Source organism: Phytoactinopolyspora mesophila (genome assembly GCF_010122465.1).
Lineage (GTDB): Bacteria > Actinomycetota > Actinomycetes > Jiangellales > Jiangellaceae > Phytoactinopolyspora > Phytoactinopolyspora mesophila.
Genome location: NZ_WLZY01000006.1, coordinates 229,930 through 287,600, shown reverse-complemented (window position 1 = coordinate 287,600; position 57,671 = coordinate 229,930). Strand labels below are relative to the sequence as shown.

47 protein-coding genes and 1 pseudogene (2 of these 48 only partly in view) are annotated in these 57,671 nt (G+C 66.8%); 17 read left to right on the top strand and 31 right to left on the bottom strand.

The annotated features are described in order from the left end of the window. From F7O44_RS18440 to F7O44_RS18415, 6 genes are all read left to right on the top strand, one after another. Window positions 1-1,277, top strand: the 3' portion of a protein-coding gene (locus F7O44_RS18440) for an MMPL family transporter (protein ID WP_162451736.1). It extends 847 nt beyond the left edge of the window; only the last 1,277 of its 2,124 coding nucleotides appear in the window; its start codon lies beyond the left edge, outside the window; it ends in the stop codon at window positions 1,275-1,277. A 220-nt stretch (window positions 1,278-1,497) separates the two neighbouring features. After that, window positions 1,498-2,637, top strand: a complete 1,140-nt coding sequence (locus F7O44_RS18435) for an ABC transporter ATP-binding protein (protein WP_162451735.1) — start codon at window positions 1,498-1,500, stop codon at window positions 2,635-2,637. A 5-nt stretch (window positions 2,638-2,642) separates the two neighbouring features. Next, window positions 2,643-3,962, top strand: a complete 1,320-nt coding sequence (locus tag F7O44_RS18430; protein WP_162451734.1) for an ABC transporter substrate-binding protein — start codon at window positions 2,643-2,645, stop codon at window positions 3,960-3,962. Between the two features lie 35 nt (window positions 3,963-3,997). After that, window positions 3,998-4,951, top strand: a complete 954-nt coding sequence (locus F7O44_RS18425; protein WP_162451733.1) for a carbohydrate ABC transporter permease — start codon at window positions 3,998-4,000, stop codon at window positions 4,949-4,951. A gap of 8 nt (window positions 4,952-4,959) precedes the next feature. Beyond that, window positions 4,960-5,787, top strand: coding sequence for a carbohydrate ABC transporter permease (locus F7O44_RS18420; RefSeq protein WP_187361431.1), 828 nt, complete (start codon window positions 4,960-4,962; stop codon window positions 5,785-5,787). Between the two features lie 37 nt (window positions 5,788-5,824). Beyond that, complete coding sequence (locus F7O44_RS18415) at window positions 5,825-7,486, top strand: glycerophosphodiester phosphodiesterase (RefSeq protein WP_162451732.1); 1,662 nt, start codon at window positions 5,825-5,827, stop codon at window positions 7,484-7,486. Window positions 7,487-7,623: 137 nt separating this feature from the next. Here F7O44_RS18415 and F7O44_RS18410 read toward each other — a convergent pair whose 3' ends face one another. The 7 genes from F7O44_RS18410 to F7O44_RS18380 all read right to left on the bottom strand — a co-directional run bounded on the left by F7O44_RS18410 (window position 7,624) and on the right by F7O44_RS18380 (window position 13,907). After that, entirely contained in the window at window positions 7,624-8,616 is a 993-nt protein-coding gene (locus tag F7O44_RS18410; RefSeq protein WP_162451731.1) for a LacI family DNA-binding transcriptional regulator, read from the bottom strand. Between the two features lie 121 nt (window positions 8,617-8,737). Beyond that, entirely contained in the window at window positions 8,738-9,091 is a 354-nt protein-coding gene (gene frdD, locus F7O44_RS18405; RefSeq protein ID WP_162451730.1) for a fumarate reductase subunit FrdD, read from the bottom strand. Next, entirely contained in the window at window positions 9,092-9,493 is a 402-nt protein-coding gene (locus tag F7O44_RS18400; protein WP_162451729.1) for a fumarate reductase subunit C, read from the bottom strand. It abuts the gene before it with no gap. Beyond that, window positions 9,490-10,233, bottom strand: coding sequence for a succinate dehydrogenase/fumarate reductase iron-sulfur subunit (locus F7O44_RS18395; RefSeq protein ID WP_162451728.1), 744 nt, complete (start codon window positions 10,231-10,233; stop codon window positions 9,490-9,492). Before F7O44_RS18395 ends, F7O44_RS18400 begins: the two co-directional genes overlap by 4 nt. A 7-nt stretch (window positions 10,234-10,240) precedes the next feature. Next, window positions 10,241-11,983 carry a fumarate reductase (quinol) flavoprotein subunit gene (frdA, locus tag F7O44_RS18390; protein ID WP_162451727.1) on the bottom strand — a complete coding sequence of 581 codons (1,743 nt, stop codon included), beginning with the start codon at window positions 11,981-11,983 and terminating at the stop codon, window positions 10,241-10,243. Window positions 11,984-11,998: 15 nt separating this feature from the next. Then, the gene (locus F7O44_RS18385) at window positions 11,999-12,232 is read right to left on the bottom strand and encodes a hypothetical protein (protein WP_187361430.1); all 234 of its coding nucleotides are present in this window, start codon (window positions 12,230-12,232) and stop codon (window positions 11,999-12,001) included. Window positions 12,233-12,329: 97 nt separating this feature from the next. Then, complete coding sequence (locus F7O44_RS18380) at window positions 12,330-13,907, bottom strand: TIGR03767 family metallophosphoesterase (protein ID WP_162451726.1); 1,578 nt, start codon at window positions 13,905-13,907, stop codon at window positions 12,330-12,332. A gap of 205 nt (window positions 13,908-14,112) precedes the next feature. On the opposite strand from F7O44_RS18380, the gene F7O44_RS18375 reads away from it, so the two are divergent. After that, on the top strand, window positions 14,113-15,192 hold the full coding sequence (locus F7O44_RS18375; protein ID WP_162451725.1) for a hypothetical protein: 1,080 nt from the start codon (window positions 14,113-14,115) through the stop codon (window positions 15,190-15,192). A 3-nt stretch (window positions 15,193-15,195) separates the two neighbouring features. Here F7O44_RS18375 and F7O44_RS18370 read toward each other — a convergent pair whose 3' ends face one another. Together F7O44_RS18370 and F7O44_RS18365 are read right to left on the bottom strand one after the other, a co-directional pair. Then, window positions 15,196-15,702, bottom strand: a complete 507-nt coding sequence (locus F7O44_RS18370; RefSeq protein WP_162451724.1) for a DnaJ family domain-containing protein — start codon at window positions 15,700-15,702, stop codon at window positions 15,196-15,198. A gap of 178 nt (window positions 15,703-15,880) precedes the next feature. Then, the gene (locus tag F7O44_RS18365; RefSeq protein WP_162451723.1) at window positions 15,881-16,357 is read right to left on the bottom strand and encodes a DUF892 family protein; all 477 of its coding nucleotides are present in this window, start codon (window positions 16,355-16,357) and stop codon (window positions 15,881-15,883) included. Window positions 16,358-16,558: 201 nt separating this feature from the next. Between F7O44_RS18365 and F7O44_RS18360 the strand changes: the two genes are divergently transcribed. Continuing rightward, window positions 16,559-16,732, top strand: coding sequence for a hypothetical protein (locus F7O44_RS18360; protein ID WP_162451722.1), 174 nt, complete (start codon window positions 16,559-16,561; stop codon window positions 16,730-16,732). On the opposite strand, the gene F7O44_RS18355 is transcribed toward F7O44_RS18360, so the two are convergent. From F7O44_RS18355 to F7O44_RS18345, 3 genes are all read right to left on the bottom strand, one after another. Continuing rightward, window positions 16,710-17,567, bottom strand: coding sequence for an SDR family oxidoreductase (locus F7O44_RS18355; protein WP_222851473.1), 858 nt, complete (start codon window positions 17,565-17,567; stop codon window positions 16,710-16,712). The genes F7O44_RS18360 and F7O44_RS18355 overlap by 23 nt on opposite strands. A gap of 24 nt (window positions 17,568-17,591) precedes the next feature. Then, complete coding sequence (locus F7O44_RS18350; RefSeq protein ID WP_162451721.1) at window positions 17,592-17,822, bottom strand: hypothetical protein; 231 nt, start codon at window positions 17,820-17,822, stop codon at window positions 17,592-17,594. A gap of 63 nt (window positions 17,823-17,885) precedes the next feature. Next, complete coding sequence (locus F7O44_RS18345; protein ID WP_162451720.1) at window positions 17,886-18,032, bottom strand: hypothetical protein; 147 nt, start codon at window positions 18,030-18,032, stop codon at window positions 17,886-17,888. A gap of 286 nt (window positions 18,033-18,318) precedes the next feature. Between F7O44_RS18345 and F7O44_RS31980 the strand changes: the two genes are divergently transcribed. After that, complete coding sequence (locus F7O44_RS31980) at window positions 18,319-21,630, top strand: choice-of-anchor M domain-containing protein (RefSeq protein WP_162451719.1); 3,312 nt, start codon at window positions 18,319-18,321, stop codon at window positions 21,628-21,630. On the opposite strand, the gene F7O44_RS31220 is transcribed toward F7O44_RS31980, so the two are convergent. The 4 genes and pseudogenes from F7O44_RS31220 to F7O44_RS18320 form a co-directional block, all read right to left on the bottom strand. Continuing rightward, complete coding sequence (locus F7O44_RS31220) at window positions 21,620-21,742, bottom strand: hypothetical protein (protein WP_281353600.1); 123 nt, start codon at window positions 21,740-21,742, stop codon at window positions 21,620-21,622. The two genes, F7O44_RS31980 and F7O44_RS31220, sit on opposite strands and share 11 nt — an antisense overlap. Window positions 21,743-21,787: 45 nt before the next feature. Next, a pseudogene (locus F7O44_RS30460) lies at window positions 21,788-22,953 on the bottom strand (NAD(P)/FAD-dependent oxidoreductase). 48 nt (window positions 22,954-23,001) lie between these two features. Then, on the bottom strand, window positions 23,002-24,402 hold the full coding sequence (lpdA, locus tag F7O44_RS18325) for a dihydrolipoyl dehydrogenase (protein ID WP_162451716.1): 1,401 nt from the start codon (window positions 24,400-24,402) through the stop codon (window positions 23,002-23,004). 42 nt (window positions 24,403-24,444) lie between these two features. After that, entirely contained in the window at window positions 24,445-26,016 is a 1,572-nt protein-coding gene (locus tag F7O44_RS18320) for an LLM class flavin-dependent oxidoreductase (protein ID WP_162451715.1), read from the bottom strand. A 94-nt stretch (window positions 26,017-26,110) separates the two neighbouring features. Between F7O44_RS18320 and F7O44_RS18315 the strand changes: the two genes are divergently transcribed. Then, window positions 26,111-26,617 (top strand): MarR family winged helix-turn-helix transcriptional regulator, encoded by a 507-nt coding sequence (locus tag F7O44_RS18315; protein WP_162451714.1) that lies wholly within the window; start codon window positions 26,111-26,113, stop codon window positions 26,615-26,617. Between the two features lie 3 nt (window positions 26,618-26,620). On the opposite strand, the gene nucS is transcribed toward F7O44_RS18315, so the two are convergent. The 12 genes from nucS to F7O44_RS18255 all read right to left on the bottom strand — a co-directional run bounded on the left by nucS (window position 26,621) and on the right by F7O44_RS18255 (window position 44,887). Then, window positions 26,621-27,316, bottom strand: a complete 696-nt coding sequence (nucS, locus tag F7O44_RS18310; protein WP_162451713.1) for an endonuclease NucS — start codon at window positions 27,314-27,316, stop codon at window positions 26,621-26,623. Between the two features lie 11 nt (window positions 27,317-27,327). After that, the gene (locus F7O44_RS18305) at window positions 27,328-30,666 is read right to left on the bottom strand and encodes an error-prone DNA polymerase (RefSeq protein ID WP_162451712.1); all 3,339 of its coding nucleotides are present in this window, start codon (window positions 30,664-30,666) and stop codon (window positions 27,328-27,330) included. A 121-nt stretch (window positions 30,667-30,787) separates the two neighbouring features. Continuing rightward, window positions 30,788-32,758 carry an HNH endonuclease signature motif containing protein gene (locus tag F7O44_RS18300; RefSeq protein ID WP_162451711.1) on the bottom strand — a complete coding sequence of 657 codons (1,971 nt, stop codon included), beginning with the start codon at window positions 32,756-32,758 and terminating at the stop codon, window positions 30,788-30,790. A 109-nt stretch (window positions 32,759-32,867) separates the two neighbouring features. Continuing rightward, a complete protein-coding gene (locus F7O44_RS18295) occupies window positions 32,868-33,644 on the bottom strand; it encodes an LLM class flavin-dependent oxidoreductase (protein ID WP_281353599.1) in 777 nt (258 codons plus the stop codon). A gap of 9 nt (window positions 33,645-33,653) precedes the next feature. After that, complete coding sequence (locus F7O44_RS18290) at window positions 33,654-34,202, bottom strand: DUF6886 family protein (RefSeq protein WP_162451709.1); 549 nt, start codon at window positions 34,200-34,202, stop codon at window positions 33,654-33,656. Between the two features lie 79 nt (window positions 34,203-34,281). Further along, window positions 34,282-35,904, bottom strand: coding sequence for a VWA domain-containing protein (locus F7O44_RS18285; protein ID WP_162451708.1), 1,623 nt, complete (start codon window positions 35,902-35,904; stop codon window positions 34,282-34,284). Further along, on the bottom strand, window positions 35,904-36,833 hold the full coding sequence (locus tag F7O44_RS18280; RefSeq protein WP_162451707.1) for a magnesium chelatase ATPase subunit I: 930 nt from the start codon (window positions 36,831-36,833) through the stop codon (window positions 35,904-35,906). Before F7O44_RS18280 ends, F7O44_RS18285 begins: the two co-directional genes overlap by 1 nt. Continuing rightward, window positions 36,830-40,561 carry a magnesium chelatase subunit H gene (bchH, locus tag F7O44_RS18275; protein ID WP_162451706.1) on the bottom strand — a complete coding sequence of 1,244 codons (3,732 nt, stop codon included), beginning with the start codon at window positions 40,559-40,561 and terminating at the stop codon, window positions 36,830-36,832. The genes F7O44_RS18280 and bchH overlap by 4 nt, the downstream gene beginning before the upstream one ends. Further along, entirely contained in the window at window positions 40,561-42,390 is a 1,830-nt protein-coding gene (locus F7O44_RS18270; protein WP_162451705.1) for an ABC transporter substrate-binding protein, read from the bottom strand. The genes bchH and F7O44_RS18270 overlap by 1 nt, the downstream gene beginning before the upstream one ends. Before the next feature lie 8 nt (window positions 42,391-42,398). Continuing rightward, on the bottom strand, window positions 42,399-43,262 hold the full coding sequence (locus F7O44_RS18265; protein WP_162451704.1) for a heme ABC transporter ATP-binding protein: 864 nt from the start codon (window positions 43,260-43,262) through the stop codon (window positions 42,399-42,401). Further along, window positions 43,259-44,392, bottom strand: a complete 1,134-nt coding sequence (locus tag F7O44_RS18260; protein ID WP_162451703.1) for a FecCD family ABC transporter permease — start codon at window positions 44,390-44,392, stop codon at window positions 43,259-43,261. The genes F7O44_RS18265 and F7O44_RS18260 overlap by 4 nt, the downstream gene beginning before the upstream one ends. Before the next feature lie 105 nt (window positions 44,393-44,497). After that, window positions 44,498-44,887 (bottom strand): GNAT family N-acetyltransferase, encoded by a 390-nt coding sequence (locus F7O44_RS18255; protein ID WP_162451702.1) that lies wholly within the window; start codon window positions 44,885-44,887, stop codon window positions 44,498-44,500. 26 nt (window positions 44,888-44,913) lie between these two features. On the opposite strand from F7O44_RS18255, the gene F7O44_RS18250 reads away from it, so the two are divergent. Then, entirely contained in the window at window positions 44,914-45,657 is a 744-nt protein-coding gene (locus F7O44_RS18250) for an SAM-dependent methyltransferase (RefSeq protein WP_162451701.1), read from the top strand. An 8-nt stretch (window positions 45,658-45,665) separates the two neighbouring features. Here F7O44_RS18250 and F7O44_RS18245 read toward each other — a convergent pair whose 3' ends face one another. Next, window positions 45,666-46,277, bottom strand: a complete 612-nt coding sequence (locus tag F7O44_RS18245) for a dihydrofolate reductase family protein (RefSeq protein ID WP_162451700.1) — start codon at window positions 46,275-46,277, stop codon at window positions 45,666-45,668. 153 nt (window positions 46,278-46,430) lie between these two features. On the opposite strand from F7O44_RS18245, the gene F7O44_RS18240 reads away from it, so the two are divergent. After that, window positions 46,431-47,138 (top strand): hypothetical protein, encoded by a 708-nt coding sequence (locus F7O44_RS18240; RefSeq protein ID WP_187361429.1) that lies wholly within the window; start codon window positions 46,431-46,433, stop codon window positions 47,136-47,138. Then, window positions 47,138-48,667 carry a DNA polymerase Y family protein gene (locus F7O44_RS18235; protein ID WP_162451699.1) on the top strand — a complete coding sequence of 510 codons (1,530 nt, stop codon included), beginning with the start codon at window positions 47,138-47,140 and terminating at the stop codon, window positions 48,665-48,667. Before F7O44_RS18240 ends, F7O44_RS18235 begins: the two co-directional genes overlap by 1 nt. Before the next feature lie 372 nt (window positions 48,668-49,039). Here the strand turns inward: F7O44_RS18235 and F7O44_RS18230 are convergent, their stop codons facing one another. Next, window positions 49,040-50,212, bottom strand: a complete 1,173-nt coding sequence (locus F7O44_RS18230) for an aminotransferase class I/II-fold pyridoxal phosphate-dependent enzyme (protein ID WP_162451698.1) — start codon at window positions 50,210-50,212, stop codon at window positions 49,040-49,042. A gap of 192 nt (window positions 50,213-50,404) precedes the next feature. Here F7O44_RS18230 and F7O44_RS18225 point away from each other — a divergent pair, with 192 nt between their 5' ends. Further along, on the top strand, window positions 50,405-50,992 hold the full coding sequence (locus F7O44_RS18225) for a GNAT family N-acetyltransferase (protein ID WP_162451697.1): 588 nt from the start codon (window positions 50,405-50,407) through the stop codon (window positions 50,990-50,992). Between the two features lie 4 nt (window positions 50,993-50,996). Here F7O44_RS18225 and F7O44_RS18220 read toward each other — a convergent pair whose 3' ends face one another. Further along, window positions 50,997-53,123, bottom strand: a complete 2,127-nt coding sequence (locus F7O44_RS18220) for an endo-beta-N-acetylglucosaminidase (protein ID WP_162451696.1) — start codon at window positions 53,121-53,123, stop codon at window positions 50,997-50,999. Window positions 53,124-53,262: 139 nt separating this feature from the next. Here F7O44_RS18220 and F7O44_RS18215 point away from each other — a divergent pair, with 139 nt between their 5' ends. The 3 genes from F7O44_RS18215 to F7O44_RS18205 all read left to right on the top strand — a co-directional run. Continuing rightward, a complete protein-coding gene (locus F7O44_RS18215) occupies window positions 53,263-54,276 on the top strand; it encodes a LacI family DNA-binding transcriptional regulator (protein WP_162451695.1) in 1,014 nt (337 codons plus the stop codon). A 95-nt stretch (window positions 54,277-54,371) separates the two neighbouring features. After that, window positions 54,372-57,509 carry an alpha-mannosidase gene (locus F7O44_RS18210; protein ID WP_162451694.1) on the top strand — a complete coding sequence of 1,046 codons (3,138 nt, stop codon included), beginning with the start codon at window positions 54,372-54,374 and terminating at the stop codon, window positions 57,507-57,509. After that, window positions 57,506-57,671: the 5' portion of an ABC transporter substrate-binding protein gene (locus tag F7O44_RS18205; RefSeq protein WP_162451693.1), read on the top strand. The gene runs 1,154 nt beyond the window's last position; 166 of the gene's 1,320 nt are visible here — the first part of the coding sequence; the start codon lies at window positions 57,506-57,508; the stop codon falls past the right edge of the window. The genes F7O44_RS18210 and F7O44_RS18205 overlap by 4 nt, the downstream gene beginning before the upstream one ends.

Below are 57,671 nucleotides of genomic sequence, written 5' to 3'. Positions count from 1 at the left end.
CGCTGTTGCTTGTGGTGGCGCTGTCCACGCTGTTGCTGTTCCCGCAGAGTTTCCTCAATTCACTCGCCTACGGCGGCATGACGGCCGTGACGCTCGCCGCCATCGTGGCTCTGACCGCGCTGCCGGCGATGCTCGCTCTCATGGGGCACCGGATTGACGCCTGGCAGATACCCTGGTTCCGCAGCCGCGGCAAAGATCGTACGAGGTTCTGGACCCGACTGGCCAATGGTGTCATGCGTCGCCCCGTCCTGGTTTCGGTGCCCATCCTCGCCGTCTTGGTGCTTTTGATCTCGCCGTTCCTGAACACCACGTTCGGCTCGCCGGATGAGCGCGTGCTTCCTGAGGGTGACCCGGCACGGGTAGCGATCGAGGATCTCAGCGCGGAGTTCCCGGCCATCGGCGGAGACAACATCCAGGTGGTGCTGCGTGGCGACACCTCGTCCGGTCCGTTAGACGCCGCCGCGACCGCAGCCGTCGCCGACCAGGTGGACTCGCTGCCGGAGGTGACGGCGGTCGACCGCACCAGCCCCGTCGAGGCCTCCGTGGTGGTGTTCGAAGCTCGCTACGACGGTGCCGCCGCTGGCGCGGATGCACGGGATGCCGTGGCCGCGATCCGCGACATCGATCCGCCGGACGGCGTCGAACTTCTGGTCGGCGGCGCCACCGCGGTCGACATGGACAGCCTCGACGCGATCACCGATCGGCTGCCCTTGATGGCGGTCATCTTGCTCGGAGCCACTTTCATCCTGCTCTTCCTCGCCTTCGGTTCGATCGTGCTGCCGATCAAGGCGGCGATCATGGCAGCGGTCAGCCTGTCGGCCACCTTCGGGGTTCTGACCTGGATCTTCGTCGAGGGTCATGGCGCGGGCCTGCTCAATGTGACACCGCAGCCGATGGAGATCGGTGTGATAGTTCTCATGGCCGCGGTGATCTTCGGGCTGTCGACCGACTATGAGGTGTTCTTGCTGTCCAGGATCGTCGAGGCGCGTTCCAAGGGTGCAGACACCGAGACTGCGATCCGCACCGGGATGGTCCGTTCCGGGCGGGTGATCACGGCGGCGGCGCTGTTGCTGATCGTCGTCACGGGCGCGTTCGCGTTGTCAGGTATCCAGATGATGAGATTCATCGGCATCGGGATGATCTTCGCCCTCGCGCTGGACGCGACGGTCATCCGGATGCTGCTCGTCCCCTCGCTGCTCAAGCTGATGGGCCGAGCCAACTGGTGGGCGCCCGGTCCGCTGCGTAGAGTTCAGCGACGGTTGCAGTTGAGCCACTAGCGGCCGATCAGCCGGGGCACACGGTGCTACCGGGCCTTCGGGTCCCTTCCCATCCGTTGCGGCGGCGCTCGTCTCACATCGTCTCTTTCGGTGTGGGGGGTTGACGGAACTGCTGGTGCACGGTTCACTTGCGTTTCATTCCAGGTTTGTTAAATCGATGTAGTTGCCGTGAATAGTACAGCGCGTCAGGCCGCGCCGGGCACCAACGAACAGGGGAGCGATGTCTTCGAGTGTGGAACTTCGCGGGATCGACAAGTTCTACCAGTCGGGGCGAGAAGAACCGACCCAGGTGCTCTTCGACGTCTCTTTTGAAGCGAAGTCTGGAGAGTTCGTCGTCTTGCTGGGCCCGAGCGGCTGCGGGAAGTCGACCAGCCTACGGCTGATCGCTGGGCTGGAGGACGCCCAGAACGGGCAGATCCTCATCGATGGGCAGGTGGTCAACGACGTACCCGCCTCCCGCCGCAAGCTCGCCATGGTGTTTCAGAACTACGCCTTGTTCCCGCATCTGTCGATCGCCGAGAACATCATGTTCGGGCTGAAGGTCCGCCGCGTCGAGAAGTCCGAGCGCCGGCGCCGGCTCGAGCAGACGGCCGAGTTGCTGGAGCTGACCCCATATCTTGACCGCAGGCCAGCGCAGCTCTCTGGTGGCCAGCGGCAACGGGTGGCGCTGGGCCGCGCACTCGTCTCCGGAGCCTCCCTGATCTTGATGGACGAGCCGCTGTCCAATCTCGATGCCAAGCTGCGCCAGCAGATGCGCGTCGACCTCCGCCAGCTTCAGCGTGACCTGGGCCTGACGGTGGTCTACGTGACCCACGACCAGGTCGAGGCGATGACGATGGCCGACCGCGTCGTCGTGATGCGGGGCGGGCAGGTCGACCAGATCGATCCTCCCCGCACGCTGTTCCAGCGGCCCACCCGGGCCTCGGTCGCCCGGTTCATCGGCTCGCCGCCGATGAACCTACTCGAGGCTGAGGTGGCCGACGGGCATGTCGCCACTGACGCCGGCGTCATCCGCGTTCCACTCCCGGCCGGCGTCACCGAACTGCCCGCCCGCGTGCTTCTCGGTGTCCGTCCCGAAGACATCACGCTCGAGGCTGGCGATCACCAGTTCGAGACGACGCTGAAAACCGTCGAGCTCCTCGGCGCCGACCAGCTCGCCAGGTTCGACGTCGGCGGCCCCGCCCCGCTGATCGCGCGTCTGCACGCGAACTACCCGCTCGACGACGGCGCCCGCTACCGCATCGGGTTCCGCCTCCAAGACCTGCACCTGTTCGATGCGGAGTCCGGTCAACGAGTTCCCGGATGGGACGCCGCCACTGGCGCCACCACATCCGAGAACCGCCAGTTCATGAAGGGATGAGACGAATGCGTACACGCCCGGCATCCGCGGTCGCCGCAATCTCGGCGCTTGCGCTCTTGATCGCTGCCTGCGGATCGGACGACGGAGAATCCGCGCTCGAGGAAGCAACGGCGGACAACCCGATCGAGATCACGATGTACTACCCGATCGCCGTGGGGGGCCCGCTCCAGGACGTCGTCGACGGGCTGATCGACGACTTCGAGAGTGAGAACCCGGAGATCTCGGTGCAAGCCGTGTACAGCGGCAACTATGACGAGACGATCGTCGCGGTGCAGACCGCGGTCGACGGTGGCGACGCCCCGGTGACTTCCGTGCTGCTGTCTTCGGACATGTTCCAGCTGATCGACGACGACATGATCGTGCCGTTCGACGACGTGGTGTCCACGGATGAAGAACGAGCCTGGCTCGATTCGTTCTACGACGCCTTTATGGCCAACAGCCGGGACCCCGAAGGCCGGACCTGGGGTATCCCGTTCCAGCGCTCGACCATCGTGCAGTACTGGAACAAGGACCTGTTCGAGGAAGCCGGCCTCGATCCCGATCACGCGCCGCAAACCTGGGACGAGATGATCGAGATCGCCGAGCAGGTGCAAGCGGAAACGGATGCGCGCTGGGGTGTCCAGATGCCGTCATCCGGCTTCCCGTACTGGCTCTTCCAGGCGTTCACCACCCAGAACGACGTTGAGATCGTCAGCGCGGATGGCACCGAGGTGTACCTCGACCAGCCCCAGGTGATCGAGGCTCTCGAGTTCTGGTTGTCCCTGTCTCAGGACCACGGCGTGCACCCGCCCGGCATCGTCGACTGGGGCACCACCCCGGAGGACTTCCTCCAGGAGCAGGTCGCGATGATCTGGACCACCACCGGCAACCTCACCAACGTTCGCGACAACGCGTCGTTCGACTTCGGCGTCGACATGTTGCCCGAGGGCGTGCGCCGCGGTTCGCCCACCGGCGGCGGCAACTTCTTCCTCTTCGCCGACGCATCTGAGGCCGAGCAGATCGCCGCCATGCGGTTGATCCGCTTCCTCACCCAGCCGGAGCAGGCCGCCGAGTGGGGTATCGCGACTGGGTACGTTGCTCCGTTGCCAGAGGCCTGGGAGACCGAGGCGATGCAGGAGTACGTCGCCGACTTCCCGGAGGCAGCCGTCGCTCGTGACCAGCTCGAATACGCGGTCCGGGAGCTCACGACCTATGCCCGTGGTCAGATCTACGAGATCGTCACCGACGCGCTCCAGGGCGCCATCGTGGGCGATACCACGGCGGAGGAAGCCATGCGCCACGCCCAGGAACAGGCCGACAACGTCCTCGGCCCGTACCAGAACTGAGCCCGCGCCCCGTGGAACGAGACCACAACAACCCTATGGCGACCATTCAAGAGCGCCCGCCCGGCGAAGCCGCGGAGGAGGTCCTGCCGACCTTCTCCCGGCCCCGCCAGGGTCCGCTCCATCACCTCCGGCGGATACCCAACCCGGTCTTCGCCTGGCTCCTGATGGTGCCGTCGTTGCTCTTCCTCGGCGGTTTCACGGTGTTCCCGGCGATCAGCGCGCTGTGGAGCAGCCTTCAAGAGCCAGGGATCGACGGAGGCATCGGGCCGGCGTACTACGAGCAGATGATGGGCGACGCCGTCTTCCGGCGGAGCCTCATCAACAACCTATTGTTCTCCTTCATCACTGTTCCCGTGAGCATCGCTGTGGCAATGCTGATGGCGGTGCTGGTGAACAAGAAGCTCCGCGGGCGGGGCCTGCTTCGGCTGGCATACTTCACGCCCGCGATGCTCCCGGTAGTCGCCGCCGCGGCGATCTGGCTGTTCTTCTACCAGCCCAACTTCGGCGCACTCAACACGATCGCCCGATGGCTCGGCTTCGAAGGACAGAACTGGCTGGGCAACCCGTCGACGGTGCTGCCGGCGCTCATGGTGATGATGATCTGGCACCAAGCCGGGTTGTTCATGCTCTTCTACCTGGCGGGGCTGCAGCTCATCTCTCCTGAGCTCGACGAAGCCAGCCAGCTGGAAGGTGCCGGGCGCTGGTACCACTTCCGCAGAGTCACCTTCCCGTTGCTGATGCCGACCACGCTGTTCACCTCGATCGTCGGGCTCGCCAACAGCTTCAAGCAGGTGGACTTCATCTTCGTGACGACTCAGGGCGGGCCGAACAACGCCAGCAACATGTTGCTCTACTACATCTGGCAGACCACGTTCCCGCAGCGCCGGCCCGAGTACGCCGCGGCGATCACCGTGGTGCTCGTGCTCATCCTGATCGTCCTGGCGCTCATTCAAATCCGTCTGTTCGAACGTCGCATCCACTACCGGTAGGCGAGTAGATGAACCGTACAACGCTGTTGCCGCGCATCTCCGACAAGATCGAAGTCGGGATGGCCTGGCTGCTCGGATTCCTCTGGATCGCGCCGCTCTTGTACGTGTTCTGGGCGGCGTTCCGGCAACCCGCGGTGGCCTTGACCCTCAACCCGTTCCAGGGCTGGACGTTCGACCACGTGGAGTCGGTGTGGAACGCCGCGCCGTTCGACCGGTACTTCATGAATACGGTGATCTTGGTCAGCAGTCTGGTCGTCGTCCAGTTGATCCTCGGCGTGCTGGCCGCGTATGCGCTCGCTCGCTACACGTTCCCGGGCCGGGACATCGTGTTCGCCTTCGTCTTGCTACAGCTGATGATCTTCCCGGAGATCCTGCTGACGGAGAACTACCGGCTGGTCTCCAACCTCGGGCTACAAGACACGATCCCCGGTATCGCCATCCCGTACGCGGCGAGCGCGTTCTGCATCTTCCTCCTTCGGCAGCAGTTCAAGACGGTCCCCAGCGAACTGGTCGAAGCGGCCGAGATCGAAGGTGCCTCCCGGCTGGAGACGTTGTGGAAGGTCTACGTGCCGATCGCCCGCCCGACCATCGTCGCGTTCGGTCTGGTGTCGATCAGCTTCCATTGGAACAACTTCCTCTGGCCGCTGGTCATCACCCGCTCGCCGGAGTCCCGCCCGATCACGGTCGGGATCGTGCGTTTCCTCTCCCCCGAGACCGGAATCGACTTCGCCTCGCTCACCGCAGGGACCGTCATCGTCGTCGCGCCGCTGCTCGCGTTGTTCCTGCTCACTCAGCGGCAGTTCATCCAGAGCTTTATGCGCTCTGGGATCAAGTAACCCCCGCCAGCCGCCACTGAAAAGGGAGGCCGTTCACATGGGTTCGTTAGCCGTATCGAGGACGTTGAGGCGCGGTATCGCCGTTGTGCTCGCCGTCGTGGTCGCGACCGCGGCAGCGCTGTTCGCAGCAGCGTCCGCCAGTCCAGACGAAGTGCAACACACGAAGAAGCCAGCTGATTCATCCGGCGAAATGCTCATCGCCGCCCACCGGGGCGCATCAGGTATGGCGCCGTCGAACACGCTCACCGCCTTCTCTCTCGGGATCAAGCAGAAGGCCGATTTCATCGAATTCGACCTGCACTTGACCGCCGACGACGAGATCGTGCTTGTTCACGACACCGTCCTCGACACGACCACGAACGTCCGGGAGCTCTTCCCTGACCGAGCTCCGTGGCGGGTACGCGACTTCACCCTGGACGAGATCAAACAGCTCGATGCCGGCAGCCCATTCAACCCGCGCTTCACCGGTGAAGAGGTCCCGACTCTGCGCGAGGCGATCGAGCTCATCAATCATCGCGCGGGTGTCCAGCTGGACGTGAAGTCGCCACACCTTTACCCCGGGATATCCGAGCGGATCATCGAGGAACTCGAGGCCGTGCCCGGATACCTCCCCGGGGCGCTGAAGCGCGGACTCATCCAGGTGCTCGCCTTCGACCGGGAATGGCTCACCGAAGACTTCATGCCGATCGCACCGGACGGCATCACCTTCGTGCCCATGTGGGGCGCCGGGAACATCCCCAGCCGGGAGGCGCTCGAGGAGACAGCCGAGTACACCGACTGGATGATCACCGCCTTCGACAACGTCGCGAACAACCCGCGGCTGCACGACGACCTGCATGACCTCGGGTTCAACTTCGGTCTCTACACGTTGAACGACGCCGGCCGGATGTACGACGCCTACGATCTCGGCGCCGCCGCTGTTGCCACGGACTACCCGGACATGCTGCGGGAGATGATCGACCACGGCCTGCTCGGGCTGGAGTTCGAACCTCCGGAGGACGACGCCGAAGACATCGTGTTCGAATCCAGCCACTACCGGCTGGTGCTCTCGACCTCGCCCGACACCCGGATCGTCAATCTCGGCTTCGACCCGTCCGGGCAGGGGCAACACCGCGAGATCCTCAACCACACCACGCGCGGCACCGTGCCGTTCGTGGGCGTCGGCCAGTTCAGCCCGGTCCTGCCCATCGGCGAGCCGGCTGAGATCGTGCAGTCCGACGACGGCCGGGAGCTGAGCCTGCTCGGCATTCCCATGCTCGGCGAGCCGATCGAGGTGGATTGGGAGTTCCGTTTCGAGGACGAATGGTTCGACCACGAAATGACCTGGCATGTCAACGGTGAGACGTCCGAGCCGGTCTACCAGGTCGGCTGGGGCCTCGACACCGGCCTGCCGCGGATCGGCGACAACGAGATTCTCGACCGGGAACGCAGCCATGCCATGCCGATGTCCGACTGGACCGTTGCGTGGGACGACAACCTGACGGTCGTCGCCGCGTACCAGGACGGCTCCGCCTGGGCCGACGACGACGTGTTCTTCTCCACCGCGCACAACTTCATCGCCTGGACGCCCCACTGGGAGAGTGGTGGGCGCGACTGGCCGGCCGGTGAGTACGACGGCGGCAAGTGGCGTATCGGCGCCAGCGGCACCGGCGGCGACGAGGAGTACGCGACCCAGCTGCATGCGGAGCTGAACGGCTAGGGCTCCGGCAGATGGATTCTCTCCTCGCCCAGCAGACTCGGTCGGAGGGAGGCTGCGCCATCGGCCTCCCTCGCTGATGCCCACCACACCATGGAGAGAATCCATCTTCCGGAGTTCTACGCGCCGAGCTCGCGTCGTCAGCTGGGTGCGGGGCCCGTCGAGCGCCGGACGACCAGGCCGACCGATTCAGCATGGTCGGTCTGGTCGGACTGGCGCAGGCGCGCGACCAGTGCCCGGCCGAGTGCGCGCCCGTCCATCGTGATGGTGGTGAGCGGTGGGTCCAGCAAGGCAGCCGTCGGCAGGTCGTCGTGCCCCACCACACTGAGGTCTCGTCCGATGACCAGGCCACATTCGCGGGCGGCGAGATACACACCGTGCGCGGTGTAGTCGGAGTTGGTGATCACCGCGGTGGGCGCGCCGGGGCCGGACAGCAGCTTCGTGGTCCGCTCGGTCACCGCGGTGAGATTGAGCAGTGTGGCGACCGGGCGGGGGGTGATACCAAGTTCGGCACACACCACTTCCAGCTCCGCCAGCCGATCATGGTCGGCCATCAGTTCCGGGGGCGCGGTCAGGAACGCGATGTCCCGGTGACCATATTCGACCAGGTGCTCGACGGCGAGGCGCACCGCCCGCCGCGCGTCGGGGCCCACCCGAATCACGTTGTCGAGGCCTTGCGCCGTCGCGTAAAGCACCACTGTTGGAGCGCCCGGCCGCAGCTCGTGCCAGAGCTCGACCGACTCCCCTGGTCCAACCGGCGCGATGGCGAGCCCGTCGACCCGGTTGGCCGCGAAGCGCTCGATGTGCTGGCGCTCGCGATCGAATGAGTAGTCCGAATCGGCCACCAGGACCGTCGTCTCCGATTCGATGGCGGCTTCCTGCGCACCCGCGATGACGTCGAGGAAGATCGGGTTACCGAGGTTGCGGATCAGCAGTCCGAAGGAGTTGCTGCTGCCGGTTCGCAGCGCACGGGCATACGGATTTCCGCGATAGCCGAGCTCCGCGGCCACAGCAAGGATGCGCTGGCGCGTCTTCTCCCCCACACCTTCACGTCCGTTGAGCGCGAAACTCGCTAAGGTGGGCGAGACACCTGCTTCCCGCGCAACATCCTTGATGCTCGGCGGATGCGCCATCGGACCCCCTTCAGATAGCCGGCTGCCGCGAGATGGCAGCAAGATGAGGCTATATCGATTTAGCGCCGAATCGAAGTTCCAGACCCCAAGTCGCAGCAAAGCCCGCCCGCACCGGACCATCTCAGAGGTAGATCACCAGCAGGTAGGCCGCGGCTACGGAGCCGAGGACGGCGCAGCCGTAACACGCCGCGCCGATCACCCCAGTCATCGCCTTCAACTGCAGACCATCGTGCAGTGTGTACCGGAAGCGGTGCGCGAAGTGAAGCAACGCCAGTACGCAGACGCCAAGCAGAACGATCCGGCTGACGGGATGACTCAGCAGGTCCAATAGCTCCGGGTGGCTCGGAGCCGAGATCCAGCCCAAGGGGAACGCCAACCCGAAGAGGAAGAGAAGCATCGGGACGAACAACGCCGCCATCACGCCACCCGCGCTGAACGCCAGCCAGGCGAAGGGCTCGACCTGTCGTTTCGGCATCTAGCCCACCACCAGCCACGCCACGAAAGCCGACACGATCGCCAGGGCGAGGTATTCCGATCCAACGATCACCGCCGACGGAACCCGTCGGCCACGCACACGTACGGGCATGGCCTGTGGGGTGAGATTGAACCACGTGACGACATGAAGACACACGAAGGCCAGCGCAACGGCATTGAGGCCGATCACCACCGGGTTCGCCGCCGAGTCCAGAAAGCTTTGGTACCGCTCCGCTCCTCCCGCGACCGCGTAGACCAACAGCAGGAGGAACAGGACGAACCAGGCAACGAAGACCGAACTCAGCTCACGAAGGATGAACAGCGTGTACGAGCGCTTGTGCATCCACCACCAGAGCGACGGCTGCTGCCGGTACCCACGCGGCCGAGCAGGCACGCCGGTCATGACTCGCGTCCCGGCAACAGATAGGACTTGGCCGTCTCGATGGCGGCGCTCAGCTTGTAACGTTGAATGGCACCGGCCGGGTCGACATCCTTGGGGCAGGCCGTCGTGCACTCGCCGACGTAGGTACAGGCCCACAGACCGTCCGGATGGATCAACGTCTCGAGTCGCTCGGCGGCACCCTCGTCCCGGGAGTCGAGGTTGTAGCGCTGGGCCAATGCGATCGCTGCCGGCCCCACGAAGTCGGGGTCGATCCCGTAGACGGGGCACGCCGAATAGCACAACATGCAGTTGATGCACATGCTGTATTGCTTGTACTCGTCGAGTTCGGCCGGCGTCTGCAGATACTCGCCCTCCGAGGTCGGCTGTTCCTCCTCACGCACGATCCACGGCGAGACCCGCGGCAGTTTCTCCATGAAGTCGCCGATATCGACGATGAGATCCCGAACCACCGGGAAGTTGGCCAAGGGCTCCACCCGAATCGGCCCGGGCGCATAGTCGAACAGGAATGCCGCGCAGGTCAGCTGCGGCTCGCCGTTGACCATCATGCCGCAGCTGCCACAGATTCCCATCCGGCACGACCACCGGTACGACAAAGTCCCGTCCAAACGGTCCTTGATGTGGTTGAGCCCGTCCAGAACCACCCAGTTCTCACGCAGCGGGATATCGTACTCCTGCGTCCAAGGCTCGTCGTCCACGTCGTGCTGGTAACGCGTCACCTCCAAGGTGATGGATTCAGCCACCGGATGCTCACCTCCCGTAAACGCGTTCGCCCACCGGCCATCGGGTGATGGTGACCGGCAGGTACGTCACGTGGCACGAACCGTCCGCCGCCCGCGACGCAAGCGAATGAGCCAAGAAGCGTTCGTTGTCACGCGCCGGATGGTCTGTGCGCTGGTGCGCACCTCGCGACTCTTCGCGACGCAGGGCCGACTGGACGATCGTCTCAGCGACATCGAGCATCGCCGACAGCTCGAGGAGGGCCGGCAGTTCGGTGTTGAACGTGGCGGTTCGGTCGTCGAGCGTTGCTTCCCCGAGCCGCGCCTGTAACTCGCGCAGCGAGTCGACCGCCTTGGTGAGCGAGTCGCCGGACCGGTAGATGCCTGCGCAGCCCTCCATCGTGTGCTGCATCTCCTCCCGAATATCCGCGATCCTCTCGGCGCTGTGTCTACGCCTGCCTCTCAGATCGCGCCAGATCCGCCGGTGCTCGTCGTCGGCCTGGGCGAGACCGGCGCGGCTGGGTCCCGGAGCGCTCGCCGCGTACCCGGCGGCGGCCCGACCGGCCCGCGCGCCGAAGACCAGCAGCTCCGGCAACGAGTTCGAGCCCAGCCGGTTGGCCCCGTTGATGCTCACGCATCCCACCTCACCAGCGGCGTACAGACCGTCGATCGGCGTTGTGCCGTCGATGTCGGTATGGACCCCACCCATCATGTAGTGGACGACCGGCCGGACATGGACGAGTTCGGTGGCAGGGTCAACGTTCTGGTACTTGAGACATAGCTCGCGGACGAACGGGATCTTGTTATCGATGACCTCCTTCCCAAGGTGGCGCAGATCGAGGTTGACCACCGGCCCGTACGGCGTGTCGATGGCGCGTCCCTTCTCCACCTCGTGGACGAACGCCTGCGAAAGCCGGTCACGAGGCCCGAGTTCCATGCTGCGCATCACTGCCGTCGGCTCCGGTCTACCGAGGTCATAGTCCTGCAGGTAGCGGTAGCCTTCAGAATTGAGCAGCCAGCCGCCCTCGGCACGGGCGGCCTCCGTGATCAGGATGCCGGTGAATGGCAGGCCGGTCGGGTGGTACTGCACGAATTCCATGTCTTTGAGCGGCGCGCCGGCAAGGTAGGCCAACGACATGCCGTCGCCGGTCTTGATCGCCGCGTTCGTGGTGAACGGAAAGACTCGTCCGCAGCCGCCGGTGGCAAGGATCACCGCCTTGGCGGTGATGGTCTCAATCCGGCCGGTCGACAGTTCGATCGCGACGACGCCCTGCACCCGGCCGTCGTCGACCAGCAGCTTGGTGACGAACCACTCGTCGTAACGGTGGATCGTGCCGTACTTCAGCGACGTCTGGAACAGCGTGTGCAGCATGTGGAAGCCGGTTTTGTCCGCGGCGAACCAGGTGCGCTTCTTCTTCATGCCGCCGAACGGGCGCACCGCGATATGTCCGTCCGGCTCACGGCTCCAAGGGCAACCCCAGTGTTCAAGACGGAGCAGCTCACGCGGTGCTTCCTCGACGAACAGTTCTACCGCGTCCTGGTCGGCGAGCCAATCACTGCCCGAGACGGTGTCATAAGCATGCTCATCGAGGCTGTCGTCCTTACCGACGACGCCGGCCGCCCCGCCCTCGGCCGACACCGTATGACTACGCATCGGGTAGACCTTCGAGACGATCGCGACGTCAAGATCAAGGTTCATCTCGGCGACGGCAATAGCAGCGCGTAGGCCTGCTCCGCCGCCGCCGACGAGGACGACATCGTGTGCCGTCGTCATGGGCACCCCGGGGCGTCAGGCCCCGCGTTCGCCGATCGTTTCGTGGCTCAGCAGCTTGCCGTCGTGTCGGATCACCACGTGCTCGATGCTGCCGTCGTGGTACTCCTCACGGCTGGTCCTGCAGCCGCACGTGAACCGGGTTTCGTCGTTGGACAAACCCTGCTCGTCCCGGCTTTCGCGGTGTTCCCCGCCCTGGATGCGCCCACAAGGCGCAAGCTTCGCTGTGAAGCGGTCGCTCGTGACTGTCATCGCCCACCACATCCCTCGACAATTGGCTGGGCGTCACGCAGTTTGACTCATTATCCCACCACTCGCGATCCGGGAAAAGGGCCCCGCGAGCAGACCATCATCGGCCGCGTACCCGGGGATCGGCCAGCACCAGCTCGACGTTGCGATCCGTCGGTTCTCCCCCTGCATCCACACCGCCCACGCTGTACGGGCTGTTCGCCGCGAGTTCGCGGTGCCATGCGGCTAGTCCGTCCGGTGTATCGATCCCCTCAGGCGTGACCGGCGCGGAGTGGTCGACGATGGTGGAGACGAGCGAGAGCGTCTCGTCGTCGTTCTCGACGATCTCCAGCAGCCGCGCCTGGCTCGGCCATTCCATCACCGAGCCGGTGGTGATCTCCCAGAAGCCGCCTTTGGCGTGCCGCCACGGGCGTACGTGGTGACGATGAGTGTGTCCACTGACCCAGGCCACGACGTTCGGGAATCGCTCCAGCGTTGCCGCCAGCTCGTCGCCAAGCACTCGGCGGCCGGCATCAGCGTGTCCGGGAGGCACCGGAAGTGTGTTGGTCATGCTGCTGCGCGGATGATGTGAGGCGATCACGACCAGTCGATCGTCGGACCCGCCGTGCACCTCCGACAGGCGTCGCTGGAGCCAGGCCAGCTGTGTCTCGTCGATACTGCCTTCGTAGTGACCACCCGGATTGGTGGTGTCCAGGACGATGATCCGGACGCCGGATATGCCGTCATAGGCGTAGTACGCGGTGCCGGTGTCCAGGTTCTTCTTGGTGAAACCATGCCCGTCGGGCAAGCCACCTTCGTCGAAGTGCGCGCGGACGAACTCCGGCCGCTCCACCGGCCGGCGGTCCTCGCTCGCGTCGACCGCCCGGGCCGGCCCGGAAAACAACGGCAGCGGGTCCCGCACGAAGTCGCCCAGCTCCCCTGCCGGGAAGCCGTAGACCTTGCGTTCGCCGATCATGATCTTTGCGAGTTCGGCGGTGATCCGGGTTCTGCCCTGCACCAACCCGTCGTGATTGCCGTAACAGGTCAACCAGGGCACGTCGAATCCAGCGGCGGTGAAGCGCCGCAGACCAGCCTCGACAAGCCCGGGCACTGGCGGGAAGCCGTGATCCAGCGCCCAGGCTGAGTCGGCACGTTCCGGATCCCACGCCCAGGTGACAGCTCCGTCCTGCACGCCCTCGTAGGCCGTTCCGCCGGAGTCCATCGATACGGGCCCACCGGAGAGCAGCCCCAGGTAGGCCTGGACCTCGTTCCACTGCATGTTGTCGACGTTGTCTCCAGTCGTCAACGCCAGGTCGAGGGAGGCACCGGTGAGCGGGCTGATCCGGGCTGCGTTGAGGGTGCGTACCAATGCGTCGGTAGCGTGTGCGGCGAGCAGTTCCTGAGGGCGCCACATCGGCAGCAACGGCCCCACGTCCGGCCGGTCACCGAGTTCGTGGACGGCCTCCAGCCGGGCCGGTGACTGGACATCAAGCAACTGGACATCGGTGACATGGGCGATGTAACCCAGGCTTCGGCCCAGCGAGCCGGTCCGGCGACCACCCAGGTCGGTGCGGACTATGTGCGCCTCGCCCGACGCGTACCGCAGCGAGTAGTACTCCTGCGCATTGCCCGTACGCTCGACGCGTCCACGCCGTATGGTCCGGTCAGTGGTGGTGAGGATGGATCGATCGCACGGCACCTGTCACTCCTTCGTCACCGGTCAAGATGTCACACGGAACGGACCTCGCCCCGGATCTATACCTCATGACCATGTTCGCAAACCCTTGCGCTCCCGTTCGCGCCGCCCCGGACGGCCGATCTGCGCCACATCGCCGATGGAGTTGTGGGCCCCGATATCGTGCGGTATGAATTGATCTCCGACTGTCAGCGTTTGGAGACCAGCCGTGGCACGTGCCCCACTCGCCTCCGCCATGGCCACACTGCTGTTGATGCGCAGCTTCAATACCGCCGGCCTCCATCTGTCTACCCACGAGAAGACCAGTCTCGACGGTCTGCGGGCAGCGGTGTTCGCCAAACTGGGCGACGACCCCAATCTCGAACGGCTACGCGTCGAGGTCGGCGAAGACCAGATCAGCGACGATGTCCTGGAAGAGCTGATGGCCACCTTGGAACAGGCCGCGGCTGGTGACCCCGGCTTCCATCTCGAGCTCAGCGACTTCATGGCGGATCTGCAGCGAGTCGCCGGGGGCGAACCCACACCGAAGGTCCAGGCGGCTGAACCTGACCGGAAACCCAGCGAAGCCCAGTTGGGCGAGCTAGAGGACCGCGCGAACGGCCGCTCGTTGTCCGATGCGCTGGCAGCATCCGAGCAACTGGTCGCCGTGCTGACGGCGGCGGTCGAGCACTCTCCCGCCGCCCATGCGTCCAGGTTGGCAGCGGCGTTGAAGGTCCACGGCCACAATCTGGCCAGCGTCGAAGGACCAACCCAGGCGGTAGGAGCGTTCACCGAGTCGGTGCACATCTTCCGGCAGGTGGCCGAAGACTCGGACGCGTTGTCCTTACTCCAGCTGGCGCAAGCGCTGGAAGCGCTCAGCCTCACCTTCACGCACCCGGACGACTCGTTCGCCGCTCTGCGCGAGGCCTACGACGTGTGCGAGCGCCTCGCACAGCTCGAGCCCGTCGCCTCCGTTTCGATCTACGCCAGCATCGCCCTCAGACTTGGCGGCACCTGCCTGTCGCTCGGCAACTACCGAAGCGCCTTCACGTACGCGTCGGAGGCCGAAACGCGCCTGTGGTCGTTGGTAGAGATGGATCCGGACTACCTGCCGGATCTGGCCACCACGCTCAAGCTGCTGGGCACCTGCTCCCTTCATGCCGACGACTTCGATACCGCCGAGCGGAAGCTGGGACAAGCACAGCAGATACTTGGCAAACTCGCCGCCAGGACACCGGACCCGTACCTGGGTGAACTCGACCACGTCACCAAAACACTGGCCGGCATCCGCGGCGAAGCCGAGACGTAGCGTTCAGCCGCCCGATCTTTTCCACCAGCGCCGCCGGGGTTTGGGCTGTGCCGGCGCCGAGGGCTCAGGTACGGGCTCGGGTTGGTTCCCGGCGCTGCCGGCACGTTCGGCGCGCCACCGCTCCACGACCTTCTCCACGTCCGCTGGTGCCACCGGCACCTGGGGGCCCATCGAACTCGACGGGTCTCGCCAGTACGCCTTGATCCGCTCGTTGACCTCTTCCACAGCGGCGCGTACGTCGTCCTCTGTCGGCAGCCCACGCACGATCTCCGGCAATTGGTCGACCTCTTTGCGCAACTTCAACGGCGTGGGCAGAACCGCATCGGTGGATAGCCCTTCCCGTTCGAGCTTCTCCCGGATCCACCACATCTCATCGTTAGACCGGCCGAGATTGGTCAGAGGCTTACCCGCGCCCGGAAGATCATCGAACTCACCACGTTCTTCCGCCTCGCGGATCTGCCGATCGATCCACGATTCGAACCCCATACCTGCCGGTTTGCGCTGTGTCATGGGTCAACCTCCCGCAAGCGCACTCGAGGACATCATCCCCTGCTCTCGACCGGTTCCAGCATATCTGGGGCGTCCGAGACCGATCGACGCGTGCGATGGTCCCAGTTGTGGTCGCCCTGCCCTGCGGTATGAGGTCGTATCCGTCGAAGACACTCTGTGTTGCGGTCACCTTCTGCGCTCAGCCGGACATCGCATGCTGGACAGCTCCGGAGAGCTTCTCTTCGATGAACGCGGCCATTTCTTCTTCCTCGTGCAGAATATTGGTCAGCTTCTCCGCCACTTCGTCTTCGCCGATCTCCTTGCAAGCCGCGATCAGCGCTTTGTACGAGGCGATCTCGAAATGTTCGGCAGCATAGTCGGCGATCGCGTTCTTCAGCATCGTGTCTTCGACGAACCGGTTCGCCATACCCTGCATTCCGCCGAACATTCCCGCCAGGACGCTCTTCGTTCTGGAAACCTCACCGCCCATCGACTCGATGCAGCCACGGACCGTCTCCGCCTGATGGCGGGTCTCCTGAATGTGCTGTTGTATGCGCGATCTCACCTCTTCGTCGTCCTTGGCGTCATCAGCGTGGCGCTTGAGATTCTCCTCCAGAGCTTGTTCCATCGCGTAGGCGTCGTTGAGCCAAGAGATCACTCGTTCCCGGTTGTTCATCGCAACTCCTCCCCTGGTGATGTGTACTTCTCCCCGCACTACCCGCCGGGACACGTCCGAAACAGCCACAGGCGGCATCAGCACACCGCACCAGCTGGCTTCTCCGAGTCACGGTTCCCTTGCATGCGATCGTCAGGGCGGGGTATCGGAATACGCCGGACTCGTCGTTCATTCGTGGCGCAACTGACATAGGGAGACATCATGGGCGGCAAATACAAAGGCCAGCACCCGGAACGAAACATCGAGAACGAGGCTCCGGCCCCGGTGGCTTCGCGTCCCGCGGATGAGACGCCCGCGGAGGAGGCGAAAGGCCGCCGTGTCCCGACCGACATCAAAGAAGGCACAGAGAAACTCAAGGACGACAACCCGCGGTGATCTCGCCGCCGGTGGGCGCCAATATCTCGCCGCTGTAGTAGCCCGACAGCCGCTCTGAGGCGAAGAACACGTAGGACGGCGCGATGTCGTCCGGGTGCGACGTGTGGCCCATGGGAGTGTCTTCCCCGAACCTCTGCACACTCTCCGCGGGGAGCGTCGACGGGATCAGTGGAGTCCACACGGGTCCCGGCGCGACGCAGTTGACTCTGATCCGCCGGTCAACGAGTGACTGTGCCAGCGAGTAGGTGAATGCGTTGATCGCACCCTTGGTGGCGGCGTAGTCGATGAGAGAGCTGTTGCCTCTCAACCCGTTGACCGATGACGTGTTGATGATCGATCCGCCCTCGGGGATGTGTTTCAAGGCTGCCTTGGTGACCCAGAAGTAGCTGTAGACGTTGGTGCGGAACGTGCGGTCCCATTGCTCGTCGTCGATAGCCTCGAGGGACTTCTGAGGCCTCTGATACGCCAGGTTGTTGACCAGGATGTCTATCCGGCCGAACTCCGCGGCCGTCCGGGCGACGACGTCGCGGCAGTGCTCGGCATGCGACATGTCGCCGGGCATCCCGAGGCTGTCTCGGCCGGCGTCAGAGATCAAGTCGATAGTGTGCCGGGCGTCGTCGGTCTCCTCGAGATACGCGATGCTCACATCGGCGCCTTCCTTGGCGAAAGCCACCGCCACGGCCCGGCCGATGCCGGAGTCGCCGCCTGTGATCAGCGCCGTGCGCCCCTCCAACAGTCCACGGCCGACATAGTCGGCCATCTCGTCCCGTGGCCGCGGCGACATCGCAGCCGTCCGGCCGGGCCTGGCTTGCTGCTGGGATATGTCAGGCGTCATGCGTGGTACTTCCCCGGGACCTGATCAGGATTGCTCCTGGCTGAGCCGCTGAATCAGCATCGCCTTTCCCTGCTCACCGGCTTTGAGATTGTTGTGCTGAATCTTCCTGAACCATTCGGCCAGCTCGGTGTCGCCCGCCTCTTCGGCGTCTGAGATGTACGTCTCCATCTGCCACGCGTAGTGCAGCGAAGCTTGCACCACCGACACGAGGTTGTAGTGCTTGTCCTTCACCGGGCTCTGCACGGTCTGTGCCATCGTGATCCTCCTAGTATTGTCTCCTATCTGTCGGGTACCCGGTCTTCCATCGGCTACACACGGCTATGCGTTTATCGCCCACGCTGCCGGGCCGGAGAGCACCCGGGGCACGGTGACCGATGTCGACAACAGGACACTCGCCGCCGGCACGATCACCACCGCCACGGCCACCGTCCAGGACCAGCGCCGCCCGGCGAGATACCAGCTCACCGGCCGATCCCGCACTCGGCGCTATCAGAGCGGCCGTCAGCACAGCGCCGAAGAAGACCACCGGCGCCCACAACGCACCAGACGCCGGCACCTCGTCGACCCAACAGCAGCTGTCCATGTCAGCCGCCACGATGTGCCGGACCCAGAAGGGCTCCATGGAAGAAGCAAGAAGATCCCGACGGGTAGTCAGCCAATTGCCCCGATCAGAAGGCGAGGAACGGTCGAGGCAAATGAGATGGATTATCGTTATCTGATACCGTTCAGTCTGCTTTGAACCATTTCGTTGGTGATCCGTGCGCTCGTGCGCATCGGGCTGATTCGGGATGCTGAGCGTCCTGGAACGGAGCAAGAAGCAATGTCGGTGTTCCGCGGTGGACAGCTTGGCAATGTCATCTCGCGGCGGATGGCCGCACGTGTGTTGGCCGGGAGTGTCGCCGGCATTCTCATCACCGTTGCGGCCACCGCCGGAATACCGGAGCAGGTGGAGGCGGAGGAGAGTCGCGACACCGGCTCCCGCACAATACTGGCCGCGGGCACACATTTGTTCGCGCCTCGAATCGCCGGTGACGCCCTCGAGGTCGGGTTCTTGCATCTGGAGCCGGGCGACAGCTCATTCGCGCCTCCCCTTGAGGACCGCGAGTGGTCGCCGCTCGCCGATGTGGTGGTGCACATTCCCACATCAGCCGTCTCCACTATCCAGCCCGGCACGGAGGCCACCGACACGTTGCCGGCGTGGCTGCCGTTCTGGACGACGAGTAGCGTCGCCACCCACGCACCCGTGTTGCACCCGACGCCGGCGCTGGTGCGTGACGAGCTGAGCGCAGAAGACTCCTCGCTCGACATCAGCCTTCTCGCCGCCACGGGCCCAGGACATGTCCGCCTTGCCCGCGCCCATGCCAACACTCCGGTCAGCACCCTCGATGGCCTGCCCGACACGATCGCGCTTCCCGCCACGGGCTCACTGGGTTCGCAGATCCGCTGGTCGTTCACTGAGCAGGGCTACTACTGCCTGGATTTGAGCGCCGGCCTCACCGGCGGAGTTGCCGCCGACGGTCGTGGACAGCTCGCCGTGGCCGTGGGCGCCGTTGATCCGGCAGGGGCGCCGTCGTGCGAACCGCTCACCGAAGGCACCGTGCCAACGCCACCGCCCGCCGAGCCGCCGTCGCGCCGCGTACTCAACGACTGGAACCACGACGTCCGGCCTCATGTCGACGACGACGGCCATCCTCGCCTCGGCGTCTATCACCTGCTCACCGCGCGCAATGCCAACAACGCCGCACCGCGAAGCCTGCTGAGTGAGACCGTGCTGCACCTGAGCGACCGAGCGAGAAAGCCGCTGCAAGACGAGTTCGGCTGGGGCGGCCTGGGCGAACCGGGCGCCATGATCTGGCAGTCCAGCACTAGCTCCGGCAACGGGCTCTATTTTCTACAGAATTTGAGCTCACCACCTGAAGACAGCTGGCAAGCCGGCGCTCCCGTCGAGTTGACTCTCAAGGCAGCCGCTGGCCCAGGACATGTCATGATCGGCGGCAGTGCGATCAGCGCTCGCCAGATCAACTCATCCCTCGGCCTGCCCGCCACCATCACACGCTCCAGCGGGCGCCAGGACGTCGTCGTCACCTTTTCTCAGCCTGGCTACTACTGCCTGGACCTCGAACTCACGACGACGCGGCCGGACGGGTCCGCGGCCAGCGACCGCCAGCAGTGGCCGGTGGCGGTGGGTGACGACGTCGACCCGTACGCGGCACCGGATTGTGTGGAACTGCCGGACGGCACGCTCCCGGACGGGCAGCCCGCCGTCAACGACCACGAACCCGGCGTGCCCGAGGTACTGATCTTCGACCGCGGACACGCTGACTTCGGTGCCCGGCTGAACGCACAGGAACGGTTGCGACTACTGTTCCGAATCAACGCCACCACATATCACGAGCTCGACGACGTCGTGTTGCATCTCCCGGATGCAGCGCACTTCACGATCCCAGAGCCGGACGACTTCCAAGATCGCACCCACATCGCCCCCGCCGGCAGCGTTGTGTGGCAAGTGCCCATCAGCCAGAACCGTGACGTGCCGTGGCTCGGCTACAGCACCGAGGCGATCACCGACTCTGACTTCCTCGACTACCTCACCTGGCGCATGGACGGCGTCACCGGACTGGACGGTGGAGCGGCGCCCGGTGACGTCGTATTCGGATTCGGCGGCTCCAACGGAGCCGACCCGGTTTTCAGCACTCGCACCGGGTTCCCGGACGGGCGCGGTCTCCCGTCTCGTCGGTACGGACATGGCCATCCGGAGATCAACTTCACCGAACCTGGCATCTACTGCCTGAACATGACGTTCTCCGGACGTCTGTCCAGCACTGGCCAGCCCACGGAAGACACACAGTTCGTCACCGTGCTGGTTGGCGAGGAGGTCGACCCCTCGACCGTCACCCCCTGCGGACGCACCGCCGTGCAGTACCAGCCCACCCATCCACGGATAACCCGTGCCGCCGACGGTGATGACGTCGTCGTGCTCGGTGACGTCGGCGGGTCCGACTTCTGGGCTGCCCACACCTACGCCTGGCTGCAGCCCACCATCGCCGACGACTCCTTCCAGGTGGAGATTGTCCAGGGAACCCAGATCGATGGTGGGCTCGTCCATCATCCTTCGCGTGTTGTCTTCCACGCCACCACATCAAGGAATGGCTCGGACGACGATGCGACGGTCCCAGCCCCCGCCGGGCAGACATACTGGACGATCGACCCTTCTAGGCACCCCTTCGAGCTGGAGACGTTCACCATCCGCTCGAACCAGCTCCACGGCGACCTCACCTGGTCGCTGACCGGCGTGGAGGGACCGGGCGCGTTCGCGGTGTGGGATACCTGGGCATCTGCCGAGACCGGCGTCGCACTGTTGAGCACCCGCGAGGGTCATGAGAAATCGGCTCATGAGCGGTGGCCGGAGACAACATCGATGTACAACTGGGGCTTCTCCGAACCCGGCGTCTACTGCGTGGGCCTGCGCTGGGACGCCACCCTCGCCGATGGCAGCGAGGTCCACGACGAGATCGAATTGACCTTCGTCGCAGGCAACGACGTCGACCCGGCCACCGTCACGCCGTGCGCACCCGACGAACCGACACCGACACCGACACCGACACCGACACCGACACCGACACCGACACCGACACCGACACCGACACCGACACCGACACCGACACCGACACCGACAGACGATCCCACCGCCACACCAACTCCTACAACTACGCCCACGGACGAACCGACCGCCACACCTACCCCGACCGCCGAACCGACGCCCACGCCCACGCCGACGGACGAGCCGACACTCACACCCACCCCCACTGCGCAACCTACCGAGACTGCCGAGCCGACCCGTGATTCCGACCCGAGTGCGGTGCCCACGTCCACGCCCTCTGACGTGCCGGACGTGCCCGACAGCTCAGGGCCGCCGGACGACGAGGGTATTCCACCAGGCGGCGACGACGGGGATGGTGACCTACCCGACACAGGCCCAGACGGGGTCGCCCTTGCGGGCCTGATAGCTCTGCTGCTTCTGGCCGGCGGCGGCGCCGCGCTGGCCGCTCGCCCTAGGCTTTGATGATGGCGGCGTCGTACTGGTGAATTGTGTCGTCGCGCGCCCCCATCCCATGATCACCAGTGATGGGCAGCGTTTGCAGCTCGCTGTCGTGGATCTTCTCCGGCAGGTACACCGACGAGCTGAGCTTGCCAGCCGCGGCAGCTTCACTCCCGACGACTCACGCAGCGTCGTTGGCGTAGATGTCTCGGTAGAGACGCAACGCGCTCTCGCGGAGCGTGGCAGTGTCGGACTCGGCGAACCTCGTCAGGTGGAGTTCATGGGGCAGGTCGCTTCGGTCGAGCATGGCATCAGCGAGCGTTCGGGCAGCACCCGCAGCGTGGGTGACCCAGATCGCCTGCGCGATCCACACACTCTCGATCTCGGGGTGCCTGCCGAGGAACGGGAGGTTGTCGGGGGTCATCGCGAAGACACCGTTGATGCGGTGCTCCGGAGCGAACCTTGCCTCGGGGCGCAGGAGTCGCTGAGCCGCATCAATCACCGGATCAAGGTCCTCAGACCAGGCCAGGCCAGCCCCGGCAGCAAGCTCGCGCTGGCCGACAGGGACCGGGTGATGGTCGTAGGTGCCGATGCCCAGCTGGTCGTCGTGGATGCGGGAGTAGACATGGTGCTCGGGCCATCGGACGAACGGCCCAGGACTCCATGTGGCGGCCGGACTGCCGTAGACGTAGGGGTGAGCGACTGGGAACAGCGGCAGTTCGAGTCCCGTCAACTCGGCGAGCGATGGACCCCAGACGCCGCCCGCGAGCACGACATCATCCGCGGTGAAACGATCCCCGGACGCAGTCACCACGACCGCACCCGATCCTCGCTGATCGATACCCGTGACTTCGCGATCACACAACAGCCGCGCGCCGCGAGCGAGCGCCTCCGCCGGAGGACACGAGTCAGGGCCCGTACATCGGCCGATCCGTCATCGACAAAGTGGCCCGCCGTAAGCACCAGGCCGGTGTCCACGAACGCGGCCACCGAGCTAGGAATATCCGCTGCCGTCAACAACTCCGCCCGGAGCCCGGCTGCTCGGGCCGCTTCGACGCGACGCTCAACCTCGGCCACGCCAGCATCCGAGGTCGCCAGCTCAAGCCCGCCGGAACGACGAAAACCACCGTCAGCGGCGTTATAGATCGCCGCTGATTCTCGTCCCAGCCGAGTCAGGACCGGCACATCGTTATAGAGACCAACGAAGCCGGGAGCGTAAGCGGTCGAGCCGCGCGGCTCCTGCGCATCACGGTCGAGGACCGTAACACCGATATCGCGGGTGGCCAAGGCATGAGCCAGCGAGATACCTACAATCCCAGCACCGACAACGACAACCTCACGCCCCACGGCCACTCCTTCGCACTCGCCGGTCGGTACGCGGTCCGGCTGCGTTACTCACATATTGATCATGTGGCCGGCGAGGCCGTGAATGGCTTCCTGGATTGACTCGGACAGGGTCGGGTGCGCGTGGATGTTGCGGGCGACCTCGTCGGCGGTGAGGTCCCACTTCTGCGCCAGCGTCAGCTCGGGCAGCAGCTCGGTGACGTCGGGGCCGATCATGTGTGCGCCCAGCAGCTCGTTGTACTTCGCATCCGAGATGATCTTGACGAACCCGCCGGTCTCGCCCAGCCCGTGTGCCTTGCCGTTGGCCATGAAGGGGAACTTCGCCACTTTGACGTCGTAACCCTTCTCCTTCGCCTGTGCTTCGGTGTAGCCGAAGCTGGCGATCTGCGGCTGGCAGTAGGTGGCCCGAGGCACCATCACGTAGTCGATAGGCATGGTCTCGGCGCCGGCGATGGACTCTGCCGCGACAACACCCTGCGCCTCGGCCGTGTGGGCGAGCAACAGTTTGCCGGTGGCGTCGCCGATCGCGTAGATGTGTGGCACCGACGTCTGCATGTAGTCGTCGATCTCGATCGCGCCCCGCTCGGTGAGCTTGACGCCGGTTTTGTCCAGCCCGTAGCCCTCGACGCGCGGTGCGAAGCCGATGGCCTGCAGGACCTTGTCGGCCTCGAGCTGCTCCTGCTTGTCGCCGCTGGTGACGGTGACCTTGACCTTGTCCCCGCTGTCGTCGATCGCGTCCACCCGGGTAGAGGTGCGGACTGTGACGCCGAGCTTCTTGAACTGGCGGGCCAGCTCCTTGGAGACGTCGGCGTCCTCGAGCGGCACCATGCGGTCGAGGAACTCGACGATGGTGACGTCGACGCCGTAGTTGGCCATGACGTAGGCGAACTCGACGCCGATGGCGCCGGCTCCGGCGATGATGATGCTGCCGGGCAGCTCATTCTGCATGATCTGCTCTTCGTAGGTGACCACGCGCTCGCTGAGCTGCGTGCCGGGCAGCAGGCGGGTAGTGGCGCCGGCAGCGACGATGCAGTGGTCGAACGTCACGGTCTCGTTGCCGCTGCCGTTCAGCGAGACGTCGAGGGTGTTGGCGTCGGTGAACGTGCCCCAGCCGTCGAACTCGGTGATCTTGTTCTTCTTCATCAAGAAGTGCACGCCCTTGACGCGGCCGTCGGCCACCTCACGGCTGCGCTCATACGCCTTCGTGTAGTCAACCTGCACCTCGCCGTCGAAACTGATCCCGAACGTGGCGGCATCGTTTTTCACGAGGTGGGCGAGCTCGGCGTTGCGCAGCAACGCCTTGCTGGGAATACAGCCGACGTTGAGGCAAACACCGCCCCAGTACTTGGATTCCACGATCGCCACGGACTTGCCCAGCTGCGCGGCACGGATAGCGGCGACGTATCCACCGGGACCGGCGCCAAGGACCACGACATCGAAGTGCGCACTCATGGTGAACAGCCTAGTGGTTCGAACACCGGCGGTTGAGCGGGCTCAGGAGAACCCGAGCCGGGCTAGTGGCTCCACCAGCTCACGTTCCTCGTAGGAGAGGTGCGAGAGCAAGGTATCTGTGAGCAAGTCCACAGTGTCTCGTAGCTGCTCTATCCCGCCCGAACCTGATACGAGGGCAACCAACGCCGCGTCGACGCGCTCCAGAACATCGTGGATGACGTGGTGTTCCTCCTCCAGCCGGTCGATCACGGGCTTCAGCCGAGGATCCGCGCGGCGAAGCTGCGGAAACATCGCTTGGTCCTCAAGGGTGTGGTGGGTGGTGACGATCCGGCAGTACGTCTCGCAGTAGGTCCCGAGGGTCCAGTTGTTCTGCCGCATGGTCATGGTGTTGATCTGTGAGCGCGCCTCGCCGATACCCACAGACCCAGCGGCGACTTGGTCGATCAAACCTCTGAGCTGGCTCAATTCGGCTCGCAGGTGATCATGGACGTCGACGAGGTGCCGGCCGCTGGCCTGCTCGTGCGCGGTGTACGTGCGGCCTGGCTCGGGTGCCGGGCCCTCGGGGCGGTCCGACTCGTCCCACACCCGCTCGCCGCTCAGCCTGATTCCGTCGTCAGGCGTCGGAAGAGCACCCAGTCCGCGCTCACCACGTGATGACGGGCGATCGGTCTCAGGCGACGCCTCCGTCGCGCCGGTTCCCGCGCTGCGCTCTCTGCCGTACGCTGCGCTCGATCGTTCCTGAGCGACAAGCTCACGGACCGCGGGGACAACCTCGGCCGCGAACCGGCGGATCGTCGTCGGGTCGTCGCTTGCCAGGATGAATACGCTCATGCCGTCGGTGACGCTCAGCTCGGCGAGTTGCTCGGCCCACACCGCGGGCGGCCCCTGCAGGAACTCCGCGCCGGAGCCGTCGAACGTGCCGCTGATGTTGTACAGCCGGCGGATCGCCGACGGTTCGCGCCCCGCGTCCTCCGCGGCCCGATCGATCAGCCTGTTCTTGGCCGGCAGCTCCTCGGGCCCGGCATACGGCGAACTGACCGACCAGCCGTCGGCCAGCCGCCCCGTCACGCCGAGCATCCGCTTCTTGACCGCACCCACCCAGATCCCGATCTCGTGCGCCGGCGCCGGGCCTGGTTTGGCGCCCCAGACCCGGTAATGCTCCCCGTCGACCCGGACCGCGCCGTCCTGAGGACGCCACATGGCACGGATGATCTCGATGCCTTCTTCGAGCGCGCCGATGTTCTGCCCCACTGTGCGCTTTGGGCCGCCCATCGCCGCGATGGGCTCCAGGAACGGCCCGGCTCCAAGTCCCAGCTCGACCCGGCCGTTGCTGAGGACGTCGAGGCTGGCCGCGCTCTTGGCGAGTATCGCCGGGGGACGCAGCGGCAAGCTCACTACGTTCGGCATCACCCGGACCCGTGCCGTCTTGGCCGCGATCACCGACAGCAGCGTCCATGTGTCGAGGAAGGCCTGCTGATAGGGGTGATCCTGGACCGTGACCAGGTCGAGGCCGAGGTCGTCGGTGAGCTGTGCCAGCTCGACAACCCGCTCCGCCTGCGCCGCGATGGGCGTGATGAACGTCCCGAAGAGCAACTCGTGCCCGTAATCAGCCATATCGAACCTCCAGAATGTTCTGTCGCACAGATCATATGCCTACCCGAACATCTATGTTCCCGCAATTCTTCCTTAGGGCGCCTACACTGTGTGTATGACCACGGCGACCGACCGGCCTGACGTCACCGGCCTCGAGTCTGACCTCGGCTGGGCACTGGGCCGGGTTTTCAGGTCGTACGTCAAGATGTTCGACGCGATCTTGTCGGATCTGCCGGGCGGCCCGCGCGGCTATCAGGTCCTGGCTGCGGCTGTCCATGGAGCTGCACGCAGCCAGCTGGCGCTGGCCCAGCATCTGGGTATCGACCGGACAGTGATGACGTACCTACTCGATGACCTGACCGGCGCCGGGCTGGTCGAACGGCAACCCGACCCAGCCGACCGGCGGGCGCGGCGCATCGTGGTCACCTCCGCCGGCCAAGAGCTGCTCGAGCGCCTGCGGCTCCAGCTGTCACACGCGGAAGAACACCTTCTTGCCCCGCTGGACGAGCATCAGCGCCACACCTTACGCACACTGCTCCAACAGGTGGCGCAGCATGCTCAACACCTCGACCCGGTAGCGAACACCTGCGATGTCGTGGAGGACATCCGGTCCGGGCGATGACGGTCAGAACAGCCGCGTAGAGGGATCATCTACGCCGCGCAGGGCGTCATAGTCCACCGTGAGGCAGGTGATACCGCGGTCAACGGCGAGGGTGCGCGCCTGTGGCTTGATCTCCTGAGCCGCGAAGACCCCACGCACCGGGCTGAGCTGCGGATCCCGGTTCAGCAGATCGAGATACCGGGTCAGCTGCTCGACGCCGTCGATCTCACCCCGCCGTTTGATCTCCACCGCGACGGTCACGCCGGTCTCGTCCCGGCAGAGCAGATCCACCGGACCGATCGCGGTGGGATACTCACGGCGCACCAACCGCCAGCCCACGCCGAAGGTTTCGACATTCTCGGCCAGCAACCGCTGCAGGTGCGCCTCGACCCCGTCTTTGACCAGGCCGGGGTCGTCGCCGAGATCGTGGGTAGCGTCCTCGATGACGTCGTGGATGCTGATCACGAGGCGGTCGTCGGTCTTGCTGTTCTGCACAGTCCACACCGATGTCACGCCGTCCTCGCGGGCGTCGTCATCGGGATCGGCGACATTGAGCGAACACGGAGGGCTCATCCAGTTCAGCGGCTTGTATGAACCGCCGTCGGAGTGCACCAGCACGCTGCCGTCGGCTTTCACCATGATCAATCTGATGGCCAGTGGGAGGTGAGCAGTGAGCCGGCCGGCGTAGTCGACCTGGCACCGCGCAATGACGAGTCGCACGATGACCGACGCTACCGGAAGTCTCTGCTGCCTGTACTGCCGGTTACCTTCAACGGCGCCAGCCGGATGGCGTAGAAGTTGACCGCACCGTCGGCACGTTCGAGTTTGCCGTCCACCACCACCGCCGTCGATTCGAGCGCGATCCGGCGTTGCCGCTTCCACACCCCAGGCGGGCAGATGACGTTGACCATCCCGGTCTCGTCCTCGACGTTCATGAAGACGACCCCGCCGGCCGTGGGGGGACGCTGCCGATGCGTGATCAGCCCGCCGATCAGCAACCGCTGGCCGTCGTCGAAGGTACGCAATGAGCCGGCCCGGACCGCTCCCCATTCATCCAGCTGATCGCGGACATGCTGCACCGGATGGCTGTCCGGGGAAACCCCGGTGGCCCAGAGGTCAGCGAAGGTCTGTTCGACGGCGGTCATCTGCGGCAACGACGGCGCCACCGAACCGGGCGTCGTGCCCGGCAACTGGTCGGAACGGTCGTTCGCGAGCGCCCCCACGGCCCACAGCGCCTCCCGGCGGTCGAGGCCGAAACAGCCGAACGCACCAGCGGTCGCCAGTGCTTCGAGCGCTGCCAATGGCGCACCCACGCGTCTGGCAACATCGGCGATGTCCTCGAACGGCCTCGCCTCGGCGATCTTGCGGGCGACCTTCTCGCCCAGGCCACGCACCGACAACAGCCCCATGCGGATCGCCGGCTGGAGACCCTCCGGTGCGTGCGGGTCAGTGGATTCGACGGGCACGTGTTCTTCCAGCGTCGCCATGACGTCGCTGGCGTTGATGTCCACGCCACGGATTGTGACGCCGTGCCGGCGGGCGTCGTCCACCAGTGTCTGCGGCGAATAGAAGCCCATCGGCTGGTTGTTGAGCAGGGCGGCGGTGAAGGCAGCCGGGTAATACCGTTTGAGGTAGGCGCTGGCGTAGACGAGATAGGCGAAGCTGTAGGCGTGCGACTCGGGAAATCCGTAGCTGGCGAAGCCGAACAGCTTGCCGTAGATGTCGTCGGCGACGTCGGATGGGATACCGTTCTTCGACATCCCGGTGAGCAGCCGCTCCCGCAGCCGCTCGATGCGCTCCGGTGACCGCTTCGAGCTCATCGCCTGCCGCAACTGATCGGACTCCCGCGGGCTGAAGCCAGCGCACTCGATGGCCAGTTGCATCATCTGCTCCTGGAACAGCGGAACACCGAGGGTGCGCTCCAGAGCGGGTTTCATGCTCTCGTGTGGATAGGTGATGGGTTCTTTCTTGTTCTTGCGGCGAATGTAGGGATGAACGGAGCCGCCCTGGATCGGTCCCGGGCGAATCAGCGCAACCTCCACCACCAGGTGGTAGAACTGCTGCGGCCGAAGCCGCGGAAGTGTCGCCATCTGGGCTCGGGATTCGACCTGGAACACACCCACCGTGTCCGCGTCACACAGCATGTCGTAGACGGCCTTGTCTTCACCGGGGATGCTCTGCAGCGTGTAGTCCACGCCGTGGTGGTCACGGAGCAGGTCGAACGATTCCCGCAGCGCCGACAACATCCCTAGGCCCAGCAGGTCGAACTTCACCAGCCCGGCCGCCGCGCAGTCGTCCTTGTCCCACTGCAGGATGCTCCGGTTCGGCATGCTCGCCCATTCGACCGGGCACACCTCCCCCACCGGACGGTCGCAAAGCACCATGCCTCCAGAGTGAATCGACAGGTGCCGGGGTAGACGGAGCATGCGATAGACCAGCTGAACGACATCTTCCGGGATGCCGATGTCATCCCCGATCGGTTCGTGATGGCCGATGTGGCGCGACCACCCATCAACCTGACCGGAGCTGTACCCCAATGCTCGTGCGACGTCACGCAACGCCATTCGCTGCCGGTAGCTGTTGACGTTAGCGACCTGGGCCGCACGTTCGCGCCCGTAATGGTCGTATACGTGCTGGATGACCTCTTCCCGGCGGGCATTCTCGATGTCGATGTCGATGTCCGGAGGACCAATGCGGTCGTCGGTGAGGAAACGTTCAAACAGCAGCTGATGGGCGATGGGATCGACAGCGGTGATGCCCAGCGCGTAACAGACCGCGGAGTTGGCAGCTGACCCCCGCCCCTGACACAGGATGCCGTTCTGCTCGCAGAACTGGGTGATCTCGTAGACGATGAGGAAATACCCAGGGAAGTTGAGCTGCTCGATGACGGCCAGCTCATGTTCGATCTGCCGGTAAGCCTGCTCCGTCTCCGGTGTGCCCGGTGGCCCGTAGCGCTTCAGCGCCCCCTTTCGCACCTCCTGACGCAGGAAACTCGCATCGGTATGGCCCTCAGGAACCTCACGCTCCGGGAGTTCCGGAGCAATGAGTGTGATGTCGAAGGCACATGACCGGCCCAGCTCCGCCGTGGCCTCCCGGACGCCGGGGAACCGGGCCAGGCGCTGCTCCATCTCCGCACCGCTGCGAATGTGCGCCGTGCCGTTGGACGGCAGCCAGCCCGAGAGCTCCTCCAGGCTGCTACGCGCCCGGATGGCGGCCAGCACATGAGCGAGATCGGCGTCAGCGGGACCGGCATAGTGCACATTGTTGGAGGCGACCACCCCCACCCCCACCCGCTGCGCCAGCTCATACAGGGTGTCGTTGCGGGTATCGTCGAGCGGCTGATCATGGTCGATCAGCTCCACGAACACGTTCTCCTGACCGAAAAGGCCGACCAGCCACCGCAGCTCATGTTCCGCGGCTTCCGGACCGTCCGCCTCGAGCGCCGCCGGAACCACACCCTTGCGGCAGCCGGTCAAGATGGCCCAGTGCCCTTCATGCTGGGCGGCCAGTTCCTCCATGTAATACTCCGGACGCCCCTTCCCGCCACGCATCTGGGCGGTGGTGATGGCCGCCGCCAGCCGCGCATACCCCTCGGGGTCACGCGCCAGCACGAGCAAATGGTGCCCCTCAGGGTCAGGTATGCCGCTCTGCCTGGCCGTCAGACCCAGACTGAGCTCCGCGCCAAATGCCGTGTGCAATTTCCGGCCGTTCAGCTTCTCGGCATATAGCTCATAAGCGTCCCGCGCGGCTTCGGCGAAGCGCACGACGCCGTACATGCCGTCGTGGTCGGTGATGGCCAGCGTCTCCACACCCTGCACGATCGCCTCGGCCACCAGCGCCTCCGGCTCGGATGCACCATCAAGAAAGCTGTACGCGGAATGACAGTGGAGCTCCGCCCAGGCCGGACCAGGGTCGCCGGCAAGCTGGTTTTCCCCGCCTCTGAGCGCCGAGAGATCAGTGACCGCCCCGACATCCCGGGGCAGCTTCTCCCCGTCACTGCGCCAACCGCTGCCCCATGACAGCGCCCGTTCGAATTCCCGCCAGGAGATGGACGGGTTATGCCATCCCATGGCCACTACCTCGACGACTCATCGGTGCCTTTCGATCACGAACTCGGCGGGGTGACGCTGCGGGCGGGCGGTTCCCGCAGCGTCACATTCAAGGGCCCCGCCGTGCAGGGGTGGGTCAGAGTCAAAACGGGGGCGGCTCCGGCGGACCGGTGTTCCGAGACGGATGTGTAGCCGCGGCGCCTGCCATCCGAGGCGGGCTCACGGTCTGCTGATGTCCGGACGGACTGGTCCAGCGTTGAGTTCCGGATGCCACCCGCTCCAGCCGCCATCCGGCGTGGTGCTTCTGTAGATGACATGGCTTACACAAGGCCGAGCAATTACACGCCGACGTCGGGCCTTGAGGGAACGGGACCCGATGGTCGATCTCGCATCGGTACGCCGAGCGATGGCACCCGGGCATGATGCACTCACGGTCACGCAGAATCACGAAATCCACCAGATCTCTCGGTGGCTTGTATCGGGTTCGGCCGTAGTCGAGGGCCCATCCACCCACCGGGTCAGTGCCCACCCAACGCCAGACCCCAGCCGCCGCGAGCCGCCGGGCGAGATCGGCATCGATCGCGCCGTAGCCCTCCAGCTCCCCCGGGACCTCATCCAGACCGATGAGAGTCGACAACGACACCGTGACATTGACCGTCACCGGACGGCCGTGCGCCGACGCCAGAGGGGCGCCCGCAGGCGAACCGCATCGAGCACACCCGTCACCGCCCAGATGCCCGGTGTACAGCGACGACCAAGCCAACGCCGCCAGCGCATCCGCCCGCCGCTGATCCAACGACCGCGGAGCAGGCGAGGCGGCATCAGGGGGATCGGCGGATGCGTCGGCGGGGTCAGCGGGGTCGGGAGCGTCCGCAGGGGCGGCATCAACGTCGGCGGGGCCAGCGGGGTCGGGAGCGTCCGCAGGGGCGGCATCAACGTCGGCGGGAACATCGGCGTCCGCGTCGGATGGGGGCGGGGCGGTACCGGTGGCGGCATCGGTTGCTGCGTCCGCAGGGGCGGCCGCGTCGGCAGCAGGAGCCTCAGCGGCGGATGCACCGGTCTCGGCGTCGCCTGCGAGATGGTCGGAAGTACGGGTTTGTTCGTCGTTCAGGCGTGAGCCCTCGGCGGCAGCGGTGAGCGTAGCCATGAGAGCTTCAGCGTCTTCTGCGGGCAGGTAGGCATACAACCACGCCATGCCGTCAGCAGCCGGCTCGATCCACACCGCCCGCTTCTTGCGCGCGTTCCGGCGACGTTCTTTTGCGGTTTCCGGGGCGATCTCAGCAAGCAGCCGTTTCACCACATACGACACCTTGACCGATGTCCACAGGTGCACGTACGGCAGCACCGCAGCCTCGACCAACCGGGCTACTTGCGGGTCATGATCAGCCAGCGCATCAGTGAGTATCCGCGCCCGGCGGGCGTCGAGACGCCCCTCGGCCAGCGCGTGGTGAACGGCGGGGAAGGAGTCGATGAGCTGTACGCTCCAGCTGACCAGCCGCTGCGCCTGAGGTTTGGTCCACGGCCAGACGGTGCAAATGTCACCTGCGGTGACTGCCACCGGGTGCAATGACGAGCGCCCCTCGGCGTTGTCAGCCTGCATCTCCGGCCGTCGGGTCAACTCTGCCGCCGCGGCCGCCTGCTGTGCCTGAGCCCAGGCGATGACCTTCTCCCAAGCCGCCACCGAATCGGCGAGCCGACTGGTGGTGAGCTGGTCGAATGTCTCGGTGGCCAGAACGTCGGCCAAGCGAGCTCCCGGCACCATGCTGGACAGATCGGCTGGGCCGTCACCGGGCACGTCGTCAAGCAGCCGCGCATGCGCGGCGATCCAGCCAAGATGGCCAGCAGGCATCTCATCCGCCGCGGCTCCGTGTCCGGCCGGACCAGAGAACTGCTCCTCAGCTTCGATCCATGCGCCCACGACCAGATCTGCCGCAATGGGATCGGCCGGATCTATCCCGGCCGCGAGCAGCTCATCCCATGCCCGTTCGAGCGCGGTGAGCTCCGCATCAACGTGCCGCGCCCAACGCACTTGCGCGTGATCCGTCGCAGCGTCGCCGGCATCCACCGGAGACTCTCCAGTGGATGCCAACTCTGGACCACAACCATCGAACATACGTACGATCTTAATCGAACAAGCGTTTCCCCTCAAGCCCCTTACATGCAATTGTGTGTAACCCATACGCGGCTACACAGCTCACGCACTACGGCCCGCACATATAAGCTCAGGCTGGCGGCCCCTCTTCGATCCGGGCGCGGATGTCGGCGAGTGGTTCTTCCGGTCCTTCAGGACCGTCGATGGCCCAGGTGGCACCCGCATCCCGAAGTTCGGCGACACTAGCGACCTCACTCAGCACACCGACGACGTCGTATCCGTCCGGGGGATCCAGCCGTTGCAGCAGGATCGCGATCTCGTCCGGCGTGGGCGCTCGAAGACCAGCTAGCGGAAAGATCCCCTCGATCCGCCGGGCTCGCTTCAGGGGGCGTTCACCAGCCACCGTGACACCGGCCCAGATAGGCGGCCGGGGCCGCTGCACGGCGGGCGGATCGAGTTGGGCATGCACCTGGTAGTAGGCGCCGTCATGGTCGACGCGGTCTCCGCGCAGGAAGCCGTCGAGCAGCGGCAGCGCCTCATCGAGGCGCTCGGCATGCTCCCGGACCATTGGAGATTCGCCGAACGCGGCGTACTCCTGGTCTACGGGCACGCCGAGGCCCACCCCGAGGACAGCCCGTCCAGCACTGAGATGATCAAGTGTGACCACCTCCTTGGCCAGCTTCCACGGCCGCCGCCGCGGGACTGGAGTCACCAGGGTGCCCAGACGCACTCGTGTGGTCCGGGCAGCAATAGCGCCGAGCAGCACCCAAGGATCATGCATCTGGGGCATCGCGTTGATGTGATCCCACAGGAAGAAGCCGTCCCAGCCGTGCTGCTCCGCCGTGACGGCAAGGTCCACGAGAGCGGCGGGTTCGCCCGTATTGGGCATGCTGATACCGAATCTCATCCCCCACCCCTATCGACTAGCACTGACAGACTCGGACGGCCTGGCATTGCGCAGCCTGATCCCGCTGAACTCCAGACTGCTCTCGATCACCGCATGCCACCAAGGCCACAAGTCGCGCACTACTCGTAGCTCGATCCCGGCTTCGTCGTGCAACGCGAACAGATCTCCGACCCGCTGCGGGCGGCCGAGCGGACGGATCGTCGTGGTCGAGACATACGCGTGCTGATGCTCCCCCGCCGGGATGAAGTCCGCCGCGTCGAACCGGTATGCGTAGAGCTCGACGGTGCGCATCGCGTCCAGCCAGCCGTACTCGATCATGTGCACCCGGACACCGCCCGCTCCAAGAAGGCGTTCGACGTCATCCGCACTGGTTTTCGGGCCACGCCACGCCATCGCTCGGGGACACTGCCGTGGAAACCAATAGTCCTGCGCACGGGTGGCGTCCACCGCCCACACGTAGGCGTCCTTCTCCTGCGCGGTTGCCGCTACATGCGGAGCGAACTCGTGGATATCCGGGTTCTCGGAAAAGTGGAGTACTTCGCCTGGTCCGGGCCGCATATCCTCATCGTGCCACTACTTGAGCGTGTCCTGATCCATCAGCACTCCCGCACGCCATCGGCCGGCTGCGCACATGACCTCAGCCGGCGAACTGCTCCGACAGCCAGTTCACAGCGTTCCGGCGCCCTGGCGCGGGATCGACCACACGCACTTCACCACTCGCCACGCCCAGCAGCCGCGCCGCGTGTTCGGCGTCCGCGCGCGGATCTCCGCCGAGGCCGACGTTGGCCCGCCCATCGGTGAAGATCACCGTCTCGACCTGCTCTGCCTCGTACCGGCCGGCCAGCGTGGCAGCGAGGATCAGGCCCGAGGCCAGCGGCGTGCCGCCACCGGTCGGAAGTGCTCGCAACGAAGCCCTGGCGCGTGTGGTGCTGCGGGTCAGCGGCAGCCCGACGGATGCTTCATCGCCTCGCACGACGACGATCCCCACGAGAGCGCGTTCGCGGTAGGCCTGGTCCAGGACGTGCAACGCATGGGCCTTGGCACGACGGATCGCCCGCCGGGCCATGGATCCCGATGCGTCGACTACTACCAGCACGACGCGCCCACCGCGCCGGTGGCGCACCTGACCGCGGAGGTCTTCAGGGCGGATCACCAGGCGCCCTTCGCCGGCCGCACCGCGCCGGACCACCTGCCAGGGAGCCGCGGCTTGAATCGTGGGCACGACGGCGACCCGCCCGCCGGTCCGATCGACCGGGACCACCCGCCGGGGCCGCCCCCTCAACGGATTCTGCTGCACCGCGCCCCGTCGCCCTTCGAGGTACCGCCGGGCCGGCCGGCGCCGAGCCACGCGCCGGGGCTGGGGCAGCGGCGGCGATCCACCCACCAGCGGTTCGGGTTCTTCCGGCCGATCAGGGCCGCCCGCCTCGACTTCGCCCTCGGCCATAGTCTCGCGGTTCGTGGAATCGGCAGCTGCGTTGTCGGGCGGCGCGGGATCATCGTCGCTGGTCGTGGGATCGTCGTCGCTGGTAGGCGGCTGGTCTGCGGCAGGCGGTTGCGGTGCCGAGGGAACGACGACGTCCGCCATGCGGGGCTCACACACGCACCGGCGGATCACTTCGCGCGGATCCGCCCCGGCCGCGGCCACCGACGCCGCCAGCCGCGTCGCGTCCAGTTCCAGGCCGTGGTCGGCGAGTCCGTAGTCATCCAAGATCTCGACGACCTCACTCGCCAGCCCAACGCAGACATCGTCACCGGCGGGCAGACCGGATCCCTCGACAGCGGCTGCCTCGCCCGGCACGCCCGGTTCGAGATGGACGACGGCCGTGAGCCGCCGGGCCACGACGTGGGGGACGTCAGCGATGAGTGGGACCGACGCGAGGATGCGCGGCGCGCGGGCCAGCGCGGCCAGCGTGGCTGGTTCGCACAGCTCGGGCGTGGGAACGAGCAGGGCTCCCTCGCGAGCACGGGCGAGCAGACCACGCGGGGGCAACACCTCGCCCGGCCAGCGCGGCCCACCGTGCAAGGCCGCGGAATCCGTACCAGGGCCGACGACGACGTGCGGGTGGCCATCCAGCTGGTCCCGGATCCACCACCAGAGCCGTTCCCGAAGCCAGCCGTCGCCGGTGAGCAACAGGCCGAACCGGCCTCCGGCCAGCCACGCCCGCACCACCGCGCGTTGGGCGGCGTCGAGCCGGGGTGCGGCGTCGAGCATGTGCGCGGCGGGCAGCCCCGGCCCCTGGGCATCACCAGCGTCGGGCATCACCGCTCGACCCCGTCGATCACCTCGCGCAAGCGGGCGTCGACGGTCGCGGGGTCGTCGAACGGCTCCCGCGGGACCCGGTGGCGCAGAGCAGGCAGCGCGGTGGCCCGCAGGTCCGCACCTTCGACATCCGCGTTTCCTCGCAAGGCGGCATGTGCCCGGGCCGCACGCACCAGCACCACTTCGGCCCGGTGGCCCACGGCTCCGGCAGCGATACAGATCCGCACCGCCTCGTCCAGCTCCTCCTGGCCGGTGACCACCTCGGCCACGCGTTTGCGCGCCTCTCGGACGCGTTCGGCGAGCTCCGTCTGCGGCTCCGCGTACCCGTCGCAGAACCCGGCCGGGTCAACGTCGAAGGCGAGGCGCCGCCGCACGATCTCGGTGCGCAGCCGTGGGTCGCTCAGCGTGCGCACGTAGGTGGACAGCCCGAACCGGTCCTCCAGTTGCGGACGCAGGTCGCCTTCCTCCGGGTTACCGGAGCCCACCAAGACGAACCGCGCCTCATGCCGCACCGACAGTCCGTCGCGCTCCACGTAGTTCACCCCGCTGGCGGCGACGTCGAGCAACAGGTCCACGAGGTAGTCGTCCAGCAGATTGACCTCGTCGATGTAGAGAAAGCCGCCGTGTGCCTGAGCCAGCAGTCCGGATGCGAACTCGCGGCGTCCGCCGGTCAGCGCCGCCTCCAGGTCGAGCGATCCGACGACGCGGTCCTCGGTGGCGCCGAGCGGCAGATCCACCACGGGCGCCGAGATCCCGGCCCGTTCGAGCAGCGCGCCGAGCGCCCGCACCGTCGTGGACTTCGCGGTACCGCGGTCGCCCAGTGCAAGCAGGCCACCGACTCCTGGGTCGACGGCGTTGAGCAGGAGAGCCTGTTTGAGCTCGTCCTGGCCGAGCACCGCGGTGAAGGGAAACGCCGGAGCCGTTGTCATCCCTCAACTCCTTCCAGAACGCCGTCCAAGCGTTCGCTCAGTTGGTCCAGGCGCTCGACTTCGTCGTCGGTGGCGTCCCACAGGTCGCGTTGGTGAGCTTCGAGCAGCCGGTCCGCGAAGCGTTTGACCGATGCCGGGTTCAGCTCCTCCATCCGCTGGCGTAGTTTGTCGTCGAACATGAACGTGGTCGCCGCCGCGGAGAAGATCCAGCCGTCGACGGCGCCGGTGGTGGCCTGCATGCCGAACGTGTTCTCCAGCCGGTGGGTGATCGCAGCCACGCCCTGGTAGCCGTGCTCCAGGTGTGCCTCGTACCACTTCGGGTTGAGCAGCCGGGTACGAGACTCCAGGCGCATCGCCTCGTCCAGGCCACGGACTGTCGGCCGGGCGGCGTAGCTGTCCGCGACCATCGCCCGTGGGCGCACGCCGGTCTCGGCCGCCGTCGCTGCGGTGATCCCACCGAGGAACTCGAAATAGTGATCGGTGTCGGCCAGCGACGTCTCGGCGGAGTCGATGTTCTGGAAGGTCACCCGCACAGAACCGAGGGCACGCCGAAGCAGCTTCTCCCGGTTCTCACCGGACAGCCGGTGCCCGTAGGCGTGGGCCATCCGCCGGGTGTAAATGTCGCCGAGGTCCGCCTCGGCCTCCCACTGGCCGGCGTCGACGACGTGGTTGACGCCGGAGCCGTACCTGCCCGGCGGCGCCGACCATATCCGGGTGGCCGCGTCCTCCACGCTGATTCCCAGCTCCGCTGCCTGGTCCAGCGCGTGCGCGCGCACGTAGTTCTGCTCAGCGGGTTCGTCGAGCACCGCGACGGCTCGTACGGCGCGATCGAGCAGCTCGATAGTCGTTGGCAGCACGTCCCGGAAGACCCCGGAGCCGGTGCAGACGACGTCGATCCGGGGCCGCCCCAGCTCTTCCAGCGGGATCACCCGGAACCGGCTGACCCGGCCCAGCGTGTCGGCGACCGGCTCGACGCCCAGCAGCGCGAACACCTGGGCACACGCTTCGCCGCCGCTCTTGATGTTGTCGATTCCCCACAACACGATCGCGACCGTCTCCGGGTACTGCCCGTCAGCTTCCCGGGCGGACTCCAGCAGCGCTTCGGCACCGGCCTGACCCCGGCTGATCGCCAGCGGCGTCGGCACCCGTTGCGGGTCCAGAGCGTGCGTGTTGCGTCCGGTGGGCAGCGCGGCAAGCTGCCGGGCCGGGTCACCGCCGGGTCCGGGCCGCAGATATCCGCCGTCCAGGGCACGCAGCAACGCCCCTGCTTCGTCGTTGCCGCTCAGCCGGTCGCGCAGATCGGTCAGGAAGCCGTGCCAGCGGGCGGGCAGCGATCCGTCGTCCTCGGCCGGCTTCCCGTCCACCACCGCGTCGACGAGCTCGGCGAGCCGGTTCTCCACCTGGATCCGGCCATCGTCGTCCGGCGGGAGCTTGGTGACCGGTGTGCCGCCGGTCAGCTCTTGCTCGAACTCGATGGTGAGCGCCGGCAGCGCGGCGTCGGGCCGCTCGTAGTCGCAGGCGGCCCGGAGAATGACCAGGGCCTCCTCCGGCTCGATTCCGCGGTCGACGATGTGCATGCCGATGGGGATCAATGCCTGTTCTACCTCGTCCACGCTGGATTGCAACCGGCGCAGATAGGCGTCGGGGTCGGTCTCGGCCAGTGCCGGGTCAGCGTCCAGGTTGGCCGAGCCGGCCAGCTCGACCAGGTCTCGCGCGGCAGCCGCCCGGCGCCCCGGCTCTTCGTGGCCCAGCGCGTCGCGCACCCCTTCGCTCACCGAGGCCAGCACGCCGTAGGTTCCGGCCCGGTCGAGGGGCGGGGTGAGGTAGCTGGCCAGAGTCGCCTGCGAGCGACGCTTGGCGATGGTCCCCTCGGACGGGTTGTTCATGCAGTAGAGGTAGAAATGCGGGAGGTCGTGGACCAGCAGGTTCGCCCAGTCGACCGGGGCCAGCCCGGCCTGTTTGCCCGGCATGAACTCCAGCGCGCCGTGGGTGCCGAAATGAAGGAGCGCGTCGGCGCCGAACTCCTGGTGGAGCCAGGTGTAGAAGGCGATGAAGCTGTGGCTCGGGGTGGCTGAGTCCGGCGGGTCGGCGAACAACAGCGAAACCGGGTCGTCGTCGTACCCGAATGACGGCTGCACCCCGACGAAGACGTTGCCGAGCACGACACCGCCGATGTCGAGGTGAACACCGTCGGTGTCGATGTCTCCGGGAGGGCGGCCCCACATGGGTGTGGCCCGCTCGGCATGCCGGCGCATCGCGTGGAGGTAGTCGGCGGCGTGATAGCGGGCGGCGACGTTCGTCTCGGTGCGACGGCCCCCACCGTCGTCGGTGACGACGAGGTCGAGCAGCGCCTCCGGCGTCTCCGGGACGTCCACCGAGTAGCCGGCGGCGGCGAGGCGCAGCAGCACCCGGTGCAACGAGGCGAACACGTCCAGGTGCGACGCCGTCCCGACCACGCCGTGCGCCGCGTGGTAGCCGAAGATCACGATGGCCACCCGCTTGTCCGCGTTGGCCTTGCGGCGCAGCGCGACCGTCCGCGCCACTGTTCCCGCCAGCCGGTCGACGTGCGCGGCCAACGGGACCATCGCGTCGCTCTGCTCATCCCGGCCGCCGAGGATCAGCGGGACAGCGCCACCTTCCAGCTCCGGAACCGCGAGCTGCATGGCCACCTGGGCCGGGGTCAACCCGACCCGGCTGCCCTGCCACTCGGGCAGGCTCTGCCGGAACAGCGGCACCGGCGCCAGCTGCGGTGTGTTGCGAGACCACAGAAGCTCGATGTCGAACTCGACGTTCGGCTGGCCGTGCGAGCCGGTGAGGGTGAACCCGCTCGCATTGATCCACAGGTCGATCCCAGGCACGTCGGTGACGGTCGACGCCTCGCCGAGTGCCTCGAGGTTGCCGAGCCAGCCGATCACCTCGATCCTGCGGGCCTCTAGCGCCGTGACGAGGGCATCGACATGCGCCGCGTTGCCGGAGAGCACCTGACTGGGCATGGTCACCAGGACGACGCGCCCGACCGGTTCAGCGCCGCGCCCGGCCCAATGACCCCGCAGCCTCGGTTCGAACTCGTCCCACCGCTCGGCGATGTCCAGCTCCGGATGCCAGAACCCGCCCACGGGCAGCGGCCGCGGCCAGCCCGGTTCGGGCAGCGCTCCTGGCCGGAGCCGGGCGACGAGCACCTCCAGCGCGAGAGCCACGTTCGCGGCGCACAGGTGCCGGAACGCCTCGGTGATCTTGGCCAGCGCGGTCAGGCTTGTCGCCTCGGGCGGCAGCTCACGGCCGATGCCCGGCAGGACACGCAGGACCTGGTCCAGCTCAGGCGGGACATGCCGGCCCGCCCTGGCGGCGGCGCCCGCGGCCGCCGCCAGTTCGGTACGCGTCCGCGCCGGATCGGTGCCGAAGCCGCCCAGCCTGGTCGCCGCCATCACCTCGACGGCGTTGGGCTGGACCGGCACGACGGCGAGCTCCGGTGCGGCCGCTACGACGCCGGCCAGTGCCTCCGCATCCGGGACGTCATGCACCGCGTGCACCAGTAACGCATCGGCGTCGCGCAACGCCTCCGCCAGGCGGTCCGGACTGGCCAGGACGGTCCGGTCGAACCGCGTCCAGTGGAGCTCCGGCCCGGCGCCGCCGGCGTAGAGATCTACGCCCTGCCGCAAAGCCAGTGCGCCGTGCGACTCGAATCCCAGCGTAACCAGTCGTACCGGCGCGGCCGGATCCGTGGTCATCAGTTGTCCTCCCCGAACTGGCCGGGGTGCAACCAGCGGGCGACCTCCTCGAGCCCGTCGACGGTCCGAAGCCCGGCGGTCGCCGTGGCCTTGGTGGAGTCGAGCAGCAGGATCTCGTCGTTCACGACGGCGTCGAGACCGGCGACCGCCTCGTTGGCCAGCAGGTCCGCATAATCATCCAGGCCCCGCCCGCCGGTGTTGATCAGGACGATCGCGTCCGGGTCGGCTTTCACCACCTGCTCCGGGTCGGCTTGCATGCTCTTCGTGATGCCGGTCTGCTCCACCGCCAGCTCGGCTCCGGCGTCGCGGACGATTCCGGAACTGATCGAGTCAGGACCGATCAGGTACGGGTTGTCCGCACCAAGGGAGAGCATGACCAGGACGACCGGCTTGTCTTCGACGTCCGCGACTGCCGCGGTGACCTCGGCGATCCGATCCCCGAACTCGGCGACCAGTTCATCGGCACGCTCCTCGGCCTCGACTGCCTCCCCCAGCATGGTCACGTTGTCGGCGATCTGCTCGAACGTCTCCCAGTTGTTGTCGATGGCGATCACCGGGACCCCGCTGTCGGTCAGCAGGTCCCGCGCGTCCTGCTCGGCCTCGTGCCTGGTGGTGAGGACCACGAGATCCGGCTCATAGGCGAGGATCTGCTCCGGATCGATGTTCGACACCGACGGTATGGTGTCCGGCACCTGCCGCATCAGCTCCGGATTGTTCCCCGACTCCTCGGTGGTGGTGCTCTCCGGCACGACGGCCAGCCGCTCCGGCCCGACGAGCTCCACCAGCACTTCGGCGGCGTCACCGGACAACGCCGCGATACGCTCCGCTCCGTCCTCGGCGGCGTCCGGCGCCGCAGCGCCGGTTACCACGTCCGGATGCAGCCAGGCGGCGATCTCGCGGACACCGTCGACGACGTGCACACCGGCCGCGGCCATCGCCGAACGGCCGGGCAGCATCAGCACGCGATCCTCTTCCACCGCCGGCAGCTCAGCCACGGCGTCGTTACCCAGGAGCCCGTCGAACGACTCCTCTCCCTTGCCCATCACGTCGACCAGCAGGATCGCGTCCGGGTCGAGTCGGATGATCTGCTCGGGATCGGCCGGCATCGTTCGTTCGATGCCGGCGTCCTCGACAGCCGGCGTGCCACCGGCATGCCGGACGATATCCGTGGACATCGAGTCGGGGCCGGCGATGAACGGGTTCTCCGCCTGGTTGGTCAGCACCAGGACGGTTGGCTCCTCGTCGACGTCGTCGAGTTGGGCCGCGATCTCGGCCAGATCCGCGTCCATGCCGGCGATCAGCTCGTCGGCCTGCTCCTGCGTCCCCAGAGCCTCGGCGATGACCTCGTAGTTCTCCTGCAACTGCTCGACGCTGCCCCAGTTGTTCTGGATAGTCACCAGCGGCACGTCGCTCTGGTCGAGGAGGTCTCCGGCATCCTGTTCGCCGTCGTGGCGTGCGGTCACCACCACCAGGTCAGGCTCCCACGACAGCACCTGTTCGGGGTCGAGATTGCCGCTGGGCGGCACGTGGTTCGGCACCTGTGCCATTTCGTCCGGGTAATTTCCGAGGTGTTCGTTGGTGGTGCTGGCAGGCACTGCGACGAGCCGGTCGGTGCCGGCCAGCGCGCGGACGGCCTCCGCGGTGTCGCTGGACAGGGCAGCCACGCTGGCCGGCCCGTCGGTGGCGACCGGTTCGTCGCCACTGGCCGCGAGCTGTTCGTCGTCGCTGCCGCAGGCGGCCAGCACCATGGCGAGCACGGGCGCCAGGACCCAGCCGGCCGTACGCAGGCGGGAACGGCGGCCCGTTTCCTGTTCGGATACAGCAGTCATCGAGTGTTTCACTTCCTCTTTTCGGTTGCCGCGAGGCCGGGCAGGACGTCGAGCGCGGTGATCCGCAAAGCTCCCGTCGTGACGTCGTCGGCGACGACGGCGTGGACGCCGTAGACCTCGGCAAGACTTTCTTCGGTCAACACCTCACGTGGACTGCCGGCGGCGACGAGCCGGCCGGCGTGCATCAGCGCCAGCCGGTCGCAAAACCGGGCGGCTTGGTCGAGGTCGTGCAGCACGGCCACCACTGCCATCCCGCGCGCGGCCTGGCGGCGCAGCAACTGCAGGACATGCAACTGGTGGCGGAGGTCGAGGGCGGCCACCGGCTCGTCCAGCAAAAGCACGTCCGGCTGGTGCGCCAGCGCCTTGGCCAGGTGCACCAGCTGGCGCTCACCCCCCGAGAGCGTGGTGACCAGCTGCCCGGCCAGGTGCGACGCTCCGGTTTCGGCCAGCATCGCATCCGTGACGTCGTGGTCGATGACACGCAGCGGCTCGAAGCGGCCCACGTGCGGATGCCTGCCCATCAGGACGACGTCGCGGGCGGTGAAGTCGAAATCCAGCGCGGTGTCCTGCGGCACGTAGGCGATCTGACGGGCGCGCTCGCGGGCCTGCATGCGCCGCACCGGCCGGTCCGCGATGGTCACCACACCTCTGGCGGGCGCCGTGACGGCGGCAAGGGCACGGACCAGTGTGGTTTTGCCGGCCCCGTTGGGCCCGATCAGCCCCAGCACCTGGCCCGGTTCAGCCACCAGAGACACGTCGTGGACGATGGCGCGGCCGTCGATGTCGATACCAACGCCTTCGGCCCGCAACCCCCGCGTGGGCGGTCCGGTTCCGTTCCTGCCCGCCGGGGCAGCTCCGTTCGAGGTGCTCATGCTCGCGGCGCCCGCCGCCGGCGCAGAACCAGCAGAAGGAAGACCGGCGCGCCGATGAACGCCGTCACGGTGCCCGTCTGGAGCGTGATCGGTGAGAAGAGCATCCGCGCCACGAGATCCGCGAGCACCAGGAACGTGCCGCCGAGCAAAGCGGCGCTCGGCAACAGCAACCGGTGATCCGGGCCGAGGACCAGACGGATCAGGTGCGGCACCACGAGACCGACGAAGCCGATGATGCCCGCGACGGCGACCGCGGCACCGGTGAGCACTGCGGCGAGCACCAGCAGGACGCGGCGCAGCCGTATCACGTCCACGCCGCTGGCCTGGGCCTGAGTCTCACCGAGCAGCATGACGTTGAGATCGCGGGTGAAGACGAGCACGGCCGCGAGAGCGACGGCCACCGGGATCGCCACCATCTGCACGTGGCTCCAGGTGCGGGCGACCAGGTCACCGTTGAGCCAGAAAACGACTCCGCGCAATGTGTCGTCGTCGGGGGCGTTGGTGACCATCGCGCTGACCACCGCGCCGAAGAGCGCGTTGAGGGCGATCCCAATCAGCAGCAGCGTGGCGATGGACCGATCCCGGCGAGCACTCGCGACGGCGTAGACGAGAATCAGCGCACCGAGCGCGCCGGCGAAAGCGCCGAGCGGCAGCACCCAGGCGCCCCGCGCCGTCGCTCCGGTGACGATCACGGCGACGGCCGCGACCGCCGCGCCACTGGAGACGCCGAGCACTCCCGGCTCGGCCAGCGGGTTGCGGAACAGGGCTTGCATCACCGCACCGGCCACGCCCAGGGCAGCACCGACGAAGAGCCCCACCAGCACCCGGGGCAGGCGTATGGTGTCGATGATCGAGGCGTACTCGCCGCTCCGGTCACCGAGCACGATCTGGATCGTCTCGGTGAACGGAATCCGGATCGGGCCGATGGACACGGCCAGGATGACGGCACCAGCCAGCAACGTTGTCAGCGTGATCAGCGCGACAATCGCCCGACGGCGGATCCGCGGACGGGCGACGATGGCACGGGTGCTGGGAGGGGTATGGGCCCCCTCACGTGTATCGGTGGTGTCGGATTCGGGTGCTGTCCCGGTGGGCGCGGCGTCGCCCTGCTCCGCCTCCCGAGATCGCATCTCACTCCATGCCGCTCCGACTCTGATAATCGTTCTCACACGATAGCTATGCGGATCTCACAGAACAAATCGACCCCCGGGCCGAGTCGAAGCGGCAGGCGAGAACTACCGTAACGGGCGCAGCATGGTGACTCGCGGCCAGGCGTCCAGACCCCGGTCGGCTTCGTGCTGGCGGATGTTCCGCAGCCCGTCGGTCAGCTCAGCGTCGCCCAGGGTCCGGAATCCGAGGCGCTCATAGTACTGAGCGTTCCACGGCACATCGGCGTAGGAGGTGAGCGTCACCCCGGAGAGGCCCTGCTCGCGCGCCCATTGCTCGACAACCTCGACCAGCCGGCGCCCCAGTCCCCGGCGCGCATATTCCGGATGCACCGAGACCTGTTCCACGTGCGCGTAGCCGTCGACGTTCCCCACCAGCAGGTAGGCCACGGGACGATCATGGTGGTAAATAGATGGGCTCCCGCCACCGCGGAACGACCGAAAATCGGGCGACACCATCGGCGCGTGGCGGCGATGATGCCCCGATGGATCGTCGACGCATCAGCGCCATCGCCCACCAAGACCACCCGATCGCCTCGCCGCTCGGCGACGACACCGTACGGAGGCTTCTCGGCCGCGCCATCACAAGCGGCGACGAACGTGTCCTGGACCTCGGATGCGCCGAGGCGGCGTGGCTGGTTCACGCCCTGAACGACCATCCGGGAATCCATGCCGAAGGTGTCGACATCGACGCCGAGACCATTGCCCAGGCACGGGAGTCGGCCGCTAAGGCCGGCCTCTCCGACCGGCTGAACCTGCACGCCGTGGACGCCAAGGAGTTCACCTCCCCGCACCGGTTCGACGTGGTGCTCAACGTCGGCTCCACCCATGCCTTCGACGGCATGCTTCTCACCCTCGAAGCCGCGCGCACGCATCTCGCTCCCGGCGGCCGCGTACTTCTCGGTGAGTGCTTCTGGGAGCGCGAACCCAATCAGGTCACCCTGGACGCCGGTTTCACCATCGACGAGTACGACGATCTCGCGACCACGGTGGACCGCATCACAGCCGCTGGCTGGACTCCGCTGTACGGCCACGTGAGCACCATGCAGGAATGGGATGACTACGAGTGGTCCTGGACCGGCAGCGTTTCCCGCTGGGCCCTCGACAACCCCGACGACCCCGACCACCAGGACGCACTCGAAGCCGCCGGGAAACACCGGCACACCTGGCTGCACGGCTATCGCGGTGTTCTCGGCTTCGTCACCCTACTGCTGCGCAGCACCTTCTAGCCGGCCCTTTAGAGGAAGGTCCCTGTTTCGACCTTGCCGGCGGGCCGGTATGTGCTGACGACGACCCCTGTACTGGTGGTTTGCGTATCCACCAGCTCGAGCGCCGACGACGCACACCCCTCCGGGAAGAGGCGCTTGCCGGTGCCCAGCACCACCGGATACGTCCATACGTGGTACAGGTCGACCAGCTCGTGCTCCCGCAAGGACTGGATGAGGTGGCCGCTGCCGTGCACCTGGATCTCCCGGGCATGCCGCCGCTTCAATTCGGCGACCTCGTCGGCGATGTCTCCCTCGAGCACCGTGGTGCCGGTCCAGTCAGCTGTCCTGAGCGTCGTGGACGGGACGTACTTCGGCAGCGTATTGAGACGGCTCGCCACCGGGTCGTCCGGATCGGTCACGGCCGGCCAGTACCCGGCGAAGATCTCATACGTCTTGCGTCCCAGCAAGAAGGCGTCAGCCCGGGCGAATCGCTCGCTCACGATGCGCCCCATCTCGTCGTCGACATACGGCACCAGCCAGCCACCGAGGGCGAAACCACCGCTTTCGTCCTCGCCCGGCCCGCCCGGAGCCTGAACGACACCATCCATCGACGCGAATGCCGTCACAGCCACTGTTCCCATGTCTATCGCTCCGATCAGTGGCGGGGCCCAGGACGTGCTGTCCCGGCGCACACCCCGCCTTCATCCATGCGTCGAACATGAGACGCCGGAATCGACATCTTCGCGAGCACCATCCGCTTGACTTTCCTCGAACACAAGTTCGATAGTTGGGGTATGGGGCCTTCGAGACGTCAGCGAGCGGCAGAGGCGCTGGCCAGCGTGGCCGGGACGGCGGATGTCAGTGTGCCGGAAGACACTGGGTTGCCGGTACTTCCCGCCTTTCACGGCCTGCTTCCCGGGCTCGGCCGCGGCCAGGTGATGACCGTGGACGGCGTCGGCGCACTTCCGCTGGCGCTGCTCGCGGGCGCGTCGCAGGACGGCTCCTGGTGCGGGATCGTGGGCATGCCCGAGCTCGGCGCCATGGCCGCCGCTGAGCTGGGTTGCGACCTTGACCGGCTCCTGCTGGTGGATGAGCCCGCGGACCGGTGGGCCGATGTCACCGCCGTCCTGCTGGAAGCCGTCGATGCCGTGCTCCTTCAGCCACCGGCCCGTCCGCAGACCGGCCTCATCCGCCGGCTGACCGCGCTGGCCCGCAAGGCCGGTTCCACTCTGATCGTCGCCGGATCCTGGGAGGGTGCTTCCTTGCGGCTCCGGGTGGAATCGTCGGCCTGGATGGGTGTCGAGCAAGGCCATGGCCATCTCCACAGCCGCCGGGTCAAAGTGGTCGCCGAGGGCCGCGGCACGGGCGGACGGCCACGCTCGGCTTGGCTGTGGTTGCCGGACGCCGACGGCTCGGTGAGCCGTGCCGAACTGGCCTCGGTGACGAACCTGCAGGACAAGAGGGCTGCCAGCGCAGAAGCCGATCCGGCCGAGGTCGCGTGATGACGGCACCCCGCGCTTTGGTCGTCTGGTGCCCCGACTGGCCGCTGACAGCCGCTGGAACCGACCCCGCGATCTCCGCCATTGTGCTGGCCTCCGGCCGGGTGTCGGCCTGCACGGCAGCGGCCAGAGCCGCTGGGGTACGCCGCGGGCAGCGGCTACGTGATGCCCAGCGGTATTGCCCCGACGTCACCGTTCTAGAGGAGGACCCAGAAGGCGAGACCCGTGCATTCGAACACGTCGTGGCCGTGGTGGAAGATATCTGCCCGAGAGTCGAGGTGATCCGGCCCGGGCTGGTCGCGGTACCCGCCCGCGGGCCGAGCCGGTATTACGGCGGCGAGGAAGCAGTAGCGGCGCTGGTGCGTGATGCCGTGCTGGCCCGCGATTTCGTCTGCGCGGTCGGGGTGGCCGACGGCACCTTCACCGCCAATCTGGCGGCGCGGTCCGCACTGGACGATGACGACGGCGTACGCGTCGTCCCGCCGGCGTCCACGCGTGAGTTTCTCGCGCCGCATCCGGCATCTGCCCTGGACATGCCTGAGCTGACCGATGTTCTGGTCCGGCTCGGCATCCGTACCCTGGGACAGCTGGCGAATCTGCCGCTACGGGACGTGCTCGCCCGCTTCGGCTCCGAGGGAGCCACCGCCCACCGGCTGGCCTCCGGCCTGGAGGCCCGGCCGCCGGCCACTCGCCCACCCGATGAAGACCTCTCGGCGCACCTCGAGTTCGAGCCGCCCATCGACCAGTCCGAACCCGCGGTGTTCGCCGCGAAGAGCCTCGCGGACCTGATGCACGCCAAGCTCGGCGAACGTGGGCTAGCCTGCGTCCGGGTCGAGGTCGAAGTCGGCACCACCGACGGGCAGAGCCTGGCGCGGCTGTGGCGGCACGACGGCCTGCTGTCCAGCCTGGCGGTGGCCGAGCGAGTCCGCTGGCAACTCGACGCGTGGCGGACCGCGGGCCGGCTAACTGGAAGCCTGACCCGGCTGACATTGTCACCGGACCAGGTAGTGATCGACACCGGGCGGCAGCTGGCGCTGTGGGGGCAAGCCGAGAACGACGAGCAGGTGGCCCGGGCAGCCACCCGGATCCAGGTGATGCTCGGCCATACCGCCGTCACTCAGCCTCGCCCAGCCGGAGGCCGCGGACCAGGTGAACAGGTAGTCCGGGTGCCGTGGGGAGATTCGCTCACCTCCGCCCCACCAGCCGATCGGCCGTGGCCTGGACGTATCCCCCGGCCGTCGCCGTCCGTCGTGCCCCCTAGCCCGCGTCCGGTCCGGGTTCTTGATGCCTCCGGCGCACCGGTGGCGGTCAGTGGCCGCTCGGTCGTTTCGGCTCCGCCCGCCCGGCTGGTGGTCAGCCGCGAAGAGTTCGCCATCACCGGCTGGACCGGCCCCTGGCCGGTGCGCGAGTACTGGTGGGATCAGAAGAGGAGTCGCCGCTGTGCCCGCTTCCAGGTCACCACCGACGACGGCCGCGCGTGGCTGCTCACCGTCGAAAACGGCCAGTGGTTCGCCGAAGCGATCTATGAGTAGGGCTTGGCGCCAGTCGAAATCTATCGACAATGTGGTGGCGATAGCCACCAAAGCGTCGGTAGATTCGCTGCGGTCAGACGCGTTCCGCAAGCCGGGTCGTCGACCATCGGATTGCCCGGCGTGATCCGCTCCAGAAGCCGGCCCAAAGTTGGCTGGCAGTTCTGGCGCCCGTAGTCATCGTTCCTCTGTTCTATTTTGGCTTGTGGGCTGAATGGTGGGGTAACGGTCTTGGCGATGGCTGGCAGTACTTTGCGATCGGACTCACCGTGGCGGCGATGGTCCTTACGGCAGCCGCTGTCGCAATATCTCGATCGTTGAAGTAAGTAAGCTACCGATCCGGTCGCGCTGGTTCGTGAGTCGAGCTGAGCGCCATCACAGGTCCTTGCTGACCCGAGCGATACGGGTGATCATCTCTTCGAGGATCGGCTTCGGGGTGGCGACGTTGATACGGGCGAAACCGGTACCCGCCGCACCACACTCGGCGCCATCGGTGAGTGCGACGCCGCCGTGTTCGCGGATGACGCTCCCGGGCTGGTCGCCGAAACCGGCTTCACGGAAGTCCAGCCACCCCAGATACGTACCCTCCGGCATGGTGTAGCCGACACCAGGCAGGTGTTTCGAGAGTAGCGATCCTAGTAACCGTCGGTTTTCGTCCAGATAGCCGATGATGTCATCTAGCCACGGCCCGCCGGACTGATAGGCGGCGGCGTTGGCGGCGGCACCCAGCGGGCTCGCGCCGTACCGATACTCCTCCAGGCCTTCGATCGTGTGCCAGGTGGTGGTGTCGGCGTCATTCGACATGATCAGCTGCGCACATTTCAGACCGGGGATGTTCCAGGCCTTCGACGCCGACGTGGCGGTGACGGTATGCCCCGCGGCCAGCGGCGAGACCGAGGCGTAGGGCACGTGCCGGTGCCCTTCGTAGACCAGTGGGGCGTGCACCTCGTCGCTGAAGACCCGTGCGTTGTGCCGGTCGACCACCTCACTGATCGCCACCAGCTCGCTGTGCCGCATCACCCGCCCCAGCGGGTTGTGCGGATTACAGAGGATCAGCAGTCCGCCACCGGCCGCGAACGCCTGGTCGAGAGCTTCGAGGTCGTACACCCACCGGTCGTCCTGCCGCAACATCGGCACCTGGATGATCTCGCGACCCATCAGATGCGGCACGAACAGGAACGGCATATACGCCGGCGTCGGCAGGACGATCGCACTTCCGGGCGGCGAGAAATGCCGGATGACGATCTCCAGGCCGCGGAGCACATCGGCGACGGGATGGATCTGGCTGGGGTCGACCGTCCAGCCGTATCGCTGCGCCTGCCAGCCGGCACATGCCTTGGCCATCCGGTTGGCCAGGGAATCGGGGAGGTAGCCGAAACTGGCGTAGTCGACGGCGGAGCGCAAAGCGTCGAGGATCGGCGGGGCCGTGCCGAAATCCATCTCCGCGATGAACGCGCCGATGGCGTCCGGATACTTGGACCACTTGACGCTGCCCTGCTGCCGCAACTCCGCCACGGTAAACGAGTCGAACCCCTCGACCTGACCCACGTTCTACCCACTCCTCGCACTCCGTGGGTGCCCGGCGAACGCATCCCCCACCGCCGAGACCTCCCGTTCCCTTCACGGACCATCCGGCTACCAGTGTCTCCTCTGAGTCCGGCTCGCCGGCGGGACACGCCGGATACGAGGCCACGCAAATAGGGGCGGCTCCCTATTTGCGCGGCCTCTAAAGTGAGCAGCATGGCAAGTCCAGTCGTGCGGAAAGCTCAACGGTCCGATCTCGCCACGGTAGCGGCTGTGCTGGCCATGGCCTTCGACAACGACCCCACCATGCGCCACATCGTCCCCAATGACCACTACCGTCGCCGGCTGACCGCCCTTTTCACCTTCGAGGCCGCCACGACGCCGCACGGCACTTGGGTGGCGGTGGACGAAGGAGAAGTCGCCGGCGCTGCGTTGTGGGCCATCCCGGGCCAGCGTTCTGCCCTCGTGCCGTTCGTCCGGCACATCCCGGACCTCGTCCGGGCGTTCGGCCAGTCGTTGCCCTCCGGGCTTCGATCCTTCCGCACCATCGGCCGCGTTCGCCCGAAGTCTCCCCCGCATTGGTATCTGCAGACCATCGGTGTGGCCAAGGCCGGGCGGGGCATCGGCGGGCAGCTGCTGCGTGACGGCCTGGACCGGGTCGACGCTGCCCGGATGCCGGCGTATCTGGAGTCGTCGGCTCCGGGCAACGTGCCCATCTACGAGCGCTACGGGTTCCGCGCCACCGGCGAGATCCAGCTGCCCGGCGGTCCGGCGCTGATCACGATGTGGCGCGACCCCCAGTAGGGCGTCAGTCCAGCCAGGCCCGGGCCGGTGCGCTGCGCCGGCCTTCGGCGGTCACGGCCTCGACCTCCATCGGTTGCCGGCCGTCGGCATCAGCCAGGTGCAGCGCGCTGACGCAGAAGGCCTCTCCGTACGTCCGCCCCACCCACCTGCGCGCCGATCCTTCACCGTGGAACAGGTCGTAGTACGCGGCACGGCTGGCCGGCTCCCATTGCAGGTAGACACTCGCGAGGTCAGCTTCACGCGCGATCCGGTCGATGACGAGACCCGAAGGCGAGGCCGGCGGCCGGACTGGTCCCCGATCGGCGATCGTCAACTGTCCGAAGCGCACCGCAACCTCTGGCACGGCATCACCGACGGCGCGCACGGCCAGCCCGATCGCCGCGATGGTCCGGCCCGACCAGCGGGCGAGCGGCCGCTTCGATCGCCGCCAGGTGCCGCCGGCTTCGTTGCCTTCGTCGATCCCCAGCCACTCCCACTGCTCTGGTTCGTCCTCGAAGATGAGCCCGATTTCGGCCTCGACCCCCTCGGCGATGTCATGGACGACATCGAGCATCGTCGTACGTCCCACCGGCAGCGCGGTCTTGAAGAGCCTGACGACAGTCGAGTCTCCGGCGGACAGGGCTCCGGACAGGACCAGACTGGACCCGCCGTTGTACGCGGTCGAGTAGTCGTAGTCGACCGTGATCGTGTCGGTCGGCTCGCCGTCGCCGTCGCGGATCCACCACTGCCAGGTCGGGAGCACGTCCTGGATGCCGATGTTGAACCACGGCTCATCCCCCACCTGCTCCCCGTCGATGAAGAACCGGGTGCCGGTGCCCGCGCAGAAACTCGTCGTGAACGGCAACGCCCCGATCACCGACTTCTCGACGATGTTGTGGGCCGTGCCGTCCCAGCCGCGCGGGTCGTGCTGGTCGTCAGGGTCCGGGTCGGCCAGCCGCCCGGTGCGGGACGGGTCCTGCAACGGTCCGCACCACAGGTGCCGTTCCCGCTCATACGCGGGAGCCTGCGCCTCGACGGTGTCCTTGTCGCCGTCGACGGTGTACCAGACCATTTCCGCGCCGAGATAGGCCCAGCTGGTGCGGGGCTCCTCGTCCTCGGGGAAGATGTGGCGCGGATCGTAGGGTTGGGCAAAGCGGTTGAGTCCGATTTCCTGGCCGGTGTACACAACCTCGTACGGGTCGAGCCCCAGGGCCAGCGCGTGCTCGCGAGAACGCTTGACCCGCTCAGCGTTCCACCAGTAGTTCAGGAAGATGCTGTCGCAGATTCGATGGCCGTCCTCGTCCACGATCCACGGCGAGTTCACCTCGTTGAACTCGTTCTGGTAGCTCACCTGTCCGTCCACGGTCAGAGAGTCGTACCACTGCAGGTGGAAGCCGGACGGGGCGCGCTCGGCAAAATAGACGAAGAAGTCCATGAGCAGTCCCGCCTGCTCGGACGGGATCACGGCCTCCTGGTTGATGAAATAGCCATCGAACCCGAAGTACTCGGCCATCTCGATCAGCTTGTCAACCATCGGGAAAGAGCCGTCGTCCCGCTGCTCCACCACCTCGGCGAAGTCCTCGGGGCGGGGCCAGAACCAGCAGCCCAGGCTCAGCACACCATTGCGGTGTGCTGCCTCGGTGTATCCCGGGTTGGGCAGGTTGAGCAGCCCGTAGGCTGGTTCGTCGGCGTCATGCTCTCCCTCGAGCGGCAACCCGTGCCACGAGGCGTACAGGTCCGGGTATTGCCAGAACCGCAACGCGTACGCGTCGAACCCCGGTCCGTACGGGTATCCCTCTGTGACGTGCCCGGGCTGGAGGTAGTCGTTGGCCAGCGACATCAGCTTCGGCCGGGCATCGAGGCCACGCCGGGCCTGGGTCGGTTCGAAGACCGGGATCCGGTCGGCCAGCGGGACGCGCGCCCGCAAGTACGGAGCATAGGTATCGGAGTCCGGGCTCCATGCCTTCACCTCGGCCGCGGAGTAGCCGTGCATGAGGGGCGGTTCCGGGCCGAATCCGGTGCTCTTGGCTGATCCGCTCCTCGATGACGCCGCTGCCTCCGCCGCGACGGCGGTCCACGGCAGGAACGACGCTGCCGCGCCGATCCCCGTGGCCTGCAGGAACCTGCGACGCCCTAGACGTCCATCACCCATGCTCGTCTCCTCTTCGATCCGTCGGCGTACGTGACTGGACACACTAAAGCGCTAAAGTAATCTCCACAAGACCCGCGGCCGGATGCTCGTTCCGGCTACCATGCTCAGCACCCTCACCGATCGACGAGTTCGAGGTTCGATGCCTGCTCCGCGAAACCGCCCCACACTCAGGGACATCGCAGCGCGCGCCGGGGTGTCCGAGACGGCGGCCTCGTTCGCGCTGAACGGCAAGCCGGGCGTCTCCGAGAAAACGAGGCGCCGAGTTCTCGACATCGTCGAAGAGCTGCATTGGACCCCCAACCATGCGGCTCAGGTCCTGTCCGGCGCTCGCTCCATGACCATCGGCCTCGCGGTGGCCCGCAATGCGCAAGAAGTCGGCTCTGAACTGTTCTTTCTTCGGCTCATGACCGGCATGCACACGGTTTTGAGCCGGAACCGCTATGGACTGCTGTTCCAGGTCGTGGACTCCGTCGGCGACGAACTCGACCTCTATCGGCGGTGGTCCGACGAGCGGCGGGTGGACGGCGTGGTCCTCGTCGACCTCAGGACCGACGATCCACGGCCGCGGGTTGTCAATGAGCTGGGCCTGCCGGCCATCCTTGCCGGCGGACCCGACCCGAGCGGAACCGTGCCCGCCGTCTCGATCGACGATGCAGCGGCCATGCGCTCGGTGATGGAGTACCTGCGCGATCGTGGCCACACCCGGGTCGCCTACGTGTCCGGAAGCCCCACCCTCTTGCATGTTCATCGCCGGGTGGAGGCGTTCCTGCGGTCCGGCCGGGACTACCGGCTCGAGGCCGCCGACGTCCTTCAAACCGACTTCTCCGCACCTTCAGCCGTCCGCGCCACCCAGCGGCTGCTGGCGACCGACAGCCGCCCGTCCGCGGTGATCTACGACAACGAGGTGCTCGCCGTCGCCGGAATGGGCGTCATCCACGCCGCCGGGCTGCGCGTTCCCGCCGACGTAGCTATTGTGGCCTGCGAGGACACCCCGATCTGCGCGGCCGTTCAGCCAGCACTGACAGCCCTGCACCGGGATACGTCCGGGTTCGGGGCGGACGTCGCCGGGCATCTGCTCAACCTGCTGGACGGTAACGAGGACCACGGCGGCCAGGAGAAGACTCCCGAACTCGTGGTGCGCGCCAGCACGTAGCGGCTCCGGCATCAGGATTCCCACTCGCACGGGAAGATGAATGCTTTCAAAGCATCGTTGACACGTTCACTAAAGCGGATTAGTCTCGGCGCACCATGCATTCGCACCCCCAGCTGACACTCGAACGGCTCGAACGAGTGCTCCGTGAGCGCATCGCGCCGAACGTTCACTCACCACTTGCCCCGGTGAGCCTGCATGCCTGGCAGGTCGACGCCGACGGTGAGCCGGTGCCCGCCACACACGCCCTCGGCATGGACCCGATCCCCGGCCGCGCGCGGCCCGATTGGGCACCGTTCGAGCTCGGCTCACGCTGGGCGCCGGCATGGGGCACGACGTGGTTCCGCATCGACGGGAGCATCCCGGACAGCGCGCCACCCGTCGTGGAGCTGGTGGTCGATCTCGGGTGGGAGGACCACTCGGTGGGCGGGCATTGTGAAGCACTCGTCTATCGCCCGGACGCGTCAGTGGTCAAAGGGCTGCACCCGCGTGCCGGCTGGCTCCGGCTGCGCGGCCCGGGAGCCGCCTCCGGCATCGTGAACCCGGACGGGACCTTCACCGTCTACATCGAGGCCGCGGCCAATCCGTTGGTTCTGGGCCTGCCGCCGTTCGTCGTCACCGATCTCGGCGAGAAGAACGCACGGAGCTTCGAGCATTATCAGTTCAGACGGGCTGAGCTCTGCGGGTTTCACACCGAGACCTGGGAGCTGGCCCGCGACCTCGAGGTGGCCGGCGGCCTGGCCGCGGAAGTCTCACCCGGCGAACCGCGGTATTGGCGGCTGGTCCGCGCGCTCGACGATGCGCTGAACGCGCTCGACCCGAGCGCCGTCGAGCGCACGGCGCCGCTCGCCCGAGCCGCCCTCACCCCGGTGCTCGCGGCGCCGGCCCACGCCACCGCGCACCGGATAGCCGCTGTTGGGCACGCGCACATCGACTCGGCGTGGCTGTGGCCGTTGCGAGAGACCGAGCGCAAGGTCGCCCGGACGGTCGCCAATGTTCTGCACCTCATGGATGCCGATCCTGGCTTCGTCTACGCCATGTCGTCGGCGCAGCAGTACGCCTGGCTGGAGGAGAACCATCCCGACCTGTTCGAGCCGGTGCGGGCCCGGGTCGCCGAAGGCAGGTTCGTGCCGGTGGGCGGCATGTGGGTGGAGTCCGACGCGGTGATGCCGACGGGTGAGTCCCTCGTCCGGCAATTCACCCGGGGGAAGCGCTACTTTCTCGACCGGTTCGGAATCGAGCCGGAAGAAGTCTGGCTACCGGACAGCTTCGGATACTCCGGCGCCCTGCCCCAGCTCGCCAGGCGAGCGGGATTCAGGTGGTTCCTCACCCAGAAGATCTCGTGGAACGACACCAACCCTTTCCCGCACCACTCGTTCTTCTGGGAGGGTATCGACGGCACGCGGATCTTCACCCACTTCCCGCCGGCCGATACCTATGCCGCTGAGGTCACCGCCCACGAACTGCGCCACGCTGTCACCAATTTCCGGGACAAGGCCGTCTCATCCCATTCGCTGCTCCCGTTCGGTTACGGCGACGGTGGCGGTGGGCCGACGCGAGAGATGCTGGCCCGGGCCCGGCGATTCGCCGACCTCGAAGGCGCTCCCCGGGTCGATGTCCGCAACCCCGCGGCGTTCTTCGCCGAGGCCGAGGCCGAGATCGTCGCCGCCGGCGATCCCGCCGTCTGGTTCGGCGAGCTCTACCTCGAGTTGCACCGCGGAACCTTGACCTCCCAGATCGCGATGAAACAGGGCAACCGCAGAGCCGAGGCCATGCTCCGCACCGCCGAATACCTGGCCGCCACGGCCACCATCACCACGGGCGAGCCCTACCCTGCCGGCGAACTCGACGAGATCTGGTCCGCAGTACTGCTCAACCAGTTCCACGACATCCTGCCCGGCTCGTCCATCTCCTGGGTACACCGGGAGGCCCGCGAGACGTACCAGCGGCTCGAAGAGCGCCTCAGTGTGCTCATCAACCGATCAGCGAGAGCTCTGAGCACCGATTCCGAGCTGAACCCGGGACGGCTCGTCCCGGCCACCGGCCGGGGTACCGCCTCGTGGGACACTCGCAGGTCCGGTGCCGCCGGTGGCCACGAGACGCACGTCTCGACGACCACCGAGGGCGACACCGTGCTCGACAATGGCCTGCTCCGGGTCACGATCGACACGACCGGGCACGTGCCGTCGATCCTCGATCTCGGCACCGGCCGCGAACTCGTGCCGCCCGGACAACTACTCGGGCTGCTGCAACTCTTCCGCGACGAACCAGCGCGCTGGGACGCCTGGGACATCGACCGGCATGTATTCGGTCTCGGTGTGGATTTGGCCGAAATGACGTCGCTCAACGCGGAAACCACTGACGACGGCTCAGCCCGGGTCGTCGTCGAACGCCGCTTCGGCGCCTCGTGGGCCCGCCTGGCCTACCAGCTCGATCCTGGCGCTCGCCGCCTCGACATGCAATGCGAGATCGACTGGCAGGAGCAAGAGCAGCTGCTCAAGGTATGCCTGCCGGTCGCCGTCCGCACCACTACCGCGCGGTTCGAAACGCAGTACGGCCACGTCGAGCGGGCAATCCATGACAACACGGCCTGGGACGAGGCGCGCTACGAGTCGTGCACCCACCGCTATGTCCATGTGGCCGAGCCTGGCTTCGGGGTGGGTGTGGTCAACGACTCCACCTACGGCGCCGACGTGTCGCGGCTACCGAACCCGGTGGGCGGCACTCTGGTGCGGCTGTCTCTCCTACGCGGGGCCAGGTTCCCGGACCCGGACGCTGACCAGGGCCGGCACCACATGCGGTGGTCCGTGGTCTGTGCACCTGACATCGCCGACACGATCAACGCGGCCTACGACATCAACGCGCCCGAGCTGGACGCGGCGCCCGACGTGGACCCGCTCGTGTCCCTCGAACTCAGTGACGGGCTTGCCGTCATCGACTGGGTCAAACTCGCCGACGACGGCTCCGGCGACGTCGTCGTCCGCATCTTCGAAGCGCGGGGTGGACGGGCCACCGGCCGGATCCGATGGTGCGCCGGCCTCGGCGAGGACGCGACCGTCGTCGAAACCGACCTGCTGGAGCGTCCCCTCGACCCGAGTTCCGACGACCTTCCGCGAGCCCTCCACGACCCTCGGCACGGGTTCTTGGAACTCGGGCCGTTCCAGGTGGCGACGCTGCGGATCCGGCCGTCCACCCCAACACCAGACGCACCGCCAACACGAAGGAGTGAACCATGAGAAGGCTCACCCGCGCCGGCTTGACCGGTGTGGCCGCGGCACTCGTTCTCAGCGCTTGCGGGGTCGGCGGAGGCGACGACGACTCCGCCGACACCGCCGATCCCGGTGACACCGCCGATCCCGGTGACACCGGCGACGTCGAGCTCTCCGGTGAGATCACGT

Excerpts from the sequence above, each read along its gene's own strand:
- F7O44_RS18435 (WP_162451735.1), top strand. The coding sequence starts at position 1,498 with ATGTCTTCGAGTGTGGAACTTCGCGGGATCGACAAGTTCTACCAGTCG.
- F7O44_RS18430 (WP_162451734.1), top strand. The coding sequence starts at position 2,643 with ATGCGTACACGCCCGGCATCCGCGGTCGCCGCAATCTCGGCGCTTGCG.
- F7O44_RS18425 (WP_162451733.1), top strand. The coding sequence starts at position 3,998 with ATGGCGACCATTCAAGAGCGCCCGCCCGGCGAAGCCGCGGAGGAGGTC.
- F7O44_RS18420 (WP_187361431.1), top strand. The coding sequence starts at position 4,960 with ATGAACCGTACAACGCTGTTGCCGCGCATCTCCGACAAGATCGAAGTC.
- F7O44_RS18415 (WP_162451732.1), top strand. The coding sequence starts at position 5,825 with ATGGGTTCGTTAGCCGTATCGAGGACGTTGAGGCGCGGTATCGCCGTT.
- F7O44_RS18410 (WP_162451731.1), bottom strand. The coding sequence starts at position 8,616 with ATGGCGCATCCGCCGAGCATCAAGGATGTTGCGCGGGAAGCAGGTGTC.
- frdD (WP_162451730.1), bottom strand. The coding sequence starts at position 9,091 with ATGCCGAAACGACAGGTCGAGCCCTTCGCCTGGCTGGCGTTCAGCGCG.
- F7O44_RS18400 (WP_162451729.1), bottom strand. The coding sequence starts at position 9,493 with ATGACCGGCGTGCCTGCTCGGCCGCGTGGGTACCGGCAGCAGCCGTCG.
- frdA (WP_162451727.1), bottom strand. The coding sequence starts at position 11,983 with ATGACGACGGCACACGATGTCGTCCTCGTCGGCGGCGGCGGAGCAGGC.
- F7O44_RS18385 (WP_187361430.1), bottom strand. The coding sequence starts at position 12,232 with ATGACAGTCACGAGCGACCGCTTCACAGCGAAGCTTGCGCCTTGTGGG.
- F7O44_RS18370 (WP_162451724.1), bottom strand. The coding sequence starts at position 15,702 with ATGACACAGCGCAAACCGGCAGGTATGGGGTTCGAATCGTGGATCGAT.
- F7O44_RS18365 (WP_162451723.1), bottom strand. The coding sequence starts at position 16,357 with ATGAACAACCGGGAACGAGTGATCTCTTGGCTCAACGACGCCTACGCG.
- F7O44_RS18360 (WP_162451722.1), top strand. The coding sequence starts at position 16,559 with ATGGGCGGCAAATACAAAGGCCAGCACCCGGAACGAAACATCGAGAAC.
- F7O44_RS18355 (WP_222851473.1), bottom strand. The coding sequence starts at position 17,567 with ATGACGCCTGACATATCCCAGCAGCAAGCCAGGCCCGGCCGGACGGCT.
- F7O44_RS18350 (WP_162451721.1), bottom strand. The coding sequence starts at position 17,822 with ATGGCACAGACCGTGCAGAGCCCGGTGAAGGACAAGCACTACAACCTC.
- lpdA (WP_162451716.1), bottom strand. The coding sequence starts at position 24,402 with ATGAGTGCGCACTTCGATGTCGTGGTCCTTGGCGCCGGTCCCGGTGGA.
- F7O44_RS18320 (WP_162451715.1), bottom strand. The coding sequence starts at position 26,016 with ATGGCTGATTACGGGCACGAGTTGCTCTTCGGGACGTTCATCACGCCC.
- F7O44_RS18315 (WP_162451714.1), top strand. The coding sequence starts at position 26,111 with ATGACCACGGCGACCGACCGGCCTGACGTCACCGGCCTCGAGTCTGAC.
- F7O44_RS18305 (WP_162451712.1), bottom strand. The coding sequence starts at position 30,666 with ATGGGATGGCATAACCCGTCCATCTCCTGGCGGGAATTCGAACGGGCG.
- F7O44_RS18300 (WP_162451711.1), bottom strand. The coding sequence starts at position 32,758 with ATGTTCGATGGTTGTGGTCCAGAGTTGGCATCCACTGGAGAGTCTCCG.
- F7O44_RS18295 (WP_281353599.1), bottom strand. The coding sequence starts at position 33,644 with ATGAGATTCGGTATCAGCATGCCCAATACGGGCGAACCCGCCGCTCTC.
- F7O44_RS18290 (WP_162451709.1), bottom strand. The coding sequence starts at position 34,202 with ATGCGGCCCGGACCAGGCGAAGTACTCCACTTTTCCGAGAACCCGGAT.
- F7O44_RS18285 (WP_162451708.1), bottom strand. The coding sequence starts at position 35,904 with ATGCCCGACGCTGGTGATGCCCAGGGGCCGGGGCTGCCCGCCGCGCAC.
- F7O44_RS18280 (WP_162451707.1), bottom strand. The coding sequence starts at position 36,833 with ATGACAACGGCTCCGGCGTTTCCCTTCACCGCGGTGCTCGGCCAGGAC.
- bchH (WP_162451706.1), bottom strand. The coding sequence starts at position 40,561 with ATGACCACGGATCCGGCCGCGCCGGTACGACTGGTTACGCTGGGATTC.
- F7O44_RS18270 (WP_162451705.1), bottom strand. The coding sequence starts at position 42,390 with ATGACTGCTGTATCCGAACAGGAAACGGGCCGCCGTTCCCGCCTGCGT.
- F7O44_RS18265 (WP_162451704.1), bottom strand. The coding sequence starts at position 43,262 with ATGAGCACCTCGAACGGAGCTGCCCCGGCGGGCAGGAACGGAACCGGA.
- F7O44_RS18260 (WP_162451703.1), bottom strand. The coding sequence starts at position 44,392 with ATGCGATCTCGGGAGGCGGAGCAGGGCGACGCCGCGCCCACCGGGACA.
- F7O44_RS18255 (WP_162451702.1), bottom strand. The coding sequence starts at position 44,887 with ATGGTGTCGCCCGATTTTCGGTCGTTCCGCGGTGGCGGGAGCCCATCT.
- F7O44_RS18250 (WP_162451701.1), top strand. The coding sequence starts at position 44,914 with ATGGATCGTCGACGCATCAGCGCCATCGCCCACCAAGACCACCCGATC.
- F7O44_RS18245 (WP_162451700.1), bottom strand. The coding sequence starts at position 46,277 with ATGGGAACAGTGGCTGTGACGGCATTCGCGTCGATGGATGGTGTCGTT.
- F7O44_RS18240 (WP_187361429.1), top strand. The coding sequence starts at position 46,431 with ATGGGGCCTTCGAGACGTCAGCGAGCGGCAGAGGCGCTGGCCAGCGTG.
- F7O44_RS18235 (WP_162451699.1), top strand. The coding sequence starts at position 47,138 with ATGACGGCACCCCGCGCTTTGGTCGTCTGGTGCCCCGACTGGCCGCTG.
- F7O44_RS18225 (WP_162451697.1), top strand. The coding sequence starts at position 50,405 with ATGGCAAGTCCAGTCGTGCGGAAAGCTCAACGGTCCGATCTCGCCACG.
- F7O44_RS18220 (WP_162451696.1), bottom strand. The coding sequence starts at position 53,123 with ATGGGTGATGGACGTCTAGGGCGTCGCAGGTTCCTGCAGGCCACGGGG.
- F7O44_RS18215 (WP_162451695.1), top strand. The coding sequence starts at position 53,263 with ATGCCTGCTCCGCGAAACCGCCCCACACTCAGGGACATCGCAGCGCGC.
- F7O44_RS18210 (WP_162451694.1), top strand. The coding sequence starts at position 54,372 with ATGCATTCGCACCCCCAGCTGACACTCGAACGGCTCGAACGAGTGCTC.